At 32.8% G+C, this 57,671-nt stretch carries 54 protein-coding genes (1 of these 54 only partly in view); 26 read left to right on the top strand and 28 right to left on the bottom strand.

Annotated features, from left to right (window positions below; genetic code table 11):
- Positions 1–749: the 3' portion of a DUF6985 domain-containing protein gene (locus IW20_RS26600; RefSeq protein ID WP_205625908.1), read on the top strand. Its footprint begins 199 nt before the window's first position; the window shows 749 of its 948 coding nt (coding positions 200–948); its start codon lies beyond the left edge, outside the window; its stop codon occupies positions 747–749.
- A 190-nt stretch (positions 750–939) separates the two neighbouring features.
- On the opposite strand, the gene IW20_RS09740 is transcribed toward IW20_RS26600, so the two are convergent.
- Entirely contained in the window at positions 940–1,782 is an 843-nt protein-coding gene (locus tag IW20_RS09740; RefSeq protein WP_035621371.1) for an AraC family transcriptional regulator, read from the bottom strand.
- 117 nt (positions 1,783–1,899) lie between these two features.
- On the opposite strand from IW20_RS09740, the gene IW20_RS09735 reads away from it, so the two are divergent.
- The 4 genes from IW20_RS09735 (at position 1,900) to IW20_RS09720 (ending at position 4,891) form a co-directional block, all read left to right on the top strand.
- Entirely contained in the window at positions 1,900–2,886 is a 987-nt protein-coding gene (locus IW20_RS09735) for an aldo/keto reductase (RefSeq protein WP_035621368.1), read from the top strand.
- A 138-nt stretch (positions 2,887–3,024) separates the two neighbouring features.
- Positions 3,025–3,627, top strand: coding sequence for an NAD(P)H-dependent oxidoreductase (locus IW20_RS09730; RefSeq protein ID WP_035621367.1), 603 nt, complete (start codon positions 3,025–3,027; stop codon positions 3,625–3,627).
- A gap of 2 nt (positions 3,628–3,629) precedes the next feature.
- Entirely contained in the window at positions 3,630–3,908 is a 279-nt protein-coding gene (locus IW20_RS09725) for a putative quinol monooxygenase (RefSeq protein WP_051885677.1), read from the top strand.
- A gap of 2 nt (positions 3,909–3,910) precedes the next feature.
- Positions 3,911–4,891, top strand: coding sequence for a zinc-dependent alcohol dehydrogenase family protein (locus tag IW20_RS09720; protein WP_035621364.1), 981 nt, complete (start codon positions 3,911–3,913; stop codon positions 4,889–4,891).
- A gap of 151 nt (positions 4,892–5,042) precedes the next feature.
- On the opposite strand, the gene IW20_RS09715 is transcribed toward IW20_RS09720, so the two are convergent.
- Positions 5,043–5,750: a class I SAM-dependent methyltransferase gene (locus IW20_RS09715; RefSeq protein ID WP_035621362.1), complete on the bottom strand. Its 708-nt coding sequence runs from the start codon at positions 5,748–5,750 to the stop codon at positions 5,043–5,045.
- Between the two features lie 408 nt (positions 5,751–6,158).
- Between IW20_RS09715 and IW20_RS09710 the strand changes: the two genes are divergently transcribed.
- A complete protein-coding gene (locus tag IW20_RS09710; RefSeq protein WP_035621360.1) occupies positions 6,159–7,427 on the top strand; it encodes a DUF2130 domain-containing protein in 1,269 nt (422 codons plus the stop codon).
- Between the two features lie 285 nt (positions 7,428–7,712).
- On the opposite strand, the gene IW20_RS25310 is transcribed toward IW20_RS09710, so the two are convergent.
- Together IW20_RS25310 and IW20_RS09700 are read right to left on the bottom strand one after the other, a co-directional pair.
- Positions 7,713–8,342: a DUF6134 family protein gene (locus IW20_RS25310; RefSeq protein ID WP_051885675.1), complete on the bottom strand. Its 630-nt coding sequence runs from the start codon at positions 8,340–8,342 to the stop codon at positions 7,713–7,715.
- A gap of 290 nt (positions 8,343–8,632) precedes the next feature.
- Positions 8,633–9,427, bottom strand: coding sequence for an META domain-containing protein (locus tag IW20_RS09700; protein ID WP_035621358.1), 795 nt, complete (start codon positions 9,425–9,427; stop codon positions 8,633–8,635).
- 218 nt (positions 9,428–9,645) lie between these two features.
- Between IW20_RS09700 and IW20_RS09695 the strand changes: the two genes are divergently transcribed.
- The 4 genes from IW20_RS09695 to IW20_RS09680 all read left to right on the top strand — a co-directional run bounded on the left by IW20_RS09695 (position 9,646) and on the right by IW20_RS09680 (position 13,645).
- Positions 9,646–10,230, top strand: a complete 585-nt coding sequence (locus IW20_RS09695) for a DUF4202 domain-containing protein (RefSeq protein WP_035621357.1) — start codon at positions 9,646–9,648, stop codon at positions 10,228–10,230.
- Between the two features lie 127 nt (positions 10,231–10,357).
- The gene (locus IW20_RS09690) at positions 10,358–11,017 is read left to right on the top strand and encodes a response regulator (RefSeq protein WP_035621355.1); all 660 of its coding nucleotides are present in this window, start codon (positions 10,358–10,360) and stop codon (positions 11,015–11,017) included.
- A 438-nt stretch (positions 11,018–11,455) separates the two neighbouring features.
- Positions 11,456–12,724, top strand: a complete 1,269-nt coding sequence (locus IW20_RS09685; RefSeq protein WP_035621354.1) for an alginate export family protein — start codon at positions 11,456–11,458, stop codon at positions 12,722–12,724.
- A gap of 237 nt (positions 12,725–12,961) precedes the next feature.
- Positions 12,962–13,645, top strand: a complete 684-nt coding sequence (locus IW20_RS09680) for a hypothetical protein (protein WP_035621352.1) — start codon at positions 12,962–12,964, stop codon at positions 13,643–13,645.
- Between the two features lie 311 nt (positions 13,646–13,956).
- Here IW20_RS09680 and moaA read toward each other — a convergent pair whose 3' ends face one another.
- From moaA to IW20_RS09595, 17 genes are all read right to left on the bottom strand, one after another.
- A complete protein-coding gene (gene moaA / locus IW20_RS09675) occupies positions 13,957–14,964 on the bottom strand; it encodes a GTP 3',8-cyclase MoaA (protein ID WP_035621351.1) in 1,008 nt (335 codons plus the stop codon).
- Complete coding sequence (moaCB, locus tag IW20_RS09670) at positions 14,951–15,865, bottom strand: bifunctional molybdenum cofactor biosynthesis protein MoaC/MoaB (protein WP_035621350.1); 915 nt, start codon at positions 15,863–15,865, stop codon at positions 14,951–14,953. The genes moaA and moaCB overlap by 14 nt, the downstream gene beginning before the upstream one ends.
- A 3-nt stretch (positions 15,866–15,868) precedes the next feature.
- On the bottom strand, positions 15,869–16,300 hold the full coding sequence (locus IW20_RS09665) for a molybdenum cofactor biosynthesis protein MoaE (protein ID WP_035621349.1): 432 nt from the start codon (positions 16,298–16,300) through the stop codon (positions 15,869–15,871).
- A 337-nt stretch (positions 16,301–16,637) separates the two neighbouring features.
- Positions 16,638–17,714, bottom strand: coding sequence for a HesA/MoeB/ThiF family protein (gene moeB / locus IW20_RS09660; RefSeq protein ID WP_035621347.1), 1,077 nt, complete (start codon positions 17,712–17,714; stop codon positions 16,638–16,640).
- An 11-nt stretch (positions 17,715–17,725) separates the two neighbouring features.
- Positions 17,726–17,962: a MoaD/ThiS family protein gene (locus IW20_RS09655; protein WP_035621346.1), complete on the bottom strand. Its 237-nt coding sequence runs from the start codon at positions 17,960–17,962 to the stop codon at positions 17,726–17,728.
- Positions 17,959–18,753: a uroporphyrinogen-III C-methyltransferase gene (gene cobA, locus IW20_RS09650; protein WP_035621345.1), complete on the bottom strand. Its 795-nt coding sequence runs from the start codon at positions 18,751–18,753 to the stop codon at positions 17,959–17,961. The genes IW20_RS09655 and cobA overlap by 4 nt, the downstream gene beginning before the upstream one ends.
- Complete coding sequence (locus IW20_RS09645) at positions 18,750–19,331, bottom strand: molybdenum cofactor guanylyltransferase (protein WP_035621344.1); 582 nt, start codon at positions 19,329–19,331, stop codon at positions 18,750–18,752. Before IW20_RS09645 ends, cobA begins: the two co-directional genes overlap by 4 nt.
- Before the next feature lie 181 nt (positions 19,332–19,512).
- Positions 19,513–20,259: a sulfite exporter TauE/SafE family protein gene (locus IW20_RS09640; protein ID WP_035621343.1), complete on the bottom strand. Its 747-nt coding sequence runs from the start codon at positions 20,257–20,259 to the stop codon at positions 19,513–19,515.
- A gap of 8 nt (positions 20,260–20,267) precedes the next feature.
- Positions 20,268–21,440 carry a molybdopterin molybdotransferase MoeA gene (locus IW20_RS09635; protein WP_035621342.1) on the bottom strand — a complete coding sequence of 391 codons (1,173 nt, stop codon included), beginning with the start codon at positions 21,438–21,440 and terminating at the stop codon, positions 20,268–20,270.
- 203 nt (positions 21,441–21,643) lie between these two features.
- The gene (locus tag IW20_RS09630; protein ID WP_035621341.1) at positions 21,644–21,892 is read right to left on the bottom strand and encodes a DUF6755 family protein; all 249 of its coding nucleotides are present in this window, start codon (positions 21,890–21,892) and stop codon (positions 21,644–21,646) included.
- Positions 21,893–21,916: 24 nt separating this feature from the next.
- Positions 21,917–22,429: a Rieske (2Fe-2S) protein gene (locus IW20_RS09625; protein ID WP_035621339.1), complete on the bottom strand. Its 513-nt coding sequence runs from the start codon at positions 22,427–22,429 to the stop codon at positions 21,917–21,919.
- An 11-nt stretch (positions 22,430–22,440) separates the two neighbouring features.
- Complete coding sequence (locus IW20_RS09620) at positions 22,441–23,010, bottom strand: 4Fe-4S dicluster domain-containing protein (RefSeq protein WP_035621337.1); 570 nt, start codon at positions 23,008–23,010, stop codon at positions 22,441–22,443.
- 17 nt (positions 23,011–23,027) lie between these two features.
- Complete coding sequence (locus IW20_RS09615) at positions 23,028–25,244, bottom strand: molybdopterin oxidoreductase family protein (protein WP_035621335.1); 2,217 nt, start codon at positions 25,242–25,244, stop codon at positions 23,028–23,030.
- A 77-nt stretch (positions 25,245–25,321) separates the two neighbouring features.
- Positions 25,322–26,374 (bottom strand): hypothetical protein, encoded by a 1,053-nt coding sequence (locus IW20_RS09610; RefSeq protein WP_035621333.1) that lies wholly within the window; start codon positions 26,372–26,374, stop codon positions 25,322–25,324.
- 28 nt (positions 26,375–26,402) lie between these two features.
- A complete protein-coding gene (locus tag IW20_RS09605; protein WP_035621331.1) occupies positions 26,403–27,995 on the bottom strand; it encodes a magnesium transporter MgtE N-terminal domain-containing protein in 1,593 nt (530 codons plus the stop codon).
- A gap of 20 nt (positions 27,996–28,015) precedes the next feature.
- A complete protein-coding gene (locus IW20_RS09600) occupies positions 28,016–29,491 on the bottom strand; it encodes an MFS transporter (RefSeq protein WP_035621329.1) in 1,476 nt (491 codons plus the stop codon).
- A 560-nt stretch (positions 29,492–30,051) separates the two neighbouring features.
- Entirely contained in the window at positions 30,052–31,128 is a 1,077-nt protein-coding gene (locus tag IW20_RS09595; protein ID WP_035621327.1) for a hypothetical protein, read from the bottom strand.
- A 656-nt stretch (positions 31,129–31,784) separates the two neighbouring features.
- Between IW20_RS09595 and thrA the strand changes: the two genes are divergently transcribed.
- From thrA to IW20_RS09565, 6 genes are all read left to right on the top strand, one after another.
- Positions 31,785–34,232 (top strand): bifunctional aspartate kinase/homoserine dehydrogenase I, encoded by a 2,448-nt coding sequence (gene thrA / locus IW20_RS09590; RefSeq protein ID WP_035621325.1) that lies wholly within the window; start codon positions 31,785–31,787, stop codon positions 34,230–34,232.
- A gap of 149 nt (positions 34,233–34,381) precedes the next feature.
- Positions 34,382–35,302: a homoserine kinase gene (locus tag IW20_RS09585; RefSeq protein WP_035621323.1), complete on the top strand. Its 921-nt coding sequence runs from the start codon at positions 34,382–34,384 to the stop codon at positions 35,300–35,302.
- A gap of 236 nt (positions 35,303–35,538) precedes the next feature.
- Positions 35,539–36,828, top strand: a complete 1,290-nt coding sequence (gene thrC, locus IW20_RS09580; RefSeq protein ID WP_035621321.1) for a threonine synthase — start codon at positions 35,539–35,541, stop codon at positions 36,826–36,828.
- Positions 36,829–37,098: 270 nt separating this feature from the next.
- Positions 37,099–37,296, top strand: coding sequence for a YodC family protein (locus IW20_RS09575; protein WP_035621319.1), 198 nt, complete (start codon positions 37,099–37,101; stop codon positions 37,294–37,296).
- Between the two features lie 43 nt (positions 37,297–37,339).
- A complete protein-coding gene (locus IW20_RS09570) occupies positions 37,340–38,155 on the top strand; it encodes a hypothetical protein (protein ID WP_035621316.1) in 816 nt (271 codons plus the stop codon).
- A gap of 192 nt (positions 38,156–38,347) precedes the next feature.
- Entirely contained in the window at positions 38,348–38,983 is a 636-nt protein-coding gene (locus IW20_RS09565; RefSeq protein WP_035621314.1) for a hypothetical protein, read from the top strand.
- A gap of 125 nt (positions 38,984–39,108) precedes the next feature.
- Here the strand turns inward: IW20_RS09565 and IW20_RS09560 are convergent, their stop codons facing one another.
- Entirely contained in the window at positions 39,109–39,513 is a 405-nt protein-coding gene (locus IW20_RS09560; RefSeq protein ID WP_035621312.1) for a helix-turn-helix domain-containing protein, read from the bottom strand.
- Positions 39,514–39,744: 231 nt separating this feature from the next.
- On the opposite strand from IW20_RS09560, the gene IW20_RS09555 reads away from it, so the two are divergent.
- The 5 genes from IW20_RS09555 (at position 39,745) to IW20_RS09535 (ending at position 44,394) form a co-directional block, all read left to right on the top strand.
- Complete coding sequence (locus IW20_RS09555; RefSeq protein ID WP_035621310.1) at positions 39,745–40,800, top strand: serine hydrolase domain-containing protein; 1,056 nt, start codon at positions 39,745–39,747, stop codon at positions 40,798–40,800.
- 137 nt (positions 40,801–40,937) lie between these two features.
- Entirely contained in the window at positions 40,938–41,948 is a 1,011-nt protein-coding gene (locus IW20_RS09550; RefSeq protein WP_035621308.1) for a hypothetical protein, read from the top strand.
- A 276-nt stretch (positions 41,949–42,224) separates the two neighbouring features.
- Positions 42,225–43,052, top strand: a complete 828-nt coding sequence (locus tag IW20_RS09545) for an SMP-30/gluconolactonase/LRE family protein (protein ID WP_035621306.1) — start codon at positions 42,225–42,227, stop codon at positions 43,050–43,052.
- 41 nt (positions 43,053–43,093) lie between these two features.
- Positions 43,094–43,600, top strand: coding sequence for a GNAT family N-acetyltransferase (locus IW20_RS09540; RefSeq protein WP_035621304.1), 507 nt, complete (start codon positions 43,094–43,096; stop codon positions 43,598–43,600).
- A gap of 245 nt (positions 43,601–43,845) precedes the next feature.
- Positions 43,846–44,394 (top strand): HutD family protein, encoded by a 549-nt coding sequence (locus IW20_RS09535; protein WP_051885672.1) that lies wholly within the window; start codon positions 43,846–43,848, stop codon positions 44,392–44,394.
- A 149-nt stretch (positions 44,395–44,543) separates the two neighbouring features.
- Here IW20_RS09535 and IW20_RS09530 read toward each other — a convergent pair whose 3' ends face one another.
- Positions 44,544–45,128 (bottom strand): Crp/Fnr family transcriptional regulator, encoded by a 585-nt coding sequence (locus tag IW20_RS09530; RefSeq protein ID WP_240478473.1) that lies wholly within the window; start codon positions 45,126–45,128, stop codon positions 44,544–44,546.
- Positions 45,129–45,291: 163 nt separating this feature from the next.
- On the opposite strand from IW20_RS09530, the gene IW20_RS09525 reads away from it, so the two are divergent.
- Entirely contained in the window at positions 45,292–46,401 is a 1,110-nt protein-coding gene (locus IW20_RS09525; RefSeq protein ID WP_035621301.1) for a pectate lyase family protein, read from the top strand.
- Positions 46,402–46,809: 408 nt separating this feature from the next.
- Here the strand turns inward: IW20_RS09525 and IW20_RS09520 are convergent, their stop codons facing one another.
- From IW20_RS09520 to IW20_RS09510, 3 genes are all read right to left on the bottom strand, one after another.
- Positions 46,810–47,193 carry a DUF3037 domain-containing protein gene (locus IW20_RS09520; protein ID WP_035621299.1) on the bottom strand — a complete coding sequence of 128 codons (384 nt, stop codon included), beginning with the start codon at positions 47,191–47,193 and terminating at the stop codon, positions 46,810–46,812.
- Complete coding sequence (locus IW20_RS09515; protein ID WP_035621297.1) at positions 47,183–47,965, bottom strand: HipA family kinase; 783 nt, start codon at positions 47,963–47,965, stop codon at positions 47,183–47,185. Before IW20_RS09515 ends, IW20_RS09520 begins: the two co-directional genes overlap by 11 nt.
- Positions 47,966–48,388: 423 nt before the next feature.
- Positions 48,389–49,234: an NAD(P)H-hydrate dehydratase gene (locus tag IW20_RS09510; protein ID WP_035621296.1), complete on the bottom strand. Its 846-nt coding sequence runs from the start codon at positions 49,232–49,234 to the stop codon at positions 48,389–48,391.
- A gap of 233 nt (positions 49,235–49,467) precedes the next feature.
- Between IW20_RS09510 and gcvT the strand changes: the two genes are divergently transcribed.
- The 3 genes from gcvT to IW20_RS09495 all read left to right on the top strand — a co-directional run bounded on the left by gcvT (position 49,468) and on the right by IW20_RS09495 (position 53,651).
- Complete coding sequence (gene gcvT / locus IW20_RS09505) at positions 49,468–50,550, top strand: glycine cleavage system aminomethyltransferase GcvT (RefSeq protein ID WP_035621295.1); 1,083 nt, start codon at positions 49,468–49,470, stop codon at positions 50,548–50,550.
- 89 nt (positions 50,551–50,639) lie between these two features.
- Complete coding sequence (locus IW20_RS09500; RefSeq protein WP_035621293.1) at positions 50,640–52,670, top strand: S41 family peptidase; 2,031 nt, start codon at positions 50,640–50,642, stop codon at positions 52,668–52,670.
- Between the two features lie 267 nt (positions 52,671–52,937).
- A complete protein-coding gene (locus IW20_RS09495) occupies positions 52,938–53,651 on the top strand; it encodes a YebC/PmpR family DNA-binding transcriptional regulator (protein WP_035621292.1) in 714 nt (237 codons plus the stop codon).
- Positions 53,652–54,028: 377 nt separating this feature from the next.
- Here the strand turns inward: IW20_RS09495 and IW20_RS09490 are convergent, their stop codons facing one another.
- Together IW20_RS09490 and IW20_RS09485 are read right to left on the bottom strand one after the other, a co-directional pair.
- Positions 54,029–55,069, bottom strand: coding sequence for a PLP-dependent cysteine synthase family protein (locus IW20_RS09490; RefSeq protein WP_035621289.1), 1,041 nt, complete (start codon positions 55,067–55,069; stop codon positions 54,029–54,031).
- A 71-nt stretch (positions 55,070–55,140) separates the two neighbouring features.
- Positions 55,141–57,201 (bottom strand): S9 family peptidase, encoded by a 2,061-nt coding sequence (locus IW20_RS09485; RefSeq protein ID WP_089052146.1) that lies wholly within the window; start codon positions 57,199–57,201, stop codon positions 55,141–55,143.
- A 137-nt stretch (positions 57,202–57,338) separates the two neighbouring features.
- Here IW20_RS09485 and IW20_RS09480 point away from each other — a divergent pair, with 137 nt between their 5' ends.
- Positions 57,339–57,659 carry a YbaB/EbfC family nucleoid-associated protein gene (locus IW20_RS09480; protein WP_035621285.1) on the top strand — a complete coding sequence of 107 codons (321 nt, stop codon included), beginning with the start codon at positions 57,339–57,341 and terminating at the stop codon, positions 57,657–57,659.
- Positions 57,660–57,671 lie beyond the last annotated feature (12 nt).

Here is a 57,671-nt window from a genome sequence, read left to right as displayed (position 1 = left end):
ACTATAATAATATGCAGCGATGGCTGGATATGATGAATCTTCATTCCCTATCACAAAAACATCCAGATTACATAAACAATTATTACAGTGGCGAATGCTGTTTAGAATGCGGTAACGAAGAAAAAGCATTAGAATATCTCCATTTATGCCACAAAGAAAATTCTGAATACATATTCACCAGAGCACCATTTTGTTTTGAATTTTTCAACAAACATCTTGAAAACCCAAAAGAACTTTCAGCAAACGAACAAGATGACGAAGATGGAATATATCACGAAATCAACCTAAAAGACTGGCAGCTATTCTTTAACGAAAAAGATGAATCTATATACTACACCATATTAGATGAAGATTCAGATGAAATTGAAGAACATTCTATAGAACACAATAACGGAATTGAATATCTACAAAATAACCAGACAACAATTCTAGAAAGCATTCTTTCAGAACTTTTAAATAAGTACCCCAAATTACAAGAAATCTATGATTATCCCGAGGATGAAAAACAAGATTTCATGCCAGATATATCTCAAACAAAAGATTTTGCAGACCTATTATCACCATCTTCAATTTATATAACATCAGTGTTCAAAGATGATATTCCATACATTGGTTATATGTTTTCATGCTCTTGGGACTCAGAACACGGATTGGGCATAATGACACATAAAAACCAAATAATCGAAATAGGCGGAGCAGATACAGCATTCTCAACTTGGTCTGCAGAAGAAGACTTAAACAAAAACTAAGAAATCTTTTTAATCTGTGGCAAAAAAAAATAACCGCAAAGCACACAAAGATTTACGCAAGGTTCACAAAGTTTTTAAACTCCAGCTCTCTTTAACCTAATAAATAAATTTGTGAAAATTAGTGCAATTCGAGGCTATCTTAAAAAATCCTTTTAATCTGTGGCTATTTTTTTAGTTCAAAACTCCTTATTTAATTAAGTCGTATCACTTTCCTAAACTCCGAAGGGCTATTTCCCCTCTGTTTCTTAAAGAACTTATTAAAATGGCTTTCATCCGTAAAACCAAATTCATAGGCAATCTCATTGATACGCTTATCACTAAATTGCAAACGATGCTCAATTAGTTTCGTTTTATAATTACTTATATATTGCTGCATCGTTTCATTAGCATGTTTCTTAAAGTAACGACCTAAATACGTATTCGAAATCCCGAAATAATCACTAATCGATTCCGCTTTAATACGTTCAGGATAATAAATATTATTCTGAATATATTGCAAGATATCCATCGCTTTAGCCTCACAACCAATATTTACCTGCTCAGGCAAATACTTCGCAATATTTCTGGCAACAACAATAATTAAGGTATTCACCAATTGCTGAATAAGCTCTTTATTATAAACATCCTTATCCTGATGCTCACGACAAATTGCTTCAATCATTACCTTAACCAGACATTTATCAGCATGATTTTTCAAAATACAACCAGGCTGATGATTAGCATTTTGCAAAATATACTCTAAACGCTGAATATTTTCATTCTGCAAGCTAGAATTCTTCAAGTAGATATCATTAAATCTCAAAAAGAAAAACTTCGTTTTAGACTCAATTGTAAAGTTGTGACAATCTTCCGGCGTCAACAAAAACATATGTCCCGCATCATATTCAAAAATATTCTTATTGATACATTGCGATCCCGTTCCTTCTAAAATATAAACCAGTTCAAAAAAATTATGACGGTCTCCAACATCAGGATATACATCCAGCGTTTCAAAAGAAACCGTAAAAGGTTCGTATAGATTTTCTTTTTTCATAATGCCAATTAATTGAGTTTGCAAATGTACCTAAAAAACACAAAAATATACAAATAACCCATCATAAAAATGGTATAATTTTGCTAAACATTTTTAAAGCGTATAAAATACAATATTATGGAATATAGAAAATTAGGTAATACAGAACTAGAATTATCAGCAATTACATACGGAGCATTTGCCATTGGAGGTACAATGTGGGGCGGAAACGAAAAGAAAGATTCGATAGCATCAATACACGCCTCAATCGATAATGGAGTTACAACATTAGACACCGCACCATTTTACGGATTCGGATTAAGCGAAGAAATGATTGGCGAAGCCCTAAAAACACAAGATAGAACAAAAGTACAATTGCTAACCAAGTTCGGACTTGTTTGGGATGGCAGCAATCAAGGCAAAGGAGAATTCTTTTTTAATGCCGAAGACAACGGAAAACAAATTCCTGTATATAAATATGCATCCAAAGCCAATATTATCAAAGAAGTCGAAGAAAGCTTAAAACGCCTTCAAACCGATTATATCGATTTACTACAAATTCACTGGCCAGACTCCACTACTCCAATTCAGGAAACGATGGAAGCTTTAGAAACCTTAATCCAACAAGGAAAAATCAGAGCTGCAGGAGTTAGTAATTACAATCCAGAACAAATTAAAGAAGCTCAAAAAACAATAAAATTAGCATCAAATCAAGTTCCTTTTAGCATGTTAAATCAGTCAATTCAAACCGATTTAGTGCCGCTTACAATTGCAGAAAATATCGGAATTATTGCTTACAGCCCGATGGAAAGAGGATTACTAACTGGTAAATATTTTACCGATAGCAAACTAAAAGATAACGATCACAGAAACGGATATTTCGGCCAGTTTGATCTTCAAAAAGTAAAAACATTGGTCGAAGAACTAAGCTCATTAGCCAATACCAAAAATGCAACAGTAGCACAATTAGTTTTACGCTGGACAACATTACAAAAAGGAATTACAATCGTACTCGCAGGTGCACGAAATGCCGAACAAGCAATTTCTAACGCAAAAGCAATGGATTTCAACTTATCAGCTTCAGAACTTGATTTTATTAATCATGCAATTTCAAAAACAAAATAAGAAACATTTGGGTGTGACCCGTAAAAAAAACGGGTCGGGTCATCCGCTAAATCTTTTATTTTTTAAAGAAAAAAAATAAAAGGATACCGCTGCTCCCCCTCACACAAAACCAATAACTACACATTAGAAGATAAAAAGATGAAAAAAATATTTATTATCAACGGAAGTCAAAATTTTGCTCATTCAGGAGGAAAATTCAATGAAACCGTTACCGATTGGACAATTGAATACTTAAAAAGCAAAAATTACGAAGTAAAAACAACCGACATAAAACAAGAATTTGATCTTGACGAAGAAGTCGAAAAATTTGTTTGGGCAGATGTAGTCGTTTATCACACACCCGTTTGGTGGTTTCAGGTGCCAAATGGCTTCAAAAAATACATCGACGACGTATTTACAGCAGGTCACAACAAAGGAATTTACAAAAGCGATGGTAGAACCAGAACAAATCCTGATATCAATTACGGAACTGGCGGACTTTTACACGGACGCAAATATATGCTAACCACAAGCTGGAACGCTCCAGCAGCAGCTTTTACATTACCAGGAGAATTCTTCGAGCAAACATCTGTAGATGATGGCGTAATGTTTGGCTTTCATAAAATGAATAAATTTGTAGGAATGGAAAAATTAGATGGATTTCATTTTCATGATGTCGAAAAAGGTGCTACTGCAGAAAATATTGGTATCTTTAAGCAGAATTACACTACACATTTAGAACAAACTTTTAAAACCTTATAATCATGATTTCAATTACAGCCATTATTAAAAGTAAAAAAGAAAACATCGAGCAAGTTCAAAGCATGTTGAATCATTTAATTACCGAAACTAGAAAAGAAGCAGCTTGCATTCGTTACGACCTACATAAAGCAGAAAACGTTTTTATTATTTGGGAAGAATGGAAAGATCAATCAGGACTAGACATACACGACAATCAACCTTACTTACTAGAGTTTATTACAAATAGCGAAAACTTACTTTCGGCACCAATACAAGTTTATAAAACAGCACAAATACTATAACAATGAGAGCACTTTTTATAAATACTTACGAATCAGAATTTGTAAACACACAAATAGAAAAACCAACTCCAAAAAAAGGAGAAATTTTGGTTAAAATACATGCAAGCGGTGTAAACCCAATCGATAACAAAATCAGAATTGGAGTTTCTCCTTATGCATCACCTGTATTACCGGCTATTTTAGGAACAGACCTTGCCGGCGTTATCGAAGCAATTGGAGAAGATGTTACTCAATTTAAAGTTGGCGATGAAGTTTACGGACTAGCAGGTGGCGTTTTAGGACTTCAGGGAACGCTAGCAGAATACACCGCAGTTGATGCCGATTTGTTAGCCATAAAACCCAAAAACTTAACCATGAAAGAAGCTGCCGGAATTCCGCTAGTACTACTTACAGCATGGGAAGGTTTAATTGACAGAGCAAAAGTAAAAAAAGGAGATAAAGTCCTTGTACACGCAGGCGCAGGCGGAGTTGGGCACATGGTTGTGCAGCTTGCCAAAAATTTAGGCGCAGAAGTTTATGCAACAGTTTCTAAACAAAAAGAAGACATTGTAAAATCGTACGGAGCAACTCCTATTGATTATAAAACCACTCAAGTCGAAGAGTATGTAAACCAATACACAGACGGAAAAGGTTTTGATATTATATATGATACTGTTGGAGGTCAATCTCTTGATGATTCGTTAAAAGCCATTCGTCATTATGGACAAATTAGTAGTTGCGCCGCTTTTGGTACACATACTTTAGCTACAAGTTCACTACGTTCAGCAAGTATTCATGGTGTTTTTGTATTACATCCAGCAATTAGTGGCGAAGGAAGAAAACATCACAGCGATATCTTAACAGAAGCTACAAAATTATTCGAAGTAGGAAAATTAAACCCCCTTATCGATACCAGAAAATTCACTTTAGACAATGCCATCGAAGCGCATAAAGCAGTGAGTGACGGTTCTTCTACTGGACGAATTGTTGTAGATATAATTTAAGTTCTTTTTGCCACGAACTTCACTAATTTTCACTAATTTATTACTTGACTCTTGATTCTTAAAATCCGTGTAGATTTATGGAATTCGTAGCAACCTTTTTTAAATTTAAAAAAATAATTCGTGTTCGTTCGTGAAGTTCGTGGCAAAAAAATTACTTAATCCCGCCAAAAGCACCAAAACACATATTCTTATGTAAGATTTCGACACTCTTAAAACCTACCTTTTTCATTAAATCAAGTTGATAATTCATCGATCTCGGAGAATCTTCTTTGGCAACATAATCCAATACATTTTTACGATATTCTTTTCCTCCTAAACCTTCTAGATAATCTCCATATCTTTCCCAAGTATATTCATTTAGCAACTCTGTATCTTGAGTAATTAAATCCGAAATCATAAAACATCCACCAGGTTTTAATAATTTAAAAATCTTAGTAAACGTAGTTTCCCAATCCTGATCATCACGTAAATGATGCAAAACTGCACCTGCCAAAATAATATCATATTGATTTTCCTGTAGTTCAACTTCACGAATATCACCATGCTTCACTTCTACCCTTCTGTCAGTTTCATCAGAAACTCTTTCAAAAGCTTTATCCAGCATCGGTTTACTCAAATCAACCAAAGTACAATTCAGATCTGGCACTTTAGACAACATCATTAATGTATAATTTCCTGCCCCACAACCTATATCCAAAACATTTTTGGCATTAGGAACAATTCTCTTAGAAGCTTCAGTAATAAGTTCCAACGAAATTTTAGCGTCAATTGTAGATAATTGACCCGTATCTAAATTTGAAAATCGTTCGACATCATTATCAAAGCGATCCCTTATTTCTGCAGTAGTAGATTTTTCCATAGTTTTTGTTTTTGTTTTCACGCAGATTAAGCAGATAATCATAGATACTAAAATCTTTTTATAACTATCGGAGTAGCTAAAAATATAATCCGCTCAATCTGCCAAATCTGCGTGAAACATTTTTTTCATAAAGATATTCTTTTGCTATTCCCAAATAACAAACCGAATTTATAAAACTACGTTATCTAAAATATTTTTCGGCTCAAGCCAAAGAATTAAATACGACTAAATTAACCCGAAAACATTACTTTCCTAGACCCAAAAACACAAAAACCATAAAGTCAAAATACGAAACACAAGCACCTTTATTTATTCAAATAAAATTACTGAAACCATAAAACATTATGCTTATCGCGAACTTTTAAATACCTTAGCAAAAAATAATATTACCTCATAAAAACAATCAAAATGGCTGAGCAATCTTCAATTCAGTGTCCAAATTGCGGAACAACAATCGATGTAAATGATATCTTAAAACATCAATTAGAAGATAGCATCCGTAAAGAATTTCAGCAAAAAGCTACAGCACAGTCAAAAGAACTGGAGCTAAAAAACGAGCAATTCGAAAAAGCCAAAGCTGAATTTGAAGCCAAAAAGAAACAAGAAAACGAACTTTTTACAGAACGTTTAGACCGTGAAAAAAAGATTGCTGAAAAAGAAATCACCGAAAAACTAAAGACAAAACTTGACGAAGAAAACAAAGACCGTTTACTTTCGATGGAAAAAGAACTTTCGGAGAAATCTGAAAAATTACGCGAACTAAATAAAATGGAGGGCGAAATTGCTAAACTTCAGCGTGAAAAACTGGAAATAAAAGAAGCAATCGAAGCCGAATCTCAAAAGCAACTCAATGCTACTTTAGTTCTGGAACGTGATAAAATTCGTAAACAAGAAGAAGAAAAAAACGAGTTAAAGATAAAAGAATACCAAAAACAATCCGACGACCAAAAGAAGCTTATCGAAGAAATGAAACGCAAGCAAGAACAAGGTTCTATGCAATTGCAAGGTGAGGTAATGGAATTAGCAATTGAAGAATGGCTAGCTTCTAATTTTCCTCTGGACAGTATCGACGAAGTAAAAAAAGGAGCTAACGGAGCCGATTGTTTACAAATAGTAAACACTCGCGAATTACAAAATTGTGGTTCTATATATTACGAAAGTAAACGCACCAAAGCTTTTCAACCCGCTTGGATTGAAAAATTTAAAAATGACATTAGAGATAAAAAAGCCAATATTGGAGTTCTTGTTACCGAGGTAATGCCTACCGGCATGGATCGTATGGGAATGCGCGACGGAATCTGGATTTGTACCTATGATGAATTTAAAGGATTAAGCGCCGTTTTACGTCAGTCCTTAATACAAGTGAGTCAAGCCGTACAAGCACAGGAAAACAAAGGCGATAAAATGGCGATGTTATACGATTTCTTAACCAGCAACGAATTCCGTTTACAAATAGAAGGAATTGTAGAAGGATTTACGCAAATGCAAAGTGACTTAGATTCTGAAAAAAGAGCCATGCAACGTATCTGGAAACAACGCGAGAAACAAATAGAAAAAGTAGTAAATAATACGTTAGGAATGTACGGATCTATTCGTGGTATTGCCGGAAATGCCGTTCAAACCGTAAGAGCTTTAGAGTTAGATTTTATTGAGGATCAAACAGAAGAATTAGAGTAGATTAAGATTCAGAGGTGCAAAGGAACAAAGGTTCAGAGGTAAAATATAATATCCTTCGACTCCGCTCAGGATGACAAACCGTAGCCCTAACATTTACACACATGTCAGGCTGAGCGGAGTCGAAGCCCGATTAACTGCCCGTGAAATCCTTCGACTCCGCTCAGGAGGACAATATTGTGGTTATTTACGCTAAAATACATCTTTCTAAGAAACGAAAATCAATCCCCTAAGTCGTCTTCTTTTTAGACCACAATAAAACAAGCTTAATAAGAATCAGGATAACCATTACTTCTTTATTAGATTATTCGTTTTCAAAACAAATCTCAATGAAGCCCAATCCGTATCTGCCTCTACTAAATTACAAATGCCATTATTGTAAGAATAGGTAACTTTATTTCCGTTAGGCAAATCCAACATATACCTTCTATATCCTATACGTTTTATCGGAATCATCTTTTGAAATTTCTCTGAGAAAACAGAAGTAATATCACTAGGTTCAAAAAAATATAGACTTGCAGTTGTAATCAGGATAGGATGTTTTATAGAACCGTTCTTGCCATCTATATTAGATAAGCTGTATGAATCACCATTCCAACTAGCCACATTGTTTACTTTTATTTTACCATTCATTGTGCGATATAATTTAGCCTGGATCATATTATTGTTTTTAAAAACAACATTCATCTTGTCATAAACTTCTATATTATAAAGCAAGCTTACCTTAGCGTTAGATTCAAAAACATACTCCGTGATATCATTTTTTGTAGAACGTTCTACAAGTATATTACCAATAACCTTATCCCCTTTTGTAATTGAATACATTAAAGATGACGCATCACTATCAATAGAATTCTCGGAAACAAAATTGGAAAGCAAATAGATGAAAAGAGCTGGAAGTATTATAAAATGCTTCATGGTTATAGTCTTTTAATGATGATTATGGTGCAAAAATATAACCAAGCTAAGCCCTAAATGTTCAGACTTATAAAACTGAACTCATTAAATAAAATAGCACAACAATCAGATAATAAAGGCTTTTGCCAATATCAACAAGTTCGTTTTTATAAAAGAGAACCGCTTTTTAAACATGAAACGTTATTAAAGAAAAAATCTCCGATACTAATTCGACTTTACGCCAAATTACTATCGGAGATTTTAAAATTCTTCCGAATAAAATTCAGAAGATGTACCTATATGAAGATTACTTAGTCAACTTTTCTTAAGACCAAAAGCAACCCAGACGGATTTGACAATGATAATCTATTATTGGCTACAGTATAAGTTGTAGTACTTTGGAGTGCTTGCAAAAACTCATCTTCTTTATTGTTACCAATGCAAGCCATTAACGTTGAAGCTACATTTGTAAAACGTAATAAATCTTTCTCATAAAAGATACTTCCGTTAACTTGATTACATCCTGCAAAGCCTGAAAATCTGTTCTCAGCACTATAAATCTCGATTCTTGGCAATTCCTTTTGAAAATCAGCTACAGTAACTTTTCTTCCATTTAATTGTTCCAAAACCCAGATATCATGTAAACGATAATCGGTAATATATCTTCCGCAACCTTCAATGTTTTTTACACTTGCGTCATTATTATTCGTGATCTCGATTTTAACATTATAAGGCGATTTATCTCCAGACATTGTATCCGTACAATCCATTTGCTGAATCGTAATACTCATACTTCCCGTTTTAGTATTAAAACGATACAACTTAACATTTGCATCCATAGCTTTAATAGGTTCAACATAAGGAGAATTAACTTCTTCTAATCCTGGAATCAGCGATGTAAATCTGATTGTTTCTTTTCCTATTTTCAAACTCCAAAAAGGTTCATTTCCAGTAGCTTTAAAAAATGTAGAACCATCATATTCGTCAGCGTTATTTGTATTCATAGATGCGGGATTATCTTCCTTTGGTTGTGTTAAAGGTTTTACTGTCGTTTTACAGCTAAAAGACAAAATTGCGACCGAGACTAATAAAAATAGTTTTTTCATGTGTGTAATTTTAAAATTAAAAACCTGATAATCAAATTTTTAATTTCTTTAATAAATAAAATAAGTTTACGGCTAATTTACGATAAAAAAATAAGTGCAACAATCGGCAGTAATTAAATCCTAACTCATTTGTACTCCCGCCAGTACGATTCCTATTGACTTTAGATTATTTATATATCCTAAATTATGTATCTTTGATTGTATATATCTCTTTATAAATGACAACACCTTTTCAAAAAGCAAGCGAATGGATTGATGCTGAAAATGCTCAGGATCCAAATCACGAAACCGATAAAAATACTACGTACCCTAAAGAGTTATTATACTCTAACAGAATGTACGCTAAACTCATGGATTTTTATCCAGAAGCTTCAGAAGAAATACAAATTGCATCTAAAGCCCAACATATTTGCAGATGGAAAGTTGCTCGTCAATCTTACCCAATGGATCGAGTGGGATATTTAAAATGGAGAGAAGATTTAAAGAAATTCCACGCCAAAACAACTGCTGTAATTTTAGAAAAAGCTGGTTATGATTCAGAATTCATAGCTCGTGTATCTTTCTTAATCGAGAAAAAATTACTTAAAAAAGATGCCGAAACACAATTACTAGAAGATGTAATTTGTTTAGTGTTTTTAGAATATTACCTTGACCCTTTTGTACATAAACACGATGAAGAAAAATTAAAAAACATCATAAAAAAAACATGGGATAAAATGTCTGATAAAGGACATCAAGAAGCTTTAAAAATAAACTATAGTACAGAAAATCTAGAATTAATAAAAGCTTCTTTAGGTTTGTAATTTATTGTTTTCCTACCACACAATTTTACTTTTAAATTAATACCATATCAAGAAAATTAAGAATTACGTATATTAGCATAATAATCTAGAAGAATATACGTAAATTCTAATTTCTAAATTAAGTAAAATGGCAGATATTATTCGCGTTGTTCTGGCAGATGACCATGTATTTGTAAGAGATGGTATTAAATCATTATTAAAGAACGAATCTAACATTGAGGTAGTTGGAGAAGCAGCAGATGGCTTAGAAGCTCTGGAAATTGTTATAAACAAACAACCCGATTTACTTATAGTAGATATTAGAATGCCACACTTAACTGGCATAGAAGTAGTAGAAAGACTTAGAGAACAGAATCAGTCTGTTAAAATAATCATACTAACTATGCACGAATCTGAAGAGTATGTTTTAAAATCTATTAAAGCAGGTGCAGATGGTTATTTATTAAAAGGTTCTAGTAAAGAAGAATTTTTAAAAGCGCTACATACTGTCGCTATGGGAGGTAAATACTTTAGCGGTGATATATCGGCAATATTAATCAAGCAACTTCTTAACAACAATTTCAATGTTGATTTGAGACAATCTTCTGGTGAAGAAACGATGATTACCAGAAGAGAAAGAGAAATTCTTAAACTATTATTAACTGGAAAGGGAAACAAAGAAATCGCCGAAACTCTGAATATTAGTAAAAGAACTGCCGAAGTTCATCGTTTTAATTTAATGAAAAAACTCAAAGTAAAAAATCTAATGGAGCTATCTAATAAAGCTACCGAATATTCTTTGATTTAAACTAAAACAACACGATTCCTACAACTACTGGAAACAAGTATTTATACTTACTACAAAATACATAAATTAGTTTTTTACCTACATCCAATATAAGTATCTATCAGGATTAAGTCTCTTTATCTTATCCATACTTATTGCTTTTTTCGCAACAGCTTACTTCTCACCCATTTTACTTTTTCCTATAAAACATTAAAAATCTTACAGTTACAAATAAATACTATATCTTTATTGGTAACTTTTACCCCAGTTCTTCGATTTATTCTTTTAGCAACCTACTTAATAAAAACGCATCTAGTAATAATTAAAATATTAGCTAAAGTGTAGCATGTTAAAACAATACATAACAATAATTTGCAATAAATTTTGATTACATGATTTTTATCACAGAAAAAGACCTTTTTGTCCTTTAAATTTACATCATATATAAATAACACTGTTATGAAAAAAATAAAAATTATCGCTTTATTAATATTAGTAAGCATAGGCGTTGATATGCAAGCACAGGAATTTGACGCAAATTTACAGCTTAGACCCCGCTATGAATATAGGAACGGATATAAAACGCTTATCCCATATGGTCAGGAAGCAACATCCTTTGTTTCTCAACGCTCTAGGTTAAATTTAAACTTTGCACAGGACCAACTAAAAGTAAAATTAACTTTTCAGAATATTAGAACATGGGGAGATGTGGGAACAACTACAACGAAAGATGTAAATGGTGTAGCCGTTTTTGAAGCATGGGCACAATATGATATAAGTGAAAAATGGAGCGCAAGAGCTGGTCGCCAAGTACTTTCATACGACAATCAACGTATTATGGGAGAAATTGACTGGTTGCAACAAGGACAAAGTCACGACGCCTTAATGGTTTCGTTTCACCCAAAAAATCATCAACTTGATATGGGATTAGCCTATAACTCTGACGCCGAAAACACTTTTCAAACTCCATACACAGTAGGCAACTATAAAGCAATGCAATATGCATGGTATCATACTAATGTAGACAAATTAGGAATTAGTCTATTAGTTTTGAATACTGGTTATGAGTATATGAATAATGATGTCGACAAAAAATTACTAATTGATTACAAACAAACTTTTGGGACTTACCTGACTTACAAAGACAAAAAATTTGATGGTAACTTAAGTTTCTACGGTCAAACCGGAAAAAGTGCAGACAAACATGTTAGCGCTTGGGATGGAGCTCTAAACGTTGCATACAGCGTAACAGATTCATTTAAAGCTGGTATTGGTTACGAATATCTATCAGGAAAAGATACAAATGACGGAAGTACAGTTATCAAATCATTCAACCCTATTTTTGGTACCAATCATGCATTCAATGGTTATATGGATTATTTTTATGTTGGAGGTGGTCATCAAAACAGCGTTGGTTTACAAGATGCTTCTTTGAAATTCAACTACAATGTAAAAAAATGGCAATTTGCATTAATGCCACACGTATTCTTATCTGCTGCTGATGTAGTTGTAGATAACAAAAAAATGGACTCTTATTTAGGAACTGAGGTTGACTTTACAGCTGGATTCAATTTCAAAAAAGAGATCACACTTACAGGAGGTTATTCTCAAATGTTTGGTACTAAAACTTTAGAAGTTTTAAAAGCTCCTGGATATGCAGGACATACCAATAACTGGGCTTGGTTAATGATTTCTGTAAATCCAAGAATATTTACTTACAAAAAATAAAAAGCATTCATCTTTAAATTCAATTTTAAAACTTCCCTTTTGCCACAAAGCAAAGGGGATTTTTTTTGCATATAATGTATAAAAAAAATCAAAAGACGTATGATTGATGAAAAACTTAACATTGCAATACATTTATATTGATTATATTTACTTAACTGAAAGTTAACAATTTAGACACATTCTTAATCTTTCATCATTACTAACTTCAAAAGTTTTCAATTATAAAGCCAATATCATATGGAAAAAAAAGCGACCGAAGGTATTACTCAAAATACTGATTTACCCAAAACAGATGACGTTCAACCAATTGTAGAAGACAAAAAACCTACAACACCTCCAGTAGTAAAAACACCAGTTAGAAAAGCTCCCGTTAGAAAAACAACGACAGCTAAACCTGCAGCCAAAGCAACGACTGCACCAGTAAAAGTTGCACCAAAACCTCCTGTAAAAAAAGCTGTACCAGCAAAATCTGCTACACAAACTACAGAGACAACTCCTATACCAATAAAATCACCTCAAGCTACTCCCGCCAAAAAAGTGGCTACTCCTGTTGTAAAAGCAGTAGAAAAAACAATAGTCGATAAACCAACTGTAGCAGCAAAAGATAAAAAAGTCACAGCGCCTAATACAGGCAATTTAGTTGATGCAATAGGAGAAATCATTAAAGAAAAATCTAAAGATAAAAAGAAGAAAAAGATGAAAGACAAGGATAAGGACAAAGAGAAAGAAAAAAAGAAATTAGCTAAGAAAAAAGAAAAAGCTAAAAAGGACAAGAAGAAAGAGAAAGCTAAAAAAGCTAAACTTAAAGCTAAAACCAAAAAGAAAGAAAAAGCTAAGAAAGCAAAGGAAAAAGCTAAAGCAAAAAAAATAGCCAAAAAGAAGGCGAAAAAATCGAAATCAAAATCGAAAAAGAAAAAATAATTTTAAGAAAAGGTTTGACTTTAAAAAGTTGAACCTTTTTTTGTTTGGAGAGGTTTTAACTTTGCTTATTCTGGATGCAGACTAAGTAGTCCCCATCGTAACCTTTGTCAAAGTTTTGAACTTTGACAAAGGTGTTTTGCGTAAACTAAATTGAATCATTTTATAGATGATACTAATCAGGCTTCGACTCCGCCTGACATATAATTATATTATGAATAGACCAATATTACGTAGACGCAATGCGGTGCGCCTCTACAGAAACCTTTGCTTCTTTGAACCTCTGAACCTTTGAGCCTCTGAACAAAAAAAAACTACCCGCCAATAGTAATCATACTGCGATTGTCTTGGTTTAAATTTGGGTTGTTTAATTCTTTTATTGTAGTCATTCCTGCTCTTACTTTTTTCTTACTATCAATTGCTTCAGAAATCAAATCGGTAATTCCTTCTCCATTTCTAAAAGGAGTCAATAAATCCGTTTCGGTATTAGAGAACAAACAGTTTTTTATTTTACCATTTGCTGTAAGGCGGATTCTATTGCAACTATCACAAAACGGATTTGTTACTGAACTAATAATTCCAAAACTACCTTGATAATCTTTTATCTTAAAAGTTCTGGCTGTGAAGTTTTTTTCATCTTCTAACTTTTCAATTTGAGATGGGCTATAATGATTTGCAAGAGTTTCTAAAATTTGTTTTTGAGAAACCATTTTGCTTTTATCCCATGCATTTCCTGCAAAAGGCATAAACTCTATAAACCGAATGGATAAGGGTAAAAACTCTGTTAGTTTAATAAAATCGATAACCTCATCATCATTAAATCCTTTTATCAGAACGACATTTACTTTTACATTAAAATCATTATTTAAAAGTAAATGCAAGTTGTCAATTACTTTCTCAAACTGATCACGAAGCGTTATCGAATTGAATTTTGAAGCAATTAATGTATCCAGACTCAAATTAATATCTCGAACATTAAATTGCTTTAAAACGTCTAAATGTCGGTCTATCAAAATACCATTTGTGGTAAGAGAAAGTTTTATATTGAGACTTGCTAATTTTGAAATAATTTCAGGGAAGTCTTTTCTTAAAAGTGGTTCTCCTCCTGTTAATCGGATTTTATCAACACCGTTTTGTACAAATGTTTGTGCGATAGCAAAAACCTCATCGGCAGTCATTAACTCATTTTTTGGAGTTAATGTAATTCCGTCAGCAGGCATGCAATATGTACAACGCAAATTGCATTTCTCAATAAGTGAAATACGCAAGTAGTTGTGCTTACGCCCAAAACCATCTGTTAAAACTGTGTTATTTGGCATCATGATTATTGCCTTTTAAAATATGAAATACATGTAAAACATGCGGAAAAATAGCATCCATAGATTCTCTTGCTCCATTTGTTGATCCCGGCAAAGCCAATACTAAAGTCTTCCCTAGAGTTCCTGCAACTGTACGTGACAACATAGCGTACGGCATACGCTGTTGCCCGTAATTACGAACTGCTTCTTCGATACCCGGAATACGACTTTCTAATAACGGTGCTAGTGCTTCGGGAGTTACATCACGTGGTGACAAACCTGTTCCTCCTGTAAAAATCACTAACTGATTCTCTTTTGCGTAAGCTTTAGTTCTTTCCTGAATAATATCGACCTCATCAGGAATAATCTCATAATGTGCCGTTTCTACTCCATAAGATTCTAGTTTTTCAACAATAATTTTACCCGAACGATCTTCTTTATCGCCTGCAAAAATAGAATCAGAACATACAAAAACTGCTGCTTTTATTGTTGTTGGAAAACGATTCTTAAATGACGATTTCCCACCTTCTTTATTAATTAATTTTATTGTAGATATCTCAATCTCTTTATCAATTGGTTTAAGCATATCATACATTGTAAGCGCCACAATTGATGCTCCATGCATTGCCTCAACCTCTACTCCTGTTTTGTAAACCGTTTTAACTCTAAATATAATTTCGATAGTTAACCCCTCAATTTTATATTCTACAGATGTAAATTCGATTGGAATCGGATGACAATCCGGAATGGATAAATGGGTGTTTTTTACAGCAAATAATCCTGCTGTTTTTGCCATTTCCATTACATTTCCTTTTGGCACTAAATTATTTACAACTGCATCAATAGTAGCTTGTTGGCTTACTTTTACAATTGCGGTTGCGGTTGCTGAACGTAACGTATTTATTTTATGGGTAATATCAACCATTTTCTAGGTATTTTGCTTCCAGATGAAAGTATCGTTTTCAAATAATTCTTTGCCAAAAATGGGCACATCGGTTTTTATCCAATTTACAATAGCTTCTGTAGCTTCATAAACTTGTTTGCGTCTTGTAGCCGAAACAAAAACAAATAAACAAATCTCACCCGCTTTTACTACGCCCAGACTATGATAAATATGCATGCATGTTAAATCATATTTGGCAAATGCTTTTTCTCTAATTGTATGCAAAGCTTCATTTGCCATATCGGTATAAGCCGAATAATCAATAGCCACTACGGTATTGTCATGAATAACATCGGCACGAACTTGTCCTAAAAAAATATTATGTGCACCAATAGTATGTTTCGATTGATGCTTCGCAATAGATTCGGCTATAAATTCAGAAGAAATTGGTCCTTCTACAAATACATTTTTACTCATTATTTTTATTTTTATGTCATGGCTAAAAGTTTTTCAACCACGAATTTCTCTAATTATCACTAATTCTATTTTAAACTGTGGCTAAGAAATTAACCGCAAAGTTTACAAAGATTTACGCAAAGTTCGCAAAGCTTAAATTCTTAGAAACTTAGAACCTTAGCGCCTTTTTTTAAATTCTTTTAATCTTTTAAATCTGTGGCTAAAAAACTAACCGCAAAGTTCACAAAGATTTACGCAAAGTTCACAAAGCTAAGAACCGCAAAAGCTAATATTCTTAGAAACTTAGAATCTCAGAACCTTAGCACCTTTTTTTAAAACCTTTGAACCTTTGTCCCTTTTAAAAAGCCTTTGAACCTTCTGCTAATAACTGATTCAAAATTAAAGCTCCTCCAATTATACTTTTTACATTTTTAAACTGATGCTTTTTAAGTAATTCCGTTGCCATTTTACTTCTTATTCCTGATTGACAGAAAACATAAATAGTTTGACTTTTATTCAGTTTTCCTATTTCATCTTCTAAACTCAATAACGGGATTTGAATTTTATTCTTGAAATTAATTTCTGGAAGTTCTCCTAAATTCCTAACATCTAAAAAAATAACTTCATTTGCATCTATTTTATCCAAAATGGTTTCGGCTGCTATTTCTTCCCCTTGATTTTCAATTACTTTATATTTTGCTTCAAAAGCAGATTTATTAATAACTAAACTTTCCTTTTTTTCAAAGTCATATTTTTGCTGTTCGTTGTCCAATAAATTATAAACCAGTATTTTACCTCTCAACACATCGCCTATTCCTAAAATCATTTTTATAACCTCATTTGCTTGTAACATTCCGATAATCCCTACCGAAATTCCAATTACTCCTGCATCATTACAATTTAAAGATTGGCTGTTTTCATCTGGATACAAGCAACGATATGTAGGTCCGTTTTTATAATTAAAGACCGAAACTTGCCCTTCAAACCTATAAATAGAACCGTAAACTAATGGTTTATTTACAACACAACAAGCATCATTTATAAGATATTTTGTTGATAGATTATCCGTTGCATCAACTACTATATCATAATCTATAAATAAATCAAGTGCATTATTACCTGATAATCTTTCGGTTATTGCATTTATTTTAGCTGTTGGATTTAATTCATTAGCCATGCGTTTTGCCTCTAGCACTTTGCTTTTTCCGACTGCATCATTTTTATAAATAACCTGACGATGCAAATTACTCAACTCGATTACATCATCGTCTACAATTCCTATTTCACCTACACCTGCAGCTGCCAAATAAGGTAATATCGCCGATGCTAAACCTCCTGCGCCAATTACCAATACTTTTGCTTTAAGCATTTTTTGCTGACCAATTTCTCCAACTTCTGGAAGTATAATTTGTCGATTATATCGTAATGCTGACATATTAAATGTATTTATCCACCTGCAAATGGTGGTAATAAAGCAATTATATCATTGCTTTTTAATTCATAATCAGTTGTTTTTGGTACTATCTTCTGATTGATTGCTATACTAAACGAAAGTGTATTTAACTGATATTTTTTATCTAAATCGTTTAATAATTGTTTCAATGATAAATCCCCCAAAGGAACTTTCTCTGTTGGGCAATTTGTTTTTTCAGCTACAGCACCAAAATATTTAACCTCTATCATGGCTTTAAATTTAAATTCTGATAAATAAACTCATCTTCTAAGTATTCTTCAAAGTAGGAGCTTAGTTCTAATATATTTCTTACTACTTCTCCAATAACAATTATTGCTGGCGAAGCTATTTCTTTATCCTTAACTAGTTTAACGATTGTACTAATCGTTCCTGTAACTTTCTTCTGATTGTCTTTTGTTCCGTTTTGAATAATCGAGACAGGTAAATCATCCGTTCTGTTTTTTTGATACAATGCAATTATCTCCTCTAGTTTATGCATTCCCATTAGTATAACAACCGTTGCTGCCGATTGCGATGCTAAATTTATATCTTTTGATAATTTATGATCAGCGGTCGTTCCTGTAATAACCCAAAAACTTTCGGCTATTTCTCGTTGTGTCAAACTAATCCCGTTTGTTGCAGGAACTCCTAATGCCGATGAAATTCCGGGAACAACATCTGTTTCCAGATTAAACTTTTGGGCATATTCTATTTCTTCAATACCTCGCCCAAATACAAAAGAATCTCCTCCTTTTAACCGAACAACATGACCGTAACGATTTGCCATCGATACAATTAATTCATTTATCTGATCTTGGCTATATGCATGACATCCTAAACGTTTCCCTACAAAAACAATTTCTGCATTTGTAGCATATTTTAATAATTCTTCGTTTACCAAAGCATCGTACAAAACTACATCTGCATTCTCTAATGCTTTTATCGCCTTAATCGTAATTAACTCTACATCTCCTGGCCCTGCTCCTACTACGGTTAATTTAGGTCTTAATGATATTCTCATAACATTGTATTTAGATTGGCATTAAGATCATTTAATTCGTCCGGCGAATTTATATTGGTAAAATTAAGACTTTGACTTTCGTCGAAAGTTATAATTTGATGTGGCACTTTGGCAATCAGATTCATTAATTTCAAATCTCCTTGGTCAATTGCTTCTTTTATAACCGAAAGATTCTTCTTAGCATAAATCCCAATCAAAGGATGCATTCTGCTCTCTGATGATAAGACAGTAATCGCTGCTTCTTCATCATGTTTCTCGATTAACTCAGCCAATAATTCGGTAGATATCAAAGGAATGTCGCAACTCAAAATCATACTAAATTCACTTTCTGAATAGTACAAAGCGGTATAAATTCCGCCTAAAGGTCCTTTGTCAATTTCGATATCACCTATTTTCTTATATTCCAAATAGTCATAATCATTTCCATTTGTAACTAAGTATATGTTGTTTGTAATAGGCAAAATAGCCTGAATGATATGTTCTATAAAAGGTTTGCCTTTAAACAATACTAATCCTTTCTCAGATTGCATCCGGGAACTTTTTCCTCCACATAGAATAAAAACTGCCAGATCTTTCATATCAAACTATTTATAAATTAAATCTTTTTCTTTTTAACGCATAGCCACATAGTTTCTGAAACTCTAAAAGAAGTTTCACTTTGCATGAGTACACATAGCTATGTGAAAATAATGTATTATCTGTTTAATCTTCTTTCAAATTTAAATCTATGTTTCTATGTGTTAAATATTTTTTGTTAATCTATGGAAATATCAATTTTACGCTTGCCAGCAGAATAACTACTCCTAAAACATATTTTAATGTTTTATTAGAGAAATATCCACTTCCGTAATAACCGCCTAAGATTCCTCCGAAAACCGCAATTGGTACTAAATAAAAACTATCTATCGGAATGGTTTTTCCTCCTAAAAAATAACCTGTTATTCCGGCTAGTGAATTTACGAAAATAAATAGACTTGAAACCGCTGCAGACTCTTTAACTGATGCCCATCCTAAAAATAATAAAATCGGACTTAATATAATTCCACCTCCGATTCCTAACATTCCAGACAATAATCCTATTCCGAAACCTAATGCTAATGCAAAAGGAAGTTTTATTACAACAGCTTCTTTTTCTTTAAAATTAAAAAAACCAAATAATCTAAATGCCGCAAATACTAAAACCAATCCTAATATTACTTTGTAAACCGTACTATCTAATGTTACAAATCCTCCTATAAAAGCTGCTGGAATTGATGCTATTGCAAAAGGATAAAAGAGCTTGGGTTTAAAATAATTCATCTTATAATAAAAGAAGAAAGATATACTGGACACAAACAAATTAAGTAATAATGCCGAAGGTTTCATTATACCAATCGGGAATGCAAAAATTGCCATTAGTGCCAAATATCCTGAAGCTCCGCCATGCCCTACACTTGAGTATAAAAAAGCAATTACTACAAGTGCAATGCTAAAAATGATTAAATTTTCGGTCGTTAATATGTTCATAATTATACTTAATCTAATGGTAATAAAATTACATCTTCATCTTTTTTAATTTCTGTACTGTCGTAAGGTACAAAAAGTAAGGAATTTGCTGTTGCAAAAGTGTTCAACATTGCCGAACTCTGACTATCTAATACACTTACATGGGTTTCATTGTATAGTGCTTTTAAAAATAATGTTTTCCCTGTAGTATTGATTACTGCTGTACTTAGTTTTCTAACAATTCTTTTTAAATGTATTTCTTCAAATCCCATCATCTTTTTTAATGCTGGTAAAACATACACATAAAAACTGGTAAGCGACGACGCTGGATTTCCGGGTAATGCAAAAACTAATTTTTCTTCTTTATTTCCAAAGAACAATGGTTTTCCTGGCTTTTGATTTATTTTATAAAATAATTCGTCTACTCCATTTTTTAATAAAGCTTCTTTAACAAAATCATAATCCCCAACCGAAATTCCTCCTGAAACAAGAATCATATCGTATTTCTCTAAAAGCTTTTTCAATACTTTTTTAGTCGCTTTTAAATTATCTTTTACTCTAAAAACTTTTACTTTTTTAATTCCTGCAGTTTCAAGAGCAGCTTGCAACATAACTGAATTACTCTCGAAAATCTTACCTAATTTTAATTTCTTCCCAGGTTGTACTAATTCATTTCCAGTAACTAGAATAGCTACTTTTGGTTTGCTATATACGTTAACTTCTGTAATTCCTAAACAAGCTAAAAAGCCAATTCCTGCCGGAGTTAATAGCGTATCTTTTTCGAGCATGATATCGCCTTCATTAACCTGTTCGCCTCTTGCTCTTACATTTGTATTAGGCGCTGGTATTTTATCTATCGTAATCGAATCTCCATTAACAGTAACATGCTCTTGCACTACTACGGTATCAACAGAATCGGGAACAAATGCTCCTGTAAAAATTCGTATTGCCTGATTTGCTTTGATTTTATGCTTATCATTATCTCCTGCTTGCGAAATACCAACTACATTATATTGTTTGTTTTCTGAATGTGTAAAGGCATAACCATCCATTGCCGATTGACGAAATGGAGGCATTGCAATAGGTGCATAAACTGTTTCGGCAAGTATATAACCAAGTGATTTACTCACTTTTATTTTACGTACTGGCATCTTAATGCTATTGTCTGCAATAATTGATAAGGCTTTATCTACTTGAATCATGGTGGATATTTTATATAAGTAAAAATACTTATTACAAATGTTTTTATCTAGTAAAAATCATTACTAAATTCAAAAAAACTTAAGGAGTATAAATTTAAGCTTAATTCGTTACATACTGTATTCAAAATCAACACAACCTTTGTCTAAGTTCTATACTTTGACAAAGGTCTGCGTTGTGAGCAATTAATATGGTGAGTTTAAAACTATTTCTTTTTAAAGTTTCCTTGTGGTAAATAATACAACCATGAAAAACCAATTAAAAACAATACAGCAGAAGCTATAAATGCAGGCAATAATATTTCGGTGTTATTATCCAATGCGTTGTTTAGGGAAGCATATAACAACCAAATTTGGATACTAACATTTAAGATTAAAATAAAAATTAATGTCGAAAGTATATTGTTCAACTTATTTGGGTTGGCTCGATTCTGACTTCTTCTAAAAGTACTCATAACTACTATTGTTTTAGGATTGTTCTAGCTTTCTTTCTGTTCTACAAATTCTTTTACAAAAACACCTTTGTCTTTAAAAAACACTTCTAATTTAGGCAATGCTCTTGGTGGAGGTCCAGAAATTACATCTCCAGTGGCAGCATCAAATGAGCCTTCATGACAAGGACAATGAATTATTCCTGTACCTGGTTTGTAAAATACGGAACAAGACAAGTGAGTACATTTTTGTTCGTATGCCTTGAAATCTCCATTTTCCAGATGTATCAAAATATAGGGTACTGTACTTCCTTCTATTACAAATCCTCTTGTTCCTCCTACAGGAACTTCATCTTTATTGCAAATAAAATGTTCTCCTTGTACTCCATCTTTTGGTAACAGATAAGCTTTGGCGGCAACAAATCCGCTTCCGACCATTAATCCGCCAGAAACAAAAGTTAGGAATTTAGCAAAATCACGTCGACTTACCTGAGTAGATTCTTGCTTTTTTATTGGGAAATCTTTTTTCCAGTTTTGATTTAAATTATCTTCTTTTGACATGGATTTTAGATTTAATATATTCTTAATTCATTACTGCCTTTAGGCATCATAATGTTTACTTTGGTATTTACTACTTCTTTTCCGAAGATGAATGTATTGATTGGTGTACTATTAGGTCTCATTTCCTCAATTTCGGCTCTTGTTCCGTAAAACAAAGCTCCACTTGGGCAAACAGTTGCACACATTGGTTTTTTACCCACGCTTGTTCTGTCATAACACATGGTACATTTCATCATTAAGTCGTACTCTTCCATCTTTTTAGGCACTCCAAACGGACATGCCATAACGCAGTTTGAGCAACCTATACATCTTTCGGTATTGGCAGTATGAACGATTCCGAATTCATCTTGCGAGATTGCATCAGCAGGACATACATTAGCACATACTGGATCTTCACAATGCATACAAACTTGTACTGTAGTTTGAATAGTTGAAGAACGCTCGACATAATTCACGCTGATTAATGTTTCTTGTCCATTAGTTTCGCATTCTGCACAAGCCATTTCGCAAGCCTTACAACCTATACAACGCTGCAGATCTACAAAAAACTCTTCATTTGTATTAAAATTAGTTTGGTTCATAGTCACGTTTTTATAGATTAAATACTTGCATAAGCTTCAGATTCTGTAGATGGTGGTGCAATTGTTCCTTGCGGATCCAATAAGCAGGCACAAACTTTAAATTCTGGCATTTTAGAAACCGGATCTAATGTTCCGATTGTTAATTGATTTGCCGATTTTATTCCCGGCCAGTGGTAAGGTATAAAAACGGTATCTTTTCGGATAGTCTCCACAATGTTTGCTGGAAAAATACCTTCACCTCTTCGGGTTTCAACTCGTACTAATTCGCGTTGTTTAATTCCGTATTTCAAAGCTAATTCTGGATGAATCTCTACCATTGGTTCTGGAAACTGATCTACTAGTTTACCTATACGTCGTGTTTGTGTTCCGCTTAAATATTGAGAAACAACACGTCCTGTAGTAAGTGTTATAGGATATTTCTCGTCTGTAACTTCACTAGGTAATCTGTAAGGAGCTGGATTAAAATGGGCTTTCTTATCTGGAGTACAAAATACTTTATCTTCCCATAATCTAGGTGTTCCCGGATGATCATCTGTTGGACAAGGCCAGAAAACGCCCATATTATCTTCTATCTTTTTATAAGATATTCCAAAATAATCTGCTGTTCCACCTTTTGAGGCAACTCGAAGTTCATTAAAAATAGCTTCACTATTTTCATAAGTAAACTTATCTTCTTCACCTAGTCTTTTTGCCAATTCTAAGAAAATAGAAGTATCTGTTCTTGCATCTCCCGGAGGAGTTACAGCTTGGCGAATTCGGATTACTCGTCCTTCTGCCGATGTAGTTGTTCCTTCTTCTTCTTCTTGCAATGATCCTGCAAGAACAATATCCGCATGACGGGCTGTTTCATTCAAGAAGAAATCAATACAAACATAAAACTCTAATTTTTCAAGTGCTTCTCTTACATAACTATTGTTTGGTAATGATACTAACGGATTAAAACAAATAGAAAGTAATCCTTTGATTTCTCCTCTATGTATAGCATCAATGATTTCGTAAGCCGACAGCCCTTTTCCTGGCATATCTTTTTCATCGATTCCCCAAACTTGCGATATGTATTTACGATGTTCCGGATTTTCAATATCTCTATTTCCTGGTAGTTGATCGCACTTATGACCATGCTCTCTTCCTCCTTGTCCGTTTCCTTGTCCGGTTATTGTTCCGTATCCGCAATAAGGTTTACCAAGTCTTCCTGTTGCCAGAACTAAGTTGATACAGCCTACTACATTATCAACTCCTTTTGTATGTTGTTCGATTCCGCGTGCGTGAAGCAAAAAGCTCGTTTTGGCTTTACCCCATAATTCTGCAGCAGCTTTAATTTTATTTTTATCAATTCCTGTAATCTCTTCTGCCCACTCTAGGGTATAATCTTTTACAGCATCGATTGTTTCTTGAAAACCTGATGTATAATTATCTATAAAATCATGATCAAGCATATCGTGATCTACTAGATATTTTAACATCGCTCCGTACAATGCCGAATCGGTTCCTGGTTTTATATCTAAATGAATATCTGCTGTTCTTGCCAACGGAATCATTCTAGGATCTATAACTATAAGTTTAGCTCCTCTATCTCTGGCTTTCCAGATCCAATGGGTTAATGTTGGGAAGGTTTCGCTAATGTTTGCACCACTTACAATAATTACTTCGGCATATTCTAAGTCAGAATAATTATTTGAAGCGCGGTCTAATCCAAAAGCTTTTTTATTTCCTGCTCCTGCACTTACCATACAAAGTCTTCCGTTATAATCTAGATTTCTGGTTTTTAACGCTACACGCGCAAACTTCCCTACCAAATAACTTTTTTCGTTAGAAAGTGATACTCCAGATAACATAGAGAAAGCATGCTTGCCATATTTTTCCTGAATTCTTTTTATTTCAGATACGGTTTTATCCATTGCTTCATCCCAAGTCGTTTTCTCGAAACCTTTTCCTTCTACTCTCTTTAAAGGGCTTAAAAGTCGGTCGGGATGATTATTTTGTAAATAGCGTTGTACTCCTTTTGGACACAAACGTCCTTCGTTAAAAGGAAATTCCATCCAAGGTTCGAAACCTACTACTTTATTTTCTTTTACTAATAATTGAATCCCACATTGCATTCCGCAAAAACAACAATGTGTTTTTACCACTTCATCTGGTTCATCTCTACCTTCGTAACCATCTTTGGGTGCATAATTTAAATGCGGTCCAAAATCTTCAATTATTTTTTCGGTTGATACAGGTAATTTTGCCATCTTTTTCTTTGTTTGTTTTGTTTAAAGTTTAAAGTTCTAAACTGTAACTAAAAACTGTGACTGTGTACTTTTAAAAATTATCCAAATAAGCTTCCGCCACTTTCTAATCTTGCTTTTAAATGTGCTTGTGCTAAACGAGATCTTTTCCCTTCTGGGCTTAAATCAAGGTGTGAAGTTCCATCTTCGTGTGTAAAATCAAATCCTAATTCTTCGGTAACAATCTTTAAATCATTAATATGCAATTGAGTTGCAAATTTTTCTCCTGTATGCGGACAAACTGCCATTCCCATTTTCATACCTTCTTTTTTATAAATATGTGCCCCTATCTGGGCTGGTCGCTGAATGATATGAAAGAATTTCCCAAAGGGAATCCATATTAAGAACATAATTACTGTTACGGCATGAATTACAGCTAGGAAATCAAACGCAAACCCTTTCATGAATTGATACGAATAGGTAAGACATAATCCTGTAACTGATATTGCAATTAGTAAAATAAGTGGCAATAAATCACCTTCAAAAGATTGTGTTGCTATTAAACCTGGATTTGTTAATCGTCTTCTTAAATAATAAACGGATCCAATTATTACTAACCAAGATGACCAGTTTAAAGCATGAAAAATCATAAATGCCATAAATGATCCTATCTTAAAATCCATCATTTTAAACCCAAAGAAATGAGCTTCATAAATTGAGATTGAATCTGGAGCCAAGGTAAAATGTATCCATCCGAACGTAAGCGGAATTGTTATTGCAAATGCCGACATACAACCTAATGCAATACAAAAGTGAGCTATCCAGCGGTATTTACTTCTTGGATAAATAAATTTTTGAACCACAATATTCTCTACAGATTCTTTTCCTAAAAACCATAAATGAGAGAATATTTTTCCTGTAAATAAAAACTTGATGCTTCGTTTAAAATACATCCATGTTGGTGGACGTTGCAACCAAACTGAATAACGATATACGATTCCGAAGAAAGCGAATACTGTCCCGAATAAATAAGTTACTAGTGCGGCATCAAAGTTTTGCAATTGCCTCGACCCGTAAAACACAAGCACAATAGTCAATGCAGACACTAAAGTCGCTACAAGCAAAGCTTTGGTATTAAAGGTTTTATTTTTCATCTTTAATTTTAATTTAATGAATTACTTATTAACTCGGTTTCTCACAACCTTTACGATTGTAGAACCACCAATTTATACCTGTAGCCAATACAGAGAAAACAGCAACACCTATAAAAAATTGATTTACAGTACCATTAGCCGAAAGATTATTTCCTATTAATTTAGAGAAAATAAATGGTCCAAATGCTGCAATTGCTGCTGTCCAACCAATAACTCCAGCTGCCTGACGTTGATTTTCGGCAAAAATAATTGGGTATTGTCTAAACGTACCTGCATTTCCAATTCCGGTAAAGAAGAACATTGCTAGAATTACCGCTACAAAAAGAGGAAATTGATCCATACTTGTTGGCGCTACTAATCCTTCTGTAACTAATATAATTGCTCCTGCCAAAATTCCTAAACCTGTAATTGTAGTAAGTATAGCTCCACCTACTTTATCGGCTACAAACCCAAAGATAATTCGGCTCGCTGACCCGATAAGAGGACCGTAAAAAGCATATACTAATGGATCTGGTGCGTTATGAAAATCTCCATACAAGAATTTAATCATTAAAGGAAATGCCGCAGATAAACCTGCAAATGTTCCAAAAGTCATTACGTAAGTAATCGTACAATACCAAGTATGTTTATTAGAGAAAATATCCAATTGTTCTTTTATCGAAGCTTTCATTGGTATGCTTCTTAAATAATACCAACTTAAAATAGACAATAATATTAAGAAAGGAGCAAACCAAAATGCAGCCGATTGTAAATAAATTTCGGTGTTTTTAACCGCAGTATTATCTGGCTTAATATCATTTAATATTTTCTCTGCCAATTTTGGATTTGCATTTGCAATGGCCTTAGCTTTAGCTTTTACAGGCAATGAAGTAAAAATAACTACTTTATCACTTGATTGAGTAGCTGTACTCACCGAGTCGATTATGTTTTTCTTTACATTAGCTAATATTTTTGTTTGTACTTCGCCATCAAGCGCTCCAAAAACTTCTTTTTGTTTTTCGATACTTGAATTCTCAAAAACACTTACTGTTTCTTTAGGGTTAATGCTTGTAAATACAGAGGCTGCCCCGTAAATACCAACACTTATAATAAGTGGTGTAACAAACTGTGCCACCGAAACCCCAAAGTTTCCTATCCCTGCTTGTATCCCTAGTGCTGTACCTTTAAGTCTTTTAGGGAAAAACAAACTTGTACTTGGCATATAAGAAGAGAAATCTCCTCCACCAAAACCTGTTGTAAACGCTAATACTGCAAATACCCAAAATGGCGTATTTATATCCATCACTGCAAAACCGATCCCTATTACAGGAATTAATTTAAGTGCTGTAGCAAAAGATACTACATGTCGCGTTCCGTATATGGGTAATATAAAAGTGTGAATGATTCTTAAAACCCCTGCTGCTAATCCTGGGATTGCTGTTAACCAAAAAAGTTGATCTTTGGAAAAATTAAATCCTAATCCTGGTAATTTTACAGCTATCACACTCATCATAAACCATGAGGCAAATGATAATATTAAAGTTAGTGTTGTTATTGTTAAAGTTCTCCATGCAATTTTACTTCCGGTAGAGTTCCAAAATGCTTCATCTTCGGGATCCCATCTGTCTAACCAAGTTTTCATATATTATATTTATTTAATTTTTAGTGATTGTCTTCTATGTGTCTGGTAAAATTTGGTGATTTTGTTCTCATAACATTTATGATTGTTCGGTGCATCCATAATAAGCACAGAACAGATACTATGAAAATAAATATCCATGAACTAGTCCAGAGTCCTGTATAATTAAGCAGATATCCGAAGATAATTGGTCCTACAAATCCGCCTAATCCGCCTATTAAACCTACCATTCCACCAACAACTCCAACTTCGTTAGGGAAATATTCAGGAATGTGTTTATAAACTGCTGCTTTACCAATTCCCCATGAAATACCTATAAGTATTACCAAAACCACATAGACCCAAAGATTGGCGCTAAATTTTATTTGGGTAATTCCCTGAGCTAATAATTCTTTCTTTTTTACTTCTTGATTTTGTTTTACCAGAATTTCCTGCCATGAGTTTTTAACTGGGAAAATTGCTGTATCATCATCTGTTGAAGTTTCTTTTGAATTAACCTTATGTAATTTGCCATTTACGATTATTGCATCGGCAGAAATCTCTGTAACAATACCATTATTAGTAGCTAGAACTCCAGGACCTGCTGTAAAGATTTCCATTTTTGGGAACATCAATAAAAAACTAATAACTATCGATGATCCTAAAACCCAATACATGACTTTTCTGGCTCCGAATTTATCTGATAAATAACCTCCAAAGGCTCTGATTATTCCTGATGGCAAACTAAACATTGTTGCAAACATTCCTCCCATTACCAATGACGTATGATAAACATTCATGAAATTAGGAACTAACCATTGTGAATAAGCTACGAAACATCCGAAGACTAAAAAATAATAGGCTCCAAAACGCCAAACTCTAATGTTTTTAAGAGGTGACATTAGCTCTTTCATTGTTTTTGAAACTCCTGGATTGGTTTTATTTTTAGCAAAAACAATAAAAAGTATTCCTATAAAGACTAAAACTGCTGCATAAATTACTGGCAACATTTTCCAACCATTTATTGGGTCTTTTTCTGATAAAGTATTTAATAAAGTAGGTGCTATGAAAGTTGTAATTGCTGCCCCTGCATTTCCCATTCCGAAAATACCTAAAGCTCTACCTTGCCAGTTTTGAGGGTACCAAGCCGAAGTATATCCTATACCTACTGCAAAGCTGGTTCCTACTAAACCAAATAGAAAACTTAAAACTGCAAAACTCCAGAATGAATTGGCAAACGGGAGAAGAAAAAGAGGAATAGAACATAATAACAATAAAACAGAAAATATAATCTTACCTCCATATTTATCTGTTAATATACCTATTGGAAGTCGGAAAATTGATCCTGATAAAATAGGAATTCCTAATAGCCAACCTGTTTCTACAACTGTCCAATTAAATATACCTTTATCTACAAGATATGTAACCAAAACACCATTAAGTGTCCAGCAAGCAAAACATATTGTAAATGCCAAAGTGTTTAAAAATAAAATTTTGTGTGATTGAGATAAACTACTCATAATTGACTGTTTTTAATATTGTTTCTAATTAAATCAGTACTCTTTTTATGAACCCTTTAATTAAAAAATCAAAATTAAAGAAATCAATTCCTACTTAAAATGACATTTGTCATATTAAGGACAATATTATCCTTAATCATTTCTTTATGTCCAGTAGGATATTATTTTAAACAATGGTGGTTTTATTCCGAATAAAATTAACAAAAAATGTTATACAAAAAGAAATTAACACGTATTAATAAAGAATATAAATAACTTACTATCAATACCATACATTCAATAAATTTAGATTAAGATTTGCTATAATGCAATAACTTAAATGATTTTCTACTCAACTTTTGATAAAAATTAAACTACAAATGAGATAGACGGCACTTTCATGTCAATATAATTTTGATAATGGAACTTTTGAAAGTCAATAAACTCAGATTTTAAATTCAAATTGTATTAAAAAAGCTATTTTTTATTAATGAGCATATCTTAAAAAAAAACAAAAAAAGCAACCCTTTTTAGAGTTGCTTTTCTTTATAATTTTTAGGTAAACTAAAAAACTTCTTAAACTAATAATAAGTTATAGCTGTTTTTTCATTTAGCACTGTTGGTGAAGGTTTCCCATGAAATCTCATTCTTGTTAAAACATAACCATTTTCATTATAGGTGTATTCACTTTTCGATAATCTGGTATTAGCTAGATTTCCATTTTTATTTACAATAACCGAAAAGCCAGCTTCATTATTAACACTATTAGTACCTATAAGAATAGTATTAAATCCTAAAATATTTTTTGTAGGTATATTTTTTGTGTCATAAACAAAATCAGATGTTTCAACAAGCTTAGTTGAAGGATCAAATGAAAATGAAACTGAATGGACATATTTAACCATATTACCTTTTTCATAAGTATAAACCCAGGTACCCCAATCAGGATAATCGCTCGTCTCAGTAATTAAACCATCTGTACCGTAAGCATAATTAATTGTATAATCAATACTTCCATCAGATTCCTTTCTTATCATAGATATCAAATCTTTTTTTGAATTATATACATATTCAAAAGATGACTTAACAGTATTATCAACATTATAGTAGGTTACTTTTGTAATTAAATCCTCATTATACGTATACTTTGCTATTGCATCATATACAGTTACGGTTTCGTCATCTAATCTAGTCGTAGTACTTTTGATAGTTTGACTTATTATTTTAGTAATATTAGTAGCATCATAAGTATATGTATACTCAGATTTCGTGTTTTCTATAGTATTAAATAATTCTACAGTTCTTGTTTTAGGAAGTTCTAATATTACTTTTTCAGAAACTACTCCTTTTGCACTTTCCACACCTCCTGAATTAGCCGTAACAGTATATGTAAAAGAACCAGTAGATGTAAGCACATCTTTAAATTTCGCTTCTGTAAGTGGGACAGCATTAATTTTTACAGGATTACCATTTCTGTAAACATTGTATGTAACACCAGTACCTCCCACAACAGACCAGCTTACATCTACTCCACCTCCATTTAATGCAGCTTTTATAGTCACGGGAGCTGTTGGTGGGGCAATAGGGCTGTCTTCATTGTTACTACAAGACACGAGTATAAAAAAAGATACAAACAATAGGGTAATGTTTTTTTTCATTTTTATTTTTTTATAATTATTTCGGCGAAAATAGCTAAAACAAACACATATAACCAAAGATTTTACATGTTAAATCACAAATCAATAAATAATAATCTTTTTTTTAGGATTAATTCTCAAATCAGATTAATTCTAAGAAATATAAACCGTTATAATTATGTAGTAGATTAAGCCGACAAAAATTAAAAAGAGAAGTCCTACATAGCAAATAACTATTTACTTAGCCCAAAAAACATCATTTATAAGCAAATTAGACTTCTAATTATTGCTTAAACAAAAGAAAACAACTGCCTTAATCTGAGATAAATATATGAATACCCCATTTTGAAGCTTTAAATTTTAACAAATAATCAGTATGACAATATTACTTACCTGATTATTAAAATATTCGTAAAAACTCAATTTGATTTTTTGCTCATTATAAAAACCTGTACATTTGAAAAATCAAAAATGAAAGATAACAGTATAAAATATCACTCTTCGATAACAACTCAAAACTGGGTTGCAATTACTGCTACAACAACTTCTACAATTACTACTACCCCTTAGGGGTATACATTTTTACATATAATCCGGTTATCCATACTTTTTTTCCAGAAGGAAGAAAGGCATTGAATACGTATAAACACTTGTATTTATAAAATAAGACAAACACAATGAGAATATTAAAATTTGGTGGAACTTCGGTCGCCAATGCAGAAAATATAAAGAAAGTTTTAGAAATTGTAAACCAAAAATCAGAACAAGATCAATTAGTAGTTGTAGTTTCGGCTTTAAGCAAAGTAACTGATTTGCTTCAGGCTGCAGCCGCAAAAGCAGCTTCTAATGATGAAAGTTTTAAAGATATAGTTGCAGAAATAGAGAAAAAACATTTAGATACCCTAAAAGCTCTAATTCCTGTTAGCGAACAAAGTAGCTTATTAAGCCACGTAAAAAGAATTATAAATCACCTTGAAACTTTACTCGATGGATGTTTCTTATTGGGGGAATTATCCAATAGAACATCAGATACTATCTTGAGTTTTGGAGAATTGCTTTCGTCTTATATCATTGCCGAAGCTTTAAAACAAACTAATAAAAATAGCGGTTACAAAGACAGCCGTGAACTTATAAAAACCAATAACCATTTTGGGAAAGCTGCTGTAAACTTTGAAGTTACTAATCAATTAATACGTGATTATTTTGCTACAAATGAATCTCAAGTTGTTATCATGCCTGGTTTTATTGCTTCATCACTAGATGGAATCATTACAACTTTAGGTCGTGGCGGATCTGATTATACGGCTGCAATCTTGGCAGGAGCGCTTAACGCTAAAGGACTGGAAATATGGACTGATGTAAACGGAATGTACACTGCTAATCCTAAAATTGTGAAGCAAGCACATCCTATTGCAACAATTTCTTATCAGGAAGCAATGGAATTATCACATTTTGGTGCCAAGGTTTTATATCCGCCTACAATCCAACCCGTATTAAGAAAAAACATTCCTATTGTTATCAAGAATACTTTTGAACCAGAATCTGAAGGAACTTATATTTCTAATCAGGTTTCATCAAAAGATACTATTGTAAAAGGAATTAGCCATATCGATAATATTTCGTTAATAACTCTTGAAGGCTCGGGAATGATTGGTGTTTCGGGTTCATCTAAACGTCTTTTTGAAGTTTTATCTAACGAAAGTATCAATGTTATTTTCATTACTCAAGCATCATCAGAGCATTCTATTTGTATTGGTATTTTAAATGCAGATGCCGAAAATGCCGAGCAAGCAATTAATGGTGCTTTTGAAGTAGAAATTACCCAAAATAAAGTTGATCCTTGTATCGTTGAGAAAAACCTTTGCATTATTGCTTTGGTTGGTGAAAACATGAAAAATCACCAAGGTTTAAGCGGAAGAATGTTTAGCACTCTAGGTAAAAACAACGTAAATATTCGTGCTATTGCTCAAGGTGCATCCGAGAGAAATATCTCGGTTGTAATTAATGAGCGTGATGTAAAAAAAGCATTAAATACGCTACACGAAAACTTCTTTGAAGAAAACACTAAGCAACTTAACTTATTTGTAATGGGAGTTGGAAACGTGGGAGAAAAATTCATTGAACAAATTCACAATCAAAGAAAGTTTTTGAAAGAAAACCTAAAGATAAATGTTCGCGTTATTGCTTTATCTAATTCGAGAAAAATGATTTTCGACGAGGATGGAATTTCTCTTAAAGAATGGCAAGCAGCTCTAGAGAGTGGAGAAACAGCTAATAAAGATGCTTTTATAGAACGTGCAAAAGAACTGAATTTACGTAATAGTATTTTTGTTGATATTACAGCAAATGCAACTGTTTCTGAAACTTACGAAGAATTCTTAAAACAAAGTATTGCGGTAGTAACTTGTAATAAAATTGCTTGTTCATCAGAATATGATAATTACAAAAAACTAAAAAGTTTATCACGCCAGTTTAACGCTCCGTTTTTATTCGAAACCAATGTTGGCGCTGGTTTGCCGATTATAGATACAGTTAAGAATTTAATTGCATCGGGTGATAAAGTACATAAAATTCAAGCTGTTTTATCTGGAAGTTTAAATTTTATCTTTAATAATTTTGATAAAGATAACTCGTTTCTCGATGTAGTAAAAGAAGCCGGAGTTCAAGGATTCACAGAACCTGACCCTAAAATTGACTTAAGCGGAATTGATGTTGCCCGAAAAATTTTAATCCTAATCAGAGAAAGTGGTTATGAAATGGATATCGATGCTATTGCAAACGAATCTTTCATGCCTGCAGAATCTCTTGCTACAACTACAAATGAAGCTTTCTTTGAATCTTTAAAGAAACATTCAGCTCATTTTGAAGCTATTTATGATGAAGCTTTAAGCAAAGATTCAAGATTGAAATATGTAGCTCAATTCGAAAACGGAAAAGCAAGCGTAGGATTACAATTTATCCCAAAAGACCATCCATTCTATAATCTGGAAGGAAAAGACAATATTGTATTGTTTTACACCGATCGTTATGTTGATCAGCCACTGCTTATAAAAGGTGCTGGAGCTGGAGCTGCGGTTACAGCTTCGGGAATTTTTGCAGATGTAATTCGAATAGGAAATAATTAATTTTGAGGCACTAAGATACTAAGTCGCTAAGGTTCTGAGAAAAAAAACTTAGAACCTTAGAATCTCAGATTCTTAGAACCTTAAAAAAAAACAATGATTGGCAAAACCTTAGAACCTCTGAAACTTTGCCTCTCTGAACCTTAAAAAAAATGAAAGAAATAAAACTATTTTGTCCGGCAACAATTGCCAATCTCTCGTGTGGATTTGATGTTCTCGGACTTTGTTTAGAAACTGCGGGCGATGAAATGATTGTTCGCAAATCAGACCAGAAAGGCGTTCGCATCACAAAAATTGTTGGTGCCGATTTGCCTTTAGAAACAGAAAAAAATGTAGCTGGAGTTGCTGCATTGGCAATGCTTGAAACCATAGAAACTGACTTCGGGTTTGAAATCGAAATTTATAAAAATATCAAAGCCGGAAGCGGAATCGGTAGTAGTGCCGCAAGTTCTGCTGGTGCTGTCTTTGGTATAAACGAATTATTAGGGCGTCCATTTTCTAGAAAAGAATTGGTACAGTTTGCAATGCAAGGTGAGAAATTAGCTAGCGGAAATGCTCATGCCGACAACGTTGCTCCTGCCCTTTTGGGTGGTTTTACCTTGGTAAGAAGCTACAATCCGCTGGATATTATAAAAATAGATAGTCCAGAAGAATTATACGCTACAGTTGTACATCCTCAAATTGAGTTAAAAACATCTGATGCACGTTCGGTATTAAAACAAAATGTTTCTCTAAAAAGTGCCATCATGCAATGGGGAAATGTAGGTGGTTTAATCGCTGGATTATACACTAAAGATTACGATTTAATCGGAAGATCTCTTCATGACGAAATTGTAGAACCTTTACGAAGTGTCTTGATTCCTGGTTTTGATTTAATCAAACAAGCGGCTCTCGAAAATGGTGCATTAGGTTCTGGAATTTCAGGTTCTGGCCCTTCTATTTTTGCTTTAAGCAGAGGAAAAGAAAACGCTGAAAAAATTGCCAAAGCCATGAGCGAAGTATATGATAATATAGATTTACCATACGAAATTCACGTTTCGAAAATTAATCCAGATGGCGTAAGAATTATATAATACTAATTTCACGAATGCACACAAATTGGTTTGTGCAATAATTAAAACACAAACAAAAAACATAGCGTTTAATAAAAAATATCACCACAAAGCTTTGCGAACTCTGCGTTTTCAAAAGAAACAATTTCCTTGCGCTCTTTGCGGTTAAAATAAAACAACCAATAAAAAGCAATAAGTTTATAAGCATTAGGAAAAAAGCCTAAAGCATATAGCTTAAAGCCTAAAGCAATAAAAAAATGAAATACTATAGTTTAAACCATAATGCTCCAAAGGTTTCTTTTCAGGAAGCTGTAATACAAGGATTAGCAAGTGATAAAGGATTGTATTTTCCAGAAACTATCACGCCATTAAACACTTCTTTTTTTGAGACAATCGAAAATCTAAGCAACGAAGAAATCGCTTTTGAGGCCATCAACCAATTTGTTGGGGATGAAATTCCTGAGCATGTTTTAAAAGAAATTATTGCCGAAACGTTATGTTTTGATTTTCCGGTGGTAGAAGTCGAAAAAGGAATTTATTCGCTCGAATTATTCCACGGACCTACAATGGCTTTTAAAGATGTTGGCGCGCGATTTATGTCACGTTGTCTGGCCTATTTTAATAAAGATAAAGCAGATAGTAAAAACACAGTTCTTGTTGCGACTTCTGGTGATACTGGTGGAGCGGTTGCAAGCGGTTTTCTTGGTGTTGCAGGTGTAGAAGTTGTTATTTTATATCCGTCAGGAAAAGTAAGTGACATTCAGGAAAAGCAACTGACAACTTTAGGGCAAAATATTAAAGCTCTAGAAGTTGATGGTGTTTTTGATGATTGCCAGGATATGGTAAAAAAAGCGTTTTTAGATGAGACTTTAGCGCATAAAAACCTTACCTCTGCAAATTCTATCAATATTGCACGCTGGTTGCCGCAAATGTTCTATTTCTTTTTTGCTTACAAAGCATTAAAAAAACAAAACAAACCGTTGGTGTTTTCATGCCCAAGCGGAAATTTCGGAAATATTTGTGCTGGTATTATAGCCAAGAAATTAGGTTTACCAATCGAACATTTCGTTGCTTCTACAAACGTAAACGATACTGTACCAAGATTCTTAGAAAGCGGAAAATACGACCCGAAACCTTCTAAAGCCACAATTTCTAATGCAATGGACGTTGGGAATCCGAGTAACTTTATTAGAATTCAGGAATTATACAACAACGATCTAAAAGCTTTCGAAAAAGATTTCTCTTCTTATAGTTATACTGATGAAGAAACGCTTGAAGCTTTAAAACAAATTTACAATACAAACGGTTATATTGCTGAACCTCACGGTGCGGTTGGCTACCTTGGTTTAAAGAAAGAATTACAAAAGCATGACAATGCAATTGGTATTTTCTTAGAAACTGCTCATCCTATTAAATTCCTAGATGTTGTTGAACCTGCTTTAGGAATTACCCTTCCTATTCCAACACAAATTGAAAGTGTTATTAATGAGGAAAAAGTTAGTGTGAAGATTAAGAGTTATGAAGAGTTGAAGGCTTTCTTGGGATAATCTATTTGTATATTATTATAATATAAAAAAGGGACTGAAATAATTATATCAGTCCCTTTTTATTATATCAGCCCTACTTTTTCGTCGAATAAATATTCATTAAAAAGAAGAAAACAAAACTAAATTTTATTTCGTACATCCAAAAGTCAATGAATTAATTGAATCCCATACAGTTAAAAACAATGTTGATAACATTTTTACTTTCTAATTTTACTAACTTTTTATTTAATTAATTTAGTTATTATTATTATTTACTAAATCTATATAATTATGAATCAAAGTTTTAAAGAAGGAGAAACTGTTAGATTAAAAAGTGGAGGACCTTTGATGACAATAAGCAGAATTGACAAAGAAAATAATTTAGCAAATTGTGAATGGTTTGACAGTAAAAAAGAATTCAGAGCAGCTGACTTTTATCTAACAAGTTTAAAGCATGATGACAATAACATCCACATATCTGTTATTTAATTAAAATCATAAGCCACTATTCTGGTGGCTTATTTTTATTTATATGGAAAAATTCCCCTCTACTAAAGCAAACGTTGAAAAACAATTTGAACAAGAATTAGCAGCATCTTTTGAGCCTAAAAGAAAAAGGATATTTAAAAAGTTTTTTGCTGCTGCTCTTGGAAGCATACCATGGGTTGGAGGATTTTTAAATGCTGCAATCGATTTCAAAGCTGACGAAGACCAATTCAAAGCAAATAGTCTATATATTCAATGGTTACAAGAACATTCAAAAAAAATGTCAGAACTTGGAGAAACCCTGAACAATGTAGCTGTCCGTTTAAACGAATTTCCTGAAGAAATAGACCAACGAATAGAAAGTGAAGAATATTTGCAAATAGTTAGGAAAGCCTTTCGAACTTGGAATGACACTGATACAAGTGAAAAAAAAGAATTAGTCAGAAAATTAATTACAAATGCAGGAGCATATAAACTAGTTCCTGACGACTTGATTAGATTGTTTATAGACTGGATAAACATCTATCATGAAGTCCATTTCGCAGTGATTAAATCTATTTTTGAAAACTCTGGCATAACAAGATCTCAAATATGGAACTTATTAAATGGAACAAATGTTAGAGAAGATTCATTAGAAGCAGATTTATTTAAAATGATAATTAGAGATTTAAGTATGGGAGGTGTAATAAGACAACATCGTGCAACAAATTATCAAGGTGATTTTATCAAAAAAACTATAAAAAAAGCACCCAGTTCTATTTATAAATCAGCTTTTGATAATCAAGAACAATATGAATTGACAGAACTTGGAAAACAATTTGTACATTATACAATGAATGAAATTGTAGATAGGATTTCATAAAAACATTACTAATCGCAGTTTAAAGAACTTTCCCTTGTTAGCTCGAGCGTCTCGTTCGTGAATATAAAGAAATTCAAAATCAAATTAAAACATTCACGAGATCGTTGATTTTCAACCCCAAAAGCATAGTTCAAGAACGTTCAATTTAATTACACTACAGAAACTAGAATAATTAATCTAAAAAAAATAAAAATGTATCCTAGAAATAAAAGATCAACTACTCTTTTTAAAGAACAAAGACTTTCTGAATATCTAAACAATATTGAAATAACTTTGAAAAATAAAATAGACCGATATAATGATTTCACTTTAATTAATCTCAATGTAGAAAATGAAAGCGAAAAACTTATTAAAGAGTTACAATTATTTATTCCTAGACTAATTAAAGAAGATACAACAACTTCAATTAAAAAGGAAAAAATTGATGGTCGTCAATTACCATCGGGCACATATTTCACACCAGGAAAATTAATTGACATTGAAATAGCAAATTATAATATTCCTATTTCGGGCAATAATTTTTTTTTTAAGTGTGCACCCAATGGTTTTAAAGCAATGGATATAAATGTTGAATTAAATATTCACGATATAAATATTCAACTTACTAATTACTCAACAATAACTGGCAACGATGAAGCGATTGAAGGTTTGAAAAATTTATTGCTAAAATATATAGAAGTAATTGAACAATATCTTTTAAACATAAAAAATGAACTCGACGATTTTATACCAAAACTAAAAGAGAAACTAGTTAAATATTTAACAGAAAAAAAAGAAAATGCTATTTTGAAAGAGGAAAGTAACGACAAATTAAATCCTTTCAAATAAGTAATATACAAAGATTTAATACCCCAGCTAATACGAGCGAGAAGCTCGTATTAGCAATTGAACAAAACCAAAAAAGAGGTCTTAATAAGACCTCTTTTCTATTCTAATATATCTTCAAAAAACTATTATTTCCCGTTCAATAACTTCTCTAAATATTCAACTTTATCTTTTTCAGCTTGCACCAAACGTTCGTAAAGTTCTACAACTTTATCTAAAGGATTAAAAGTACAGTCGTAATTATTATTAGCTCCTTGTCCAAAACTACTATTTGAAACAGTATCATTAAAAGTATTAAAATAATTAAAAACTGCTTCTTCCGAAAAGTTTTTAATTGCTTCAACAGAAACTTCAAGAGCTTTTGCAATCTCAATTAGTTTTTGTTCGTCTACAATTTCGCTGTTTTCAATAGCCGAAATTGCCTGCTGATTTGTTCCTAAAGCCTGTGCCAGTGCTTCCTGTTTCATATCTTTAAGCTCTCTGATACGGCTTATATTTCTGCCGATATGTTTTGGTTTTATTGCTGTACTCATAATTCAAAGATATTTAAAATTCTTAAACGAAAATAGATTTCCGTAAAAAACAAGCCTTTTTCTGTAAGATACTCTTTTCATAATTGAGATAAATTGACAAATTCGGCTTTAGCCAAAAATACAAAAGATTAGGCTAAATATTTATTATTTACCGAAAACAGATTAACAAAGATTCTATTACTTTTGTGTTATATCCAATATCATAAACCACAAAAGTAATCTTCTAAAAAAATGAAAAAAAAGTTACCTTTTCTCCCTCTTGCCCTACTTTTATTTTTTGCATCAAACCAAACTATTTTTGCTCAAGCAAAAGACAATTACACTGCCAGAATAGATAGTCTGATTAAAACCACTTCTGTTCGACCTTTTAATGGGAATATATTGGTATCTCAAAACGGAAAAATCAAATATTCTAAAGCCTATGGCTATTCTGATTTTGCAAAAAAAACACCTCTAAAGTTAGATGACTATTTTGTTATTTTATCCAATAGCAAGCAAATAACAGCCGTTTTAGTTCTGCAAGAAGTTGAAAAAGGAAAAATAGTTTTAAATACTCCCATAAAAAAATATTTACCAAACTTAAAGCAACCTTGGACAAGTACTGTTACTGTCGAAAATCTATTAAATCATACTTCGGGTATTGTAAATTTTGAGAAACCTACTCTTTTTCCAGCTGGAACTCAATTTAAATACACCGATTTAAACTATATTTTATTGGGTCAAATTATCGAAAGGGTTACCAATAAAACTTATGAAACTGTCGTAAATGAATTGTTTAAGAAGAACAAAATGAAAGATAGTTTTTTCCCAAACGCCGATAATCAAAAAGATGTTGTAAACGGTCTTCAATACCTTAAAGGCAATGCAACCAAAATAATCCAAGGTGTTATTATTCCTAAAGAACAAGTTCCTGCCGCAGGACTTGTAAGTACCGTTAAAGATTTAGCTATTTGGAATGATTTACTACATAATGGCAAACTTCTGAACCAAGCTACTTATGGCCGAATGACTACTTATACTATTACTAACCAACATTCAGTCTTTGGCGATAAAGAAATCGGTTATGGTTACGGAATTCGTGTAAACGATGAAGCAAAAATTAAAGAGTTTGGTCATACAGGAATTGTACCTGACCAAGGATTTACATCAGTAAATTTATATTATCCTGAAACCAAAACTAGTATCATTGTTCTCGAAAATCAAACCTTTGACAATTTTGATATTGCTTATTATTTTGAAGCTGAAATCAGAAAGATTGTGTTGAATAGTGCGCTGTTGAATAAATAAAAAACGGAGTGAAAAATCATAATTATTGTTGACTAAAAAACATATAAAATTTAATTTTCCATAACAAAAAAACTACCCTTCATACAAAATTAATACTATTACAAACTATATATCAACTAATTAACCTAACCCTAAAAATGAAGAAAATTACATTAAGAGTATTACTTGTTGTTTTGCCTATGTTTTTTATTAATTGCTCTAAAGACGAAAGTACTGCCACTACTGCTCCTCCTCAAACTATACAAACACCAGATCCTAGATTGCCTAATCAAAAAGTATTTAAACCCGCAATACAATTGGTTCCTAAATCACTTACTGGAAAAGTTACAGGAAAATCAGCCGCAACAAAACAACGTATTGTTAAAGAATTAATTTTTAGAGTTACCAAAGATCAACTTGGGAATGAGGTTCAAAATGAGTTGAAAGAAAATAGATACTTATATGATTCAAAAGGTCGATTGTACTCAATTGACAGATACATCAAAGACAAATTCATTGGAATAATTTCTAAATATGAGTTTGATACCGCAGATAAAGTAACAAAAGCTTATCATGGCGATATTCCTGTTGAAATTAATAGTGGTGGGTATATCACAAAAACGACTGGTTCTGATGGGACAACAACAAACATATATTACGACGAAATCGGGCGTCTTGCTAAAGAAGTTGAAACAGGAACTTATGAGCAGGAAATTGAACATCAAGGACCTGATGGTAACTATACATACGAAACTGTTACCAATCCTAAAACCTCTACTTATTTATACAGCTATGTTGACAATAAAGTATTTGTTAATATCCTCTTGACTGAAAAAAATTACTCTACTGCTAAAGAAACTCCTACAGGAACTGAATATGTTGTTAAAGATAAAATTACTGAAATTACATACGAACTTACTATAGATTATACAAAGGCTGGTATATATTCTAGCGAACCAATCTTTAGATGTTACATTTATGATTGGATGCATATTTTAGATTGGAAAGTTAAGGCAGTATCTGAAGGTGTTACAGAATATGAATTGAGATATGATTATGAATATGTGTATGATGCGAATGGTTATTTAACAGAATCTAAAAAAACTACAACTCGCCCATCGTTTCCTGATCGCCCTTTGGTTATGAAAACGCTATACACTTACGAGTAACTTTAATAACGGCTTAAGTTTACAACAGATTTCTCTTAATATTAAAAAAAAAGCTACAGGTATAAATTTGTAGCTTTTTTTTATCTTTGAAAAAACCGATTTCAAGAATATAAAATTACCCCGATGAAGCATTTTACAGAATGAGGCACGAAACTGGAACTGCAAATGATACAACTCTTAGAGCATTGGCATATCATATTGCAGGACATGGACTTCATTACTTAAATTTTATTAAAGAGAATTATTTATAGAAAAACGATCTCAAAACTAACCATAATGAAAAAAAATATTATTTATTTTTTATTACTTTTTATAATAAGTTTTTCAAGTATAGCTCAACATTCTCTAACTAGAACTTGGGTAACAGATACTATCCTACCAGTTCCTGAATCAGTATTATATGATAAAACTGATCAGATATTATATACCTCATTAATGGATGGCTCACCAGCTGAACGCGATGGAAAAGGAAGTATCGGAAAATTAACTACTGACGGAAAAATCATTAATTTAAATTGGATATCTGGCTTAAATGCTCCAAAAGGGATGGCTAAATTCAAAAATAAATTATTTGTAGCAGACCTCACAGAAATTGTAGTTATTGATATTAAACAACAAAAAATACTAAAAAAAATAACCATAAATGATTCCAAAATATTGAACGATGTTACTGTCGATAAAAAAGGAGTTATTTATGTATCTGATCCGAAAGTTGGAAAGATATTTAAACTTGAAAATGATATCGCAACTGTTTATTTAGAAAATTTAAACAAACCAAATGGGCTAAAATTCATTGATGGTGATTTATTTTATTTAGACAATGGATCACTATACAAAATTGATAATAAAAATAATCAGCAAATTTTAGCAGAAGGTATGGATGAAAATACAGATGGGATTGAACAAATTACAAAGGGCAAATTCATCGTTAGTTGTTGGACAGGAATTATTTATTACGTGAATGAAGACGGCTCAAAAGAAATACTTTCAGATACAAGAAAAGAAGAGTATTATTCTGGAGATATTGGACTAGATTACGAGAAAAAAATAGTTTATGTTCCTTCGCTTTTCAAAAAAACTATCACAGCTTATTCTCTTAAATAAAGCAACTATAAAAACAAAAGATAATCCATTCTATTTCACCCATGATTATAAAAGCAACACTACAAGACATTCCAGCATTAAATACATTAATAAATTCGGCTTATCGTGGTGAATCTTCTAAAAAAGGTTGGACTACTGAAGCTAATTTATTAGAAGGGAAAAGAACTACCGAAGAAGAATTAACTGAAACTATACAAGACCCAAAAAATACTATCTTAAAATTTACTGAGAATGACCAACTTATTGGTTGTGTTTTGTTGGTAGAAAAAGAAGATAAACTCTATTTAGGAATGCTTACGGTTTCGCCTGAGCTACAAAATAGCGGTATTGGAAAAAAATTATTACATCAAGCCGAAATTCATGCTAAAGAACTGGGATTACCTAGAATTGTAATGACAGTAATATCTGTTCGTGATGAGCTTGTTGCCTGGTACAAACGTAATGGTTATGTAGATACTGGCGTAAGAGAACCTTTTCCTGAAAGTGATGTTCATGTTACAGTTGCAGAAGAACCTTTGGAGTTTATCGTATTAGAGAAAGAGATTTAAGCTTTAAAAAATTAACCGCAAAGGGATACGCTAAGTTCGCTAAGTTCGCTAAGTTCGCTAAGAAATCAGTGTTATCTCATTAAGACGCTAAGAAACTAAACTTTGGTTATCAGTAACCTTACGCCTTTCAAACCTTAGTTCCTTTGAATCTTTGCCTCTTTAAACCTTATAAAAAAGTCTTTAGAGAACAATCTGTTTTGTTCTTTGTCAAGAACTTAAATTAATCCTTTTCAAAATTAATAAAAATGAACATAAGCCTTTTAGCTAAAAAAGATAGTAAATCCTCTATTTGGAGTGGTGGATTAACTTATGAATACATGATATTTCCTAAAACAGCAAGTTATGCTGATAGGGATTTTGTATTCAGAATAAGCAGTGCCACAATAGAGCAAGAACCTTCGGTGTTTACCAAATTTAAAGGGTATTATCGATACTTGGTTATGCTTGATAATAGCTTGCATATTGAGGTAAACAAAGAAAAAAAGATATATGAGAAATATGAAATCATAGAATTTGATTCGGATGATGATGTAACTTCTTATACAAAAGGCAATGATTTTAATTGGATGGTTTCTGAAAAAATATCCCATCATAAACTGAAAATAACCAATAGTAATCAGAATTGTAATGCTCAAATAATAATTTTATATTCTTTATATACAACAGTAATTAAAATTAATGAGAAACCATATCATCTAAATCCTTATGATTTATTAGTCATTGAAAATCAAAAAAAGGAAAATATAATGATTCATTTTTCTGATGAATGTCTCTTTGGGATATTAGATTTTTAATCTAGTTAATCCTTTAATTTATCGCATAAAATTTAACCGCGAAGTCCGCTAAGATTTACGCTAAGTTCGCTAAGATAATACCTTGCAAAGGCGCAAAGAAAAAACCTTTGAACCTTTGTTACTCAGCGCCTTTGAACCTCTAAAAAAGCCTAAACATTCCTTTTAATCTTCGATAAGAATTCGTGAGAAACGCCAAGGTATGAAGATAAATTTTTGTTATTTATTTTCTGCGTTTTATCGGGATGTGTTTTTATAAACTCAAGATACCTTTGTTTGGATGTTTTATTTAAAACATCTAAAAGTCTTTCTTGTATAAGAATATTGGCTCTTTCGACCATTGCTATATGAAACTGAATTAGCTTTGGGACTTCTTTGAACAATAGCGATTTGTTAGACTTATTAATTACTAAAATTTCGCTGTCTTCTATTGCTTTAATATTATATTTGGTTGGTTTCTGATGATAAAAACTTTCAATATCACACATCCAATCATTCTCGAAAGCAAAAAAGAGGACACTTTCACTTCCGCTTTCGTTTAGGATATAGATTTTAAATGCTCCTTTTAAAATAAAACCTTCATATACACTATTGGAATCCTGAATTTGTAGAAACTCATTTTTCTTTAATTTGATGAATTCTGTTTTCCTTATAATTATATCCCATTCTGTATCTGTAAGGGCAATTTTGCGCTCAATATTATCCCTTAAAAGTTTATACATCTGGTTATTTTTCATTTTTAGCAAAAACATTATAACTATTTAATTTACAATATATTTATAGATAATAAAAAATAAATGTAATCGATTACTAAATTAATAAAAAAGATAGAACTAGTTCAATTTTTTTAAAATATTTTATAAAGACTTTTGGCGTATTAATTAACCCAAAATATCTATTATGAAGATTAAATCTACATTATCAGTGTTATTACTAACTCTGATTTTCGGCTTTGCAAGTTGCAATAACGAAGAAATTACTGCTACGCAAAATGGTGATAGCAATGCAAGCACGACTTTATCAACAAGTCAGAATCTTACTGCCAAAGTAGGTAATTGTGCTGAGGTCCCTGGTTGGGCATCTCAAAACGGAGGAACTAGTGGTGGAGGAAATGCTGCCGAAACGGTTGTAACTACCTATGCACAATTAAAAGCTGCTATAGAAAATAGTGCTGTAAAAGTGGTAAAGGTTACAGGTACTATTACAATTACAACAAGATTATCTTTTCAGGATCAATCTGGCAAAACAATTTATGGTGCTAGTGGTGCTAAATTAGTCTCTACGGATCAAACTAAAGCAAACTCTGGTATCATCAATATTAAAAGATGTACCAATATTATCATCAGAAACTTAATCTTTGAAGGTCCTGGTGCTTACGATACTGATGGTTGGGATAATGCTATTATAGATGATTGCCAAAATGTTTGGGTCGATCATTGTGAGTTTAGAGATGGTGTTGATGGTAATCTTGATATCAAAAACAAATCAAATTACGTTACTGTTTCTTATACAAAATTTGCTTACCTAAAACCTCCTAAAGCTGGTGGCTCTGGCGGAACTGATGATCATAGATTTTCTAATTTAATTGGTTCTAGTGATAGTGCTACGGCTGATCGCGGAAATTTGAAAATTACTTTTGCTCGTTGTTGGTGGGCTCCCGGTTGTAAGGAAAGAATGCCAAGAGTTCGTTTTGGTCAAGTACATATTATAAATAGCTATTTTAATAGTACTGTTAGCAATAAATGTATTGCTGCAGGTTTTGAAGCTAATATTCGTGTAGAAAATAACGTATTCGAAGGCGTAAAAACTCCTATTGATTTAATGACTGGTCATACTGCTGTAACTGCTGTTGGCAATATTTTTACTAGTACAACTGGTAATACAGCTGGAAGTAATGCTGCTTTTACTCCTCCGTATGCTATTGTAACTCTAGCAGCATCAGCAGTTAAAGCTGATGTTACAGGTGGAGCTGGTGCTACATTTACTGGTAATACTTGCGGTTCTTTTTAATTTAATTTAACCATATAAGTTATGTAAGTGTATTTAAGCTATTAGTACTTAGATTTATTTATATGACTTATATGGTTTCTTTTTAGAATATAATTTAACCGCAAAGTTCGCAAAGGTTTACGCTAGGTTCGCTAAGAAATTATCTCGCTAAGACGCTAAGTCGCAAAGAAAAAAAATAAAGTTTTTTTACCTTTTCAACCTTTGTTCCTTTGAACCTCTGAGTCTTTGTCCCTTAAAGAATGAATTTTAACCGCAAAGTTCACAAAGGTTTACGCAAAGAACGTAATAGCATTTCTCGCAAAAACGCTAAGTCGCAAAGAAAAAAACTAAAGTTTTTTTTTACCTTTTCAACCTTTGTCCCTCTGAACCTTTGTCCCTCTGAACCTTTGTCCCTTTGCCCCTTTCCAACTAAAGAACTAACTCCTCAAACAATCTCTGAATCGTTTTGTCTAAATCTTGGCATAAACCCGGATGTGGTCTTGAGGTTTGAATCGCTGAACTACGTATGGCTGTTAACCAACGGAAACGTTCTGGAATTTCCATTTGACCAATTGGTCCGCCATCTTTGGTTCCATTGGCTATTTTTTTTAATGAGGTTAAATTACAATGCAATTGTTCGACATCAAAATCGGCTGAAAGTGCTTGGATTTTGGCATCATTTATATGGTACAATACTTTTATAAATTTGGCTCTTTTGCAAAACAATATGATACCTATATTTAGGAATTCTTCGCGCTCTACTCTTGGCACAACACGAATTACGGCATATTCATATAAGTGACTATCTTGCATTTTCGGCTTCTTTTACAAAAATTTCAGAATGGTTTAATCGTGTTTGTAAAAATTGCAAGTATACATTTCGCAATCCTTCGGGCGTTTCATCGGTATCTTCCCAATTGAGCCAATCGTCTGGAATAAGTGCTACTATTTCCTGTAGTAATTCGGGAGTCAAGATTGCTTTATATTCTGAATCGACTTCTTTTAAAAGTGATGCTTGTGGCAACAATACGTGATCTTTTATCAATGCAAACGGACTTTTGGCATGTTGCTCCCAATTGTTCCATGAATGATGAAAATACAAACACGCTCCGTGATCTATTAACCACAGTTCTTTGTGCCAAATAAGCATATTGGTGTTTCTAAAAGTACGGTCTACATTGGTAATAAAAGCATCTAACCATACAATTTGCGACGCTAGTTTAGGGTCGACTACTGTTACAACTGGATCAAAAGTAATTGCACCTGATAAAAAATGTAATGCTAAATTCAGCCCATGACTTCCTTGCAGTAAATCCTGAATTTCTTCATCGCCTTCGGTTCTGCCAAAAGCTTCATCGAGATTAGCAAATACCAATTCGGGAATTTGAAGTTTTAATACGTTGGCAATTTCACCTCCTATTAATTCGGCAATTAGGGCTTTAACGCCATGCCCTGCTCCTTTAAATTTTAGGACGTACTTAAAATCGTCATCTGCTTCGGCTAAAGCGGGTAACGAACCGCCTTCGCGCAACGGACTTATATATCGCGTTACGTTTACCGTTCTTAGATCGAGTTTGTTTTTCATAGTCAGCTTTTACTGGAATACAAACTTACTAATTTAGATTTTTAGAATTCTGGGATTACATCAAAAATTGATTACACCATATCTGTAGAGACGCACCGCAGTACGTCTACCACAATATATTTCGATGTTAAGTTAATTTTGTTTCACGCAGAATCTAAACACCACAATTAACAAGCCACGTCCGTAGAGACGCACCGCAGTGCGTCTCACACAATATATTCCATAATAGTGCAGCGCGTTGCATTATTTTTTTCACGCAAATTCAGCAGATTTAGCAGATTTTTTATCTCTGGTTTAGTTTTAGGATTTTGTTTGTGGAATGTATTGCGGAGACGCACTGCGGTGCGTCTCTACATTGCGTATCAACAATACGTTTATACATCTTTAAATCTTGCCTCTATACTCTTGCCTCTAAAAATCTAACTAATCTAATGCCAAAAATGCTTTACCAAGATTTGCAATAATATCGGAAGCTATAAATGACTGATATCCTGTTTCGGGTAGGGCAATATCGGCGGTTAAACCATGTATATAAACTCCTAATTGGGCGGCTTTAATTGGTAAATATCCTTGTGCCAATAAACTTGTAATTATCCCCGTTAGGACATCTCCGCTTCCTGCGGTTGCTAAGGCTGCGTTTCCTGTAGTGTTTTCATAGACACTTTCGCCGTTTACAATTTGTGTAGGTGCGCCTTTCATAACTATGATTACTTGGTGTTGTTTGGAGAATTCTGTCGCTCTTACAAGTTTTTCAATTTCAGAGCGCCAACTTCCTATTAAACGCTCTAGTTCTTTAGGATGCGGTGTAAGTATCGTATCTGGTTGTAGCAAATCATACCATGATTTATTTTGTGATAGGATATTTAGTGCATCGGCATCGATAACTAAAGGCGTTTTATTTGTTTTTAAAAACTCCTGAAATGCTTTTTGTGTGTTGGGCTCCTGTCCTATTCCTGGACCAATTCCTATGGCTTGTGGTTTTATATCGAATATGATTTCGGATATATATTTTTCATGTGTTGCGGTTACAACCATTACTTCGGGGATTGTAGATTGGAGGATTTCGTAGCCACATTTTGGGATATGTGTGGTTACGAGTCCGCAGCCTGATTTTATACAAGCTTTGGATGCTAAAACGGCCGCTCCTATCTTTCCATAACTTCCTGCAATAATTGCTGCATGTCCTTGAATTCCTTTGTGTGTTTTAGGATTTATAGGTTTATAAATCTGTTGAATCTCGGCTTGGGTTATAAGAATGGGTGCTTTCATGAATTGGGTATTTTTATTAAAATTACAAAAAAACATGATCCTAAAATGATTATTACTTCCCGATAAGCTCTAGCCCTGATAATAGCGGTATCCTTTATGTTTTTTCTTTAAAAACATAAAGATATAGCGAATAGCAGGAAATAGCTCCTAATCTTTGCGATTTTTATAATTTTGAATACTTGTTTACAATATTTTTTGAATAAATTTGCGATTCACTTTTATAAACACACACAATGAAAAATACTGCGCTAACGCACATACATGAGGGTTTGGGAGCGAAAATGCTACCTTTTGCTGGTTATAATATGCCTATTTTATACGAGGGTGTAAATGCTGAACACGAAACGGTTCGTACTGCTGTGGGCGTTTTTGACGTTTCGCACATGGGGGAATTTTTATTATCTGGTCCTAATGCTTTGGCTTTGATTCAGAAAGTAACTTCGAATGATGCATCGACACTTACTATTGGTAGAGCTCAATATTCTTGCTTACCTAATAATGATGGTGGAATTGTAGATGATTTGATTATTTATAAAATGAAAGAGGAAGAGTATTTACTTGTTGTAAATGCTTCGAATATTGATAAGGACTGGAATTGGATTTCTTCGCACAATGATTTGGGTGTGGATATGAAAAATCTTTCTGATGATTATTCTTTGTTAGCAATACAAGGGCCTAAAGCTGTTGAAGCGATGCAAAGTTTGACTTCAGTTGATTTATCGGCTATTCCGTATTACCATTTTGAGATTGGTACTTTTGCAGGAATCGATAATGTAATTATTTCGGCTACTGGTTATACTGGTTCTGGTGGTTTTGAGATTTATTGCAAAAATGATGAGGTTGAACTTATCTGGAATAAAGTTTTTGAAGCTGGTGCTGCTTTTGGTATTAAACCAATAGGTTTGGCGGCTCGTGATACGTTGCGTTTAGAAATGGGGTTCTGTTTATACGGAAATGATATTAATGATACTACATCTCCTCTTGAGGCTGGATTGGGTTGGATTACAAAATTTACTAAAGATTTTACAAACTCTGAGAACCTGAAAAAACAAAAAGAAGCTGGTGTTACTAAAAAGCTTGTAGGTTTTGAGATGCAGGAACGTGCTGTACCAAGACAAGATTATGAAATTGTTGATGGTTCTGGAAATGTAATCGGGGTGGTAACATCTGGAACTATGTCTCCATCTATGGGTATTGGTATTGGTTTAGGATACGTAACTATCTCAAACAGTGCAGTAGATAGTGATATCTTTATTAGAATTAGAAAAAATGATGTTCCTGCGAAAGTGGTAAAATTACCTTTCTATAAGAAATAATACTTTTCGGCATTGATATTTTAGTGAGATTATACTCTTTTTATAAAAAAAATTAGCGTAATTTTAATTTAAATGTTGATACTCGATTTATGAAAAAAATTTCATTAGTATTTCTGCTTGTTGGTTTCTCTCTGTTTGGTCAAAATAGTGACTCTACGTGTGAAATATTAACTAAAATAAATGCGCTTATTCAAAGCGAACATATTCAGCCAAAACCGGTAGATGATAGTCTATCGGTTTTTGTTTTTGATAATTTTATTGATGACCTTGACCCTTCCCGAAATGTATTTCTGAAATCGGAATACGATGCGCTTGCCAAAAAATATCGTCTGAATATTGACAATCTTATATTGAATAAAGATTGTAGTTTCTTGAATGATATTGTAAGCAAATACCACAATGGTCTTGTGAGAAACAAAGCCGCTTTGGAAAAAATAATGGCCGAACCTATTGATTATTCTGCCAAAGATACTATTCGGTTTTATAAAAAATCTTTTCCTGTATATATGAAGGAAAACGAGATCGAGAAGGTATGGCGTAAAAAAATGCGCTATGAAATCCTTGACGAAATCTCGGAGGTAAGTTCTAATCTGGATTCACTTAAAACCAACTTCTCTTCTCTTGAAGCTACTTATAAAAAGATTGTTCTTGATAATGAAATATGCCGTGTAAATACGCTCTTGCAAACAGGAAAAAATCCGCAAGAAAAGCTATACAATTATTTCTGTACCTACTTTGATCCTCATACGGCTTATTTTAGTAATGATTCTAAATCGACTTTTGTAGCTTCTTTATCTAAAGAGCATTTATCGTTGGGGTTAAACGTAAATGTAAATGAGAAGAATGAAATTATTGTGGAGGAATTAGATCCTAATGGTCCAGCATTTAAAACTGGACAAATAAAGAAAGGGGATCAGATTGTTTCTATATCTAATAAAAAAGAAACTTTAAAGGTTTCGTGTGCCACGCTTGAATCTATTTCGACCATGATTATGTCTGAGTTGAACAAAACTATCGTTCTTACTCTTAAAAGGAATGCTGGTAAAAGTTTTGAAGTAAGCATCGAAAAACAAATTATGAAGGATGAAGAAAACTCTGTCTTTAGCTTTATAATTGGTAAAGAAAGTAAAATTGGTTACATAAAAATTCCTAGTTTTTATGCCGATTTAGAAGGCAATAGCGGTAAAGGTTGTGCAGATGATACTGCTAAAGAAATTATTAAATTACAAAAAGACAACATTAAAGGTCTGGTTATCGACTTAATAGATAATGGCGGCGGATCTATGGAGGAAGCCATAAAACTAGCCGGAATGTTTATAGATAGTGGTCCTATCTCGATTGTTGTTGATAATAAAAAAGAACAATCGGTTATAAATGATCCTTATAAAGGCATGCTTTACAAAGGTATTGTTGTAGTCTTGGTAAATGGTAATACGGCTTCGGCCAGTGAGTTCTTTGCTGCAATTATGCAGGATTATAACAGGGCTTTATTACTTGGTAGCACTACGCTAGGAAAGGCTACAATGCAAACCATACAATCTCTGGATGAAAAGAAAAATACTGATTTCTTGAAAATAACTATTAATAAATTTTATAGAATAACTGGTAGAAGTCACCAATATATAGGTATAACTCCCGATGTGGTTCTTCCGGAGTTTTACGAAAATATTATCCAGAAGGAGAAAAATTTCCCAACGGCAATTAAAAATGATAGTATTGTTCCAGTTTTAAGATTTAGACCTTATGTAAAAAGAAGCCTAATAAATAGCTTGGCAGATGATAGTACTATAAGGGTTGCTGCTAGTGATTATTTTAATAACATCATTCAGATAAATCAAAAAATAGATCAGCTTATTAATATTCCGCAAACAGAAATTCCTATGACTCTAGACGCTGTTTTTAATCAGAAAAAGACAAGAAGCGGTCTATGGGAAGATATAAACTCGTTTAACAGTAAAAACAGTCCGCTTGATATTTATAACTCGACTGTTAACCAATTTCTGTTAGGTGTTTATCCTACCGAAAAAGTAATGAATCAGTATCAGATTAATAATCTTAAAACTAATCCGTACTTAAGCGAGGCTGTAAATATCATTAATGATTTTAATGCTGCTAAATAGTACTTAGTTGATAATTAACAATTGATAGTTGATAATTTAAACTTGCGAGCTTTGTGTATCCCGAAGCGTTAGAATTGGACGGAATTGTAAACTTTGTGGTTATTTTCATGTAGTATATACGCTCAATTTATGCATCACTATTATTGTAAACTGAGCCTGAATACCGTAAACAGCTTATAATAAAACATAATTAAAAAAAAGAATCGTGTTTGTTTTTGTAAAATAACTAATAACTGTATTTTTGCAACTCAAAATAAAAAATTAGCAATGGGAAGAGCGTTTGAATTTAGAAAAGGTAGAAAAATGAAACGTTGGTCGGCAATGGCCAAAACATTTACCCGTATTGGTAAAGATATCGTAATGGCTGTTAAAGAAGGTGGTCCTAATCCGGATGCCAACTCTAGACTAAGAGCGGTTATACAAAATGCCAAAGCAGCCAACATGCCTAAAGACAATGTTGAGCGCGCTATAAAAAATGCCAGCAATAAAGATACTGCCAACTATAAAGAAATTTTATTTGAAGGTTATGCTCCTCACGGAATCGCAATATTAATAGAAACTGCATCTGATAATAATAATCGTACTGTAGCCAATATTCGTAGTTACTTTAATAAATGTAACGGGACTATGGGAACACAAGGTTCGGTTGAATTTATGTTTGACCATACTTGTAATTTCCGAATCCCTAAAGGAAATCTTGATCCTGAGGAATTAGAATTAGAATTAATCGATTTTGGTGCCGAAGAGGTTTTTGAGGATGAAGATGGAATTTTAATCTATGCTCCTTTTGGTAGTTTTGGAACTATCCAAAAAGAATTAGAAAACAGAGGTCTTGAAATCTTATCTTCTGGTTTTGAACGTATCCCGCAAATAACAAAAGAACTTACTGAAGCTCAAATTGCAGATGTAGAAAAACTTATCGAAAAAATTGAAGAGGATGATGACGTAATGAACGTATATCACACTATGAAAGAAGAATAATCTTTCGCTTTTATACTTATAAAAAACTCCAGAGAAATCTGGAGTTTTTTTGTTTATAGCATATATTATTGTTCAAGTCTTTACTGATATAGCATTCAATTACTTTTTTTTATATTACTTGTAACCTCAGCAATTACCTTAAAGCAGCTTTAAACCTCTTCTATTGATTTATCAACAGAAAAAGCTAACTAACTTCAAATCATCAATACAAGCGCTTACACTTACTTAATATTCCGTTTACATTCCGAAACTGAGATTTAGCTGCTTTATTAATTCATTATTCCAATAAATTTTAAAACAGCCGTATACTAATGCAGTATAAAAACAAAAAACTCCAGAAGCATCTGGAGTTTTTAATATATAAGATTGTATTTTCTTTATTTTACAAATTCAATTTTTTGAACTTCTTCTTCGTTTACACTATCAAAGAAACCTTGTTCGTTCATCCAATCATCACTAAATACTTTACTCATGTAACGTGATCCGTGATCAGGGAATATTGCTATTATATTGCTGTCTTTTGTAAACTCACCTTCTTCTGCATATTGTTTAATCGCTTGCATTACCGCTCCAGATGTATATCCTACAAATAAACCTTCTTTTCTGGTAATTTCTCTGGCTGAGTGAGCACTTTCTTCATCGGTAACTTTTATAAATTTATCGATGATGTCAAAGTCTGTAGCCGATGGGATAAGATTTTTACCTAAACCTTCTATACGGTAAGGATAAATTTCTTTATTATCGAATTCTCTTGTTTCGTGATATTTTTTTAATACCGATCCAAAAGCATCAACTCCTAGAATTCTAATATTTGGGTTTTGTTCCTTCAAGTATTTTGCAGTTCCTGAGATAGTTCCTCCAGTTCCACTACACGCTACAAGGTGTGTAATCTGACCTTTCGTTTGTTCCCAAATTTCTGGTCCTGTAGTGTTATAATGCGCATCAACATTTAATTGATTAAAATATTGATTAATATAAACCGAACCTTTGGTTTCTTCATGCAATCTTTTAGCAACATTATAATAAGAACGTTCATCATCTGCAGAAACGTGTGCTGGGCAAACGTATACTTTGGCTCCTAGACTACGCAACATGTCGATTTTGTCTTTGGATGATTTTGAGCTAACAGCTAGAATGCAGTTATATCCTTTTATAATGCTTACCATTGCTAAGCTAAAACCTGTATTGCCCGAAGTAGTTTCTATAATTGTATCTCCTGGAGATAAAATCCCTCTCTTCTCGGCCTCTTCAATAATATATAATGCGATTCTATCTTTTGAGGAATGTCCCGGATTAAAAGCTTCTACCTTTGCGTAGAAATTACCTTCTAACTCTTCAGTGATTTTATTTAGTTTAATAAGCGGGGTATTGCCTATTAATTCTAAAACGTTGTTGTAAGCAGTTATTTCTTCTTTCATAAAAAAATAGTTAATCGAGGGTATTTTTAAATTAACCTCGACAGGTTGCAAATTTAACAAAAAAATTCTAATTACATTTTAATTTTCTCTAAATCTAATAAAAAACTAAACTCTTTGGCTAGTTCCTTCAAGGCCTCGAAACGCCCGGAAGCACCGCCATGCCCCGCATCCATGTTTGTATGAAGGAATAATAAATTATCATTAGTTTTTTTATTTCTTAATTTAGCCACCCATTTAGCTGGTTCCCAATATTGCACCTGAGAATCATGTAAACCAGTAGAAATGTACATATTAGGGTATTTTTGAGCACTTACGTTATCATAAGGTGAATAAGACAACATATAATCATAATATTTCTTTGTATTGGGATTTCCCCACTCATCATACTCTCCTGTAGTTAACGGAATACTACTATCTAACATTGTTGTCATAACATCAACAAATGGAACTTGAGCAATTACACCGTTATATAATTCGGGAGCCCAATTTACAATAACCCCCATTAAAAGCCCACCTGCAGAGCCTCCTTCGGCATATAAATGCTCTGGTGAAGTATATTTTTGCTCAATTACGTATTTAGAACAATCGATAAAATCTGTAAAAGTATTCTTCTTTTTTAATAATTTTCCATCTTCATACCATTGTCTTCCCAAATCTTCTCCTCCACGAATATGTGCTATTGCAAAAATAAAACCTCTATCTAGCAATGATAATCGTGTAGATGAGAAATAAGTATCCATAGTAATTCCGTATGAACCGTATGCATAAAGCAATAATGGGTTTTTACCGTTTTTTTCTAATCCTTTACGGTAAACCATAGAAATTGGCACTTTTACACCATCTGTAACAGTAACCCAAATACGTTCTTCGATATAATTGTCCTTATCAAACTTCCCTCCTAGAACTTGTTGTTCTTTTAGGATTTCTTTGGTTTTCGTTTTCATATTAAAATCGATAACCGAAGATGGTGTTGCTAATGATTGATAACTATAACGTAAAATATCGGTATCAAAATCAATGTTTGTAGTAGTAAAAGCACTGTAGGTTTCGCTGCCAAAAGGCAAGTAATAATCTGGTTCGTCATTCCAAGGCATAATTCGAATATGATTCAACCCATTCGAACGCTCCTCTACAACTAAATAATTTTTAAAAATTTCGATGTCTTCTAACAAAACATCTTCCCTATGCGGAATAAGATCTTTCCAGTTTTTCTTTCCAGTAGCATTTTCAGGCGTTTTCATCAACTTAAAGTTAGTTGCCTTATCTTTATTGGTTAGAATATAAAAATGGTCTTCAAAATGCGAAATACTATATTCTAAACCACGAACACGAGGCTGGAAAACAACAAACTCTCCATCAGGATTATCTGAGTTTAGCGTTCTATATTCGGTAGTAAGTGTACTTCCTGAACTAATTACAATATATTTTCGAGATTTTTCTTTTCCTACAGAAACATTAAAAGTATCATCAGTTTCTTCAAAAACCAAAACATCATTAGTAGAATCTGTATTTATTTTATGCCTAAATACTTTATCAGCACGCAATGTTACCTCATCTTGCTTGGTATAAAATATAGTCTTGTTATCATTTGCCCAAACTGAACTTCCTGTAGCATTTTCTATTTTATCCGCAAGAATCTCACCTGTTTCTAAGTTTTTAATCTGAATCGTATAGATTCTTCTTCCAACTAAATCTTTTGCAAAAGACACAAATTTATTATCCGGACTTATACTCAATCCGCCTAATTTAAAATAATTATGTCCTACTGCCAATTCATTACAATTGAACAGAATTTCTTCATCGGCAGTTAAACTCCCTTTTTTTCTAGAATAAATTGGGTAATCTTTACCCGTTTCAAAACGAGTAATGTAGAAATATCCATTATAAAAATAAGGAACAGACTCATCATCCTCCTTAATCCTGGCTTTCATCTCCTCATATAGTGCTTTCTGTAAATCTTTAGTATGTGCTGTCATACTTTCGTAGTAAGCATTCTCTTGATTTAGATAGTCAATAACTTCAGGATTTTCTCTATCATTCAGCCAAAAATAATTATCAATTCTAACTTCTTTATGTTTTTTTAATGACTTCGGAATTTCTTTAGCTATGGGGGCAGCAATTTTATTTGGCATTTTTCGGATTTTAATTTTAAAATGAATGTACAAAAATAACATAAACGAACGGGTAACTAAATGCTTTTTTATCTAATTAACACTTGAATTTAAATTTGAATTAGTAATTTCGTTCCATAATTTAAAAACAACCGAAAATGGATTTAATGGGAATGATGGGAAAACTTAAGGAAACCCAACAAAAAATTGAAGATACAAAGAAACGATTAGATATGGTTTTAATAGACGAACAAAGTGCTGATGGATTATTAAAAGTTACTTTGACAGCTAACCGAAAAATAAAATCAATTACAATTGACGATTCTTTACTAGAAGATAAAGAACAATTAGAGGATTACTTAATTGTAACATTAAATAAAGCAATAGAAAAAGCTACAGATGTTAACCAAACAGAGCTTGATGCTGTCGCAAAAATGGATATGCCGATGATTCCTGGAATGGATAATCTTTTTAAATAAGATTGAAAAAAG

The sequence above is a fragment of the Flavobacterium hydatis genome (assembly GCF_000737695.1).
In the GTDB taxonomy this organism is placed as follows: Bacteria; Bacteroidota; Bacteroidia; order Flavobacteriales; family Flavobacteriaceae; genus Flavobacterium; species Flavobacterium hydatis.
Note: the sequence above shows the minus strand (reverse complement) of the source record. Positions and strands in the feature narration are given on the sequence as shown.

Excerpts from the sequence above, each read along its gene's own strand:
- IW20_RS09740 (WP_035621371.1), bottom strand. The coding sequence starts at position 1,782 with ATGAAAAAAGAAAATCTATACGAACCTTTTACGGTTTCTTTTGAAACG.
- IW20_RS09735 (WP_035621368.1), top strand. The coding sequence starts at position 1,900 with ATGGAATATAGAAAATTAGGTAATACAGAACTAGAATTATCAGCAATT.
- IW20_RS09730 (WP_035621367.1), top strand. The coding sequence starts at position 3,025 with ATGAAAAAAATATTTATTATCAACGGAAGTCAAAATTTTGCTCATTCA.
- IW20_RS09725 (WP_051885677.1), top strand. The coding sequence starts at position 3,630 with ATGATTTCAATTACAGCCATTATTAAAAGTAAAAAAGAAAACATCGAG.
- IW20_RS09720 (WP_035621364.1), top strand. The coding sequence starts at position 3,911 with ATGAGAGCACTTTTTATAAATACTTACGAATCAGAATTTGTAAACACA.
- IW20_RS09715 (WP_035621362.1), bottom strand. The coding sequence starts at position 5,750 with ATGGAAAAATCTACTACTGCAGAAATAAGGGATCGCTTTGATAATGAT.
- IW20_RS09710 (WP_035621360.1), top strand. The coding sequence starts at position 6,159 with ATGGCTGAGCAATCTTCAATTCAGTGTCCAAATTGCGGAACAACAATC.
- IW20_RS25310 (WP_051885675.1), bottom strand. The coding sequence starts at position 8,342 with ATGAAGCATTTTATAATACTTCCAGCTCTTTTCATCTATTTGCTTTCC.
- IW20_RS09700 (WP_035621358.1), bottom strand. The coding sequence starts at position 9,427 with ATGAAAAAACTATTTTTATTAGTCTCGGTCGCAATTTTGTCTTTTAGC.
- IW20_RS09695 (WP_035621357.1), top strand. The coding sequence starts at position 9,646 with ATGACAACACCTTTTCAAAAAGCAAGCGAATGGATTGATGCTGAAAAT.
- IW20_RS09690 (WP_035621355.1), top strand. The coding sequence starts at position 10,358 with ATGGCAGATATTATTCGCGTTGTTCTGGCAGATGACCATGTATTTGTA.
- IW20_RS09685 (WP_035621354.1), top strand. The coding sequence starts at position 11,456 with ATGAAAAAAATAAAAATTATCGCTTTATTAATATTAGTAAGCATAGGC.
- IW20_RS09680 (WP_035621352.1), top strand. The coding sequence starts at position 12,962 with ATGGAAAAAAAAGCGACCGAAGGTATTACTCAAAATACTGATTTACCC.
- moaA (WP_035621351.1), bottom strand. The coding sequence starts at position 14,964 with ATGATGCCAAATAACACAGTTTTAACAGATGGTTTTGGGCGTAAGCAC.
- moaCB (WP_035621350.1), bottom strand. The coding sequence starts at position 15,865 with ATGGTTGATATTACCCATAAAATAAATACGTTACGTTCAGCAACCGCA.
- IW20_RS09665 (WP_035621349.1), bottom strand. The coding sequence starts at position 16,300 with ATGAGTAAAAATGTATTTGTAGAAGGACCAATTTCTTCTGAATTTATA.
- moeB (WP_035621347.1), bottom strand. The coding sequence starts at position 17,714 with ATGTCAGCATTACGATATAATCGACAAATTATACTTCCAGAAGTTGGA.
- IW20_RS09655 (WP_035621346.1), bottom strand. The coding sequence starts at position 17,962 with ATGATAGAGGTTAAATATTTTGGTGCTGTAGCTGAAAAAACAAATTGC.
- cobA (WP_035621345.1), bottom strand. The coding sequence starts at position 18,753 with ATGAGAATATCATTAAGACCTAAATTAACCGTAGTAGGAGCAGGGCCA.
- IW20_RS09645 (WP_035621344.1), bottom strand. The coding sequence starts at position 19,331 with ATGAAAGATCTGGCAGTTTTTATTCTATGTGGAGGAAAAAGTTCCCGG.
- IW20_RS09640 (WP_035621343.1), bottom strand. The coding sequence starts at position 20,259 with ATGAACATATTAACGACCGAAAATTTAATCATTTTTAGCATTGCACTT.
- IW20_RS09635 (WP_035621342.1), bottom strand. The coding sequence starts at position 21,440 with ATGATTCAAGTAGATAAAGCCTTATCAATTATTGCAGACAATAGCATT.
- IW20_RS09630 (WP_035621341.1), bottom strand. The coding sequence starts at position 21,892 with ATGAGTACTTTTAGAAGAAGTCAGAATCGAGCCAACCCAAATAAGTTG.
- IW20_RS09625 (WP_035621339.1), bottom strand. The coding sequence starts at position 22,429 with ATGTCAAAAGAAGATAATTTAAATCAAAACTGGAAAAAAGATTTCCCA.
- IW20_RS09620 (WP_035621337.1), bottom strand. The coding sequence starts at position 23,010 with ATGAACCAAACTAATTTTAATACAAATGAAGAGTTTTTTGTAGATCTG.
- IW20_RS09615 (WP_035621335.1), bottom strand. The coding sequence starts at position 25,244 with ATGGCAAAATTACCTGTATCAACCGAAAAAATAATTGAAGATTTTGGA.
- IW20_RS09610 (WP_035621333.1), bottom strand. The coding sequence starts at position 26,374 with ATGAAAAATAAAACCTTTAATACCAAAGCTTTGCTTGTAGCGACTTTA.
- IW20_RS09605 (WP_035621331.1), bottom strand. The coding sequence starts at position 27,995 with ATGAAAACTTGGTTAGACAGATGGGATCCCGAAGATGAAGCATTTTGG.
- IW20_RS09600 (WP_035621329.1), bottom strand. The coding sequence starts at position 29,491 with ATGAGTAGTTTATCTCAATCACACAAAATTTTATTTTTAAACACTTTG.
- IW20_RS09595 (WP_035621327.1), bottom strand. The coding sequence starts at position 31,128 with ATGAAAAAAAACATTACCCTATTGTTTGTATCTTTTTTTATACTCGTG.
- thrA (WP_035621325.1), top strand. The coding sequence starts at position 31,785 with ATGAGAATATTAAAATTTGGTGGAACTTCGGTCGCCAATGCAGAAAAT.
- IW20_RS09585 (WP_035621323.1), top strand. The coding sequence starts at position 34,382 with ATGAAAGAAATAAAACTATTTTGTCCGGCAACAATTGCCAATCTCTCG.
- thrC (WP_035621321.1), top strand. The coding sequence starts at position 35,539 with ATGAAATACTATAGTTTAAACCATAATGCTCCAAAGGTTTCTTTTCAG.
- IW20_RS09575 (WP_035621319.1), top strand. The coding sequence starts at position 37,099 with ATGAATCAAAGTTTTAAAGAAGGAGAAACTGTTAGATTAAAAAGTGGA.
- IW20_RS09570 (WP_035621316.1), top strand. The coding sequence starts at position 37,340 with ATGGAAAAATTCCCCTCTACTAAAGCAAACGTTGAAAAACAATTTGAA.
- IW20_RS09565 (WP_035621314.1), top strand. The coding sequence starts at position 38,348 with ATGTATCCTAGAAATAAAAGATCAACTACTCTTTTTAAAGAACAAAGA.
- IW20_RS09560 (WP_035621312.1), bottom strand. The coding sequence starts at position 39,513 with ATGAGTACAGCAATAAAACCAAAACATATCGGCAGAAATATAAGCCGT.
- IW20_RS09555 (WP_035621310.1), top strand. The coding sequence starts at position 39,745 with ATGAAAAAAAAGTTACCTTTTCTCCCTCTTGCCCTACTTTTATTTTTT.
- IW20_RS09550 (WP_035621308.1), top strand. The coding sequence starts at position 40,938 with ATGAAGAAAATTACATTAAGAGTATTACTTGTTGTTTTGCCTATGTTT.
- IW20_RS09545 (WP_035621306.1), top strand. The coding sequence starts at position 42,225 with ATGAAAAAAAATATTATTTATTTTTTATTACTTTTTATAATAAGTTTT.
- IW20_RS09540 (WP_035621304.1), top strand. The coding sequence starts at position 43,094 with ATGATTATAAAAGCAACACTACAAGACATTCCAGCATTAAATACATTA.
- IW20_RS09535 (WP_051885672.1), top strand. The coding sequence starts at position 43,846 with ATGAACATAAGCCTTTTAGCTAAAAAAGATAGTAAATCCTCTATTTGG.
- IW20_RS09530 (WP_240478473.1), bottom strand. The coding sequence starts at position 45,128 with ATGAAAAATAACCAGATGTATAAACTTTTAAGGGATAATATTGAGCGC.
- IW20_RS09525 (WP_035621301.1), top strand. The coding sequence starts at position 45,292 with ATGAAGATTAAATCTACATTATCAGTGTTATTACTAACTCTGATTTTC.
- IW20_RS09520 (WP_035621299.1), bottom strand. The coding sequence starts at position 47,193 with ATGCAAGATAGTCACTTATATGAATATGCCGTAATTCGTGTTGTGCCA.
- IW20_RS09515 (WP_035621297.1), bottom strand. The coding sequence starts at position 47,965 with ATGAAAAACAAACTCGATCTAAGAACGGTAAACGTAACGCGATATATA.
- IW20_RS09510 (WP_035621296.1), bottom strand. The coding sequence starts at position 49,234 with ATGAAAGCACCCATTCTTATAACCCAAGCCGAGATTCAACAGATTTAT.
- gcvT (WP_035621295.1), top strand. The coding sequence starts at position 49,468 with ATGAAAAATACTGCGCTAACGCACATACATGAGGGTTTGGGAGCGAAA.
- IW20_RS09500 (WP_035621293.1), top strand. The coding sequence starts at position 50,640 with ATGAAAAAAATTTCATTAGTATTTCTGCTTGTTGGTTTCTCTCTGTTT.
- IW20_RS09495 (WP_035621292.1), top strand. The coding sequence starts at position 52,938 with ATGGGAAGAGCGTTTGAATTTAGAAAAGGTAGAAAAATGAAACGTTGG.
- IW20_RS09490 (WP_035621289.1), bottom strand. The coding sequence starts at position 55,069 with ATGAAAGAAGAAATAACTGCTTACAACAACGTTTTAGAATTAATAGGC.
- IW20_RS09485 (WP_089052146.1), bottom strand. The coding sequence starts at position 57,201 with ATGCCAAATAAAATTGCTGCCCCCATAGCTAAAGAAATTCCGAAGTCA.
- IW20_RS09480 (WP_035621285.1), top strand. The coding sequence starts at position 57,339 with ATGGATTTAATGGGAATGATGGGAAAACTTAAGGAAACCCAACAAAAA.